Origin of the sequence: Microvirga solisilvae, assembly GCF_022808595.1 — a bacterium.
GTDB classification, from domain to species: Bacteria; Pseudomonadota; Alphaproteobacteria; order Rhizobiales; family Beijerinckiaceae; genus Microvirga; species Microvirga solisilvae.
In genome coordinates this window covers 167872-223849 of record NZ_JAKUCN010000003.1, presented here as the reverse complement: position 1 = coordinate 223849, position 55978 = coordinate 167872, and the positions used below count along the sequence as shown (strand labels likewise).

At 62.7% G+C, this 55978-nt stretch carries 54 protein-coding genes and 1 tRNA gene (2 of these 55 running past the window's edge); 14 read left to right on the top strand and 41 right to left on the bottom strand.

All coding sequences use genetic code 11. The features are described from left to right. A protein-coding gene (locus tag MJ639_RS08345) for an ABC transporter substrate-binding protein (RefSeq protein ID WP_243370256.1) crosses the window boundary here: on the bottom strand, window positions 1-928 show its 5' portion. The gene continues 110 nt to the left of window position 1, outside the view; 928 of the gene's 1038 nt are visible here — the first part of the coding sequence; its start codon is at window positions 926-928; the stop codon falls past the left edge of the window. A gap of 323 nt (window positions 929-1251) precedes the next feature. On the opposite strand from MJ639_RS08345, the gene MJ639_RS08340 reads away from it, so the two are divergent. After that, window positions 1252-2259 carry a TerC family protein gene (locus tag MJ639_RS08340; protein WP_243370254.1) on the top strand — a complete coding sequence of 336 codons (1008 nt, stop codon included), beginning with the start codon at window positions 1252-1254 and terminating at the stop codon, window positions 2257-2259. Window positions 2260-2442: 183 nt separating this feature from the next. Here MJ639_RS08340 and MJ639_RS08335 read toward each other — a convergent pair whose 3' ends face one another. Next, window positions 2443-2904 carry an Lrp/AsnC ligand binding domain-containing protein gene (locus MJ639_RS08335; protein WP_243370252.1) on the bottom strand — a complete coding sequence of 154 codons (462 nt, stop codon included), beginning with the start codon at window positions 2902-2904 and terminating at the stop codon, window positions 2443-2445. Between the two features lie 113 nt (window positions 2905-3017). On the opposite strand from MJ639_RS08335, the gene putA reads away from it, so the two are divergent. After that, the gene (gene putA, locus MJ639_RS08330; RefSeq protein WP_243370248.1) at window positions 3018-6116 is read left to right on the top strand and encodes a bifunctional proline dehydrogenase/L-glutamate gamma-semialdehyde dehydrogenase PutA; all 3099 of its coding nucleotides are present in this window, start codon (window positions 3018-3020) and stop codon (window positions 6114-6116) included. A gap of 181 nt (window positions 6117-6297) precedes the next feature. Here the strand turns inward: putA and MJ639_RS08325 are convergent, their stop codons facing one another. The 7 genes from MJ639_RS08325 to MJ639_RS08295 all read right to left on the bottom strand — a co-directional run bounded on the left by MJ639_RS08325 (window position 6298) and on the right by MJ639_RS08295 (window position 12524). Then, window positions 6298-6816, bottom strand: coding sequence for a 2'-5' RNA ligase family protein (locus MJ639_RS08325; protein WP_243370246.1), 519 nt, complete (start codon window positions 6814-6816; stop codon window positions 6298-6300). Between the two features lie 37 nt (window positions 6817-6853). Then, window positions 6854-7255, bottom strand: coding sequence for a F0F1 ATP synthase subunit epsilon (locus tag MJ639_RS08320; RefSeq protein WP_243370244.1), 402 nt, complete (start codon window positions 7253-7255; stop codon window positions 6854-6856). Window positions 7256-7369: 114 nt separating this feature from the next. Continuing rightward, window positions 7370-8824 carry a F0F1 ATP synthase subunit beta gene (gene atpD, locus MJ639_RS08315; RefSeq protein WP_243370242.1) on the bottom strand — a complete coding sequence of 485 codons (1455 nt, stop codon included), beginning with the start codon at window positions 8822-8824 and terminating at the stop codon, window positions 7370-7372. 21 nt (window positions 8825-8845) lie between these two features. Beyond that, complete coding sequence (locus tag MJ639_RS08310; protein WP_243370240.1) at window positions 8846-9718, bottom strand: F0F1 ATP synthase subunit gamma; 873 nt, start codon at window positions 9716-9718, stop codon at window positions 8846-8848. A gap of 54 nt (window positions 9719-9772) precedes the next feature. Beyond that, window positions 9773-11302, bottom strand: a complete 1530-nt coding sequence (gene atpA, locus MJ639_RS08305; protein WP_243370238.1) for a F0F1 ATP synthase subunit alpha — start codon at window positions 11300-11302, stop codon at window positions 9773-9775. After that, window positions 11302-11874 (bottom strand): F0F1 ATP synthase subunit delta, encoded by a 573-nt coding sequence (locus MJ639_RS08300; protein WP_243370236.1) that lies wholly within the window; start codon window positions 11872-11874, stop codon window positions 11302-11304. The genes atpA and MJ639_RS08300 overlap by 1 nt, the downstream gene beginning before the upstream one ends. Window positions 11875-12086: 212 nt before the next feature. Continuing rightward, complete coding sequence (locus MJ639_RS08295) at window positions 12087-12524, bottom strand: histidine phosphatase family protein (RefSeq protein WP_341482645.1); 438 nt, start codon at window positions 12522-12524, stop codon at window positions 12087-12089. A 269-nt stretch (window positions 12525-12793) separates the two neighbouring features. Here MJ639_RS08295 and MJ639_RS08290 point away from each other — a divergent pair, with 269 nt between their 5' ends. After that, on the top strand, window positions 12794-13015 hold the full coding sequence (locus tag MJ639_RS08290; RefSeq protein WP_243370234.1) for a hypothetical protein: 222 nt from the start codon (window positions 12794-12796) through the stop codon (window positions 13013-13015). Here the strand turns inward: MJ639_RS08290 and MJ639_RS08285 are convergent. Both MJ639_RS08285 and MJ639_RS08280 read right to left on the bottom strand, forming a co-directional pair. Continuing rightward, complete coding sequence (locus MJ639_RS08285; RefSeq protein ID WP_243370233.1) at window positions 12984-15146, bottom strand: primosomal protein N'; 2163 nt, start codon at window positions 15144-15146, stop codon at window positions 12984-12986. The two genes, MJ639_RS08290 and MJ639_RS08285, sit on opposite strands and share 32 nt — an antisense overlap. 36 nt (window positions 15147-15182) lie before the next feature. Then, window positions 15183-15800 carry a class I SAM-dependent methyltransferase gene (locus MJ639_RS08280; RefSeq protein ID WP_243370227.1) on the bottom strand — a complete coding sequence of 206 codons (618 nt, stop codon included), beginning with the start codon at window positions 15798-15800 and terminating at the stop codon, window positions 15183-15185. 108 nt (window positions 15801-15908) lie between these two features. On the opposite strand from MJ639_RS08280, the gene MJ639_RS08275 reads away from it, so the two are divergent. After that, window positions 15909-16901: a tyrosine recombinase XerC gene (locus MJ639_RS08275; RefSeq protein WP_243370897.1), complete on the top strand. Its 993-nt coding sequence runs from the start codon at window positions 15909-15911 to the stop codon at window positions 16899-16901. After that, complete coding sequence (locus MJ639_RS08270) at window positions 16898-17704, top strand: ankyrin repeat domain-containing protein (RefSeq protein ID WP_243370225.1); 807 nt, start codon at window positions 16898-16900, stop codon at window positions 17702-17704. Before MJ639_RS08275 ends, MJ639_RS08270 begins: the two co-directional genes overlap by 4 nt. Before the next feature lie 12 nt (window positions 17705-17716). On the opposite strand, the gene MJ639_RS08265 is transcribed toward MJ639_RS08270, so the two are convergent. From MJ639_RS08265 to sdhC, 17 genes are all read right to left on the bottom strand, one after another. Next, entirely contained in the window at window positions 17717-18343 is a 627-nt protein-coding gene (locus MJ639_RS08265) for a thymidine kinase (protein WP_243370222.1), read from the bottom strand. Between the two features lie 9 nt (window positions 18344-18352). Next, entirely contained in the window at window positions 18353-19753 is a 1401-nt protein-coding gene (gene lpdA / locus MJ639_RS08260) for a dihydrolipoyl dehydrogenase (protein ID WP_243370220.1), read from the bottom strand. A 113-nt stretch (window positions 19754-19866) separates the two neighbouring features. Further along, complete coding sequence (gene odhB / locus MJ639_RS08255; protein WP_243370218.1) at window positions 19867-21093, bottom strand: 2-oxoglutarate dehydrogenase complex dihydrolipoyllysine-residue succinyltransferase; 1227 nt, start codon at window positions 21091-21093, stop codon at window positions 19867-19869. Window positions 21094-21156: 63 nt separating this feature from the next. Next, window positions 21157-24117 carry a 2-oxoglutarate dehydrogenase E1 component gene (locus MJ639_RS08250; RefSeq protein WP_243370216.1) on the bottom strand — a complete coding sequence of 987 codons (2961 nt, stop codon included), beginning with the start codon at window positions 24115-24117 and terminating at the stop codon, window positions 21157-21159. 57 nt (window positions 24118-24174) lie between these two features. Continuing rightward, on the bottom strand, window positions 24175-25062 hold the full coding sequence (gene sucD, locus MJ639_RS08245) for a succinate--CoA ligase subunit alpha (protein WP_243370214.1): 888 nt from the start codon (window positions 25060-25062) through the stop codon (window positions 24175-24177). A gap of 3 nt (window positions 25063-25065) precedes the next feature. Continuing rightward, window positions 25066-25647 carry a hypothetical protein gene (locus MJ639_RS08240; RefSeq protein WP_243370212.1) on the bottom strand — a complete coding sequence of 194 codons (582 nt, stop codon included), beginning with the start codon at window positions 25645-25647 and terminating at the stop codon, window positions 25066-25068. Window positions 25648-25649: 2 nt separating this feature from the next. After that, window positions 25650-26846, bottom strand: coding sequence for an ADP-forming succinate--CoA ligase subunit beta (sucC, locus tag MJ639_RS08235; protein WP_243370210.1), 1197 nt, complete (start codon window positions 26844-26846; stop codon window positions 25650-25652). 25 nt (window positions 26847-26871) lie between these two features. After that, the gene (locus MJ639_RS08230) at window positions 26872-27192 is read right to left on the bottom strand and encodes a hypothetical protein (protein ID WP_243370208.1); all 321 of its coding nucleotides are present in this window, start codon (window positions 27190-27192) and stop codon (window positions 26872-26874) included. 108 nt (window positions 27193-27300) lie between these two features. After that, a complete protein-coding gene (gene mdh, locus MJ639_RS08225; protein ID WP_243370206.1) occupies window positions 27301-28263 on the bottom strand; it encodes a malate dehydrogenase in 963 nt (320 codons plus the stop codon). Between the two features lie 229 nt (window positions 28264-28492). Beyond that, a complete protein-coding gene (locus MJ639_RS08220; protein WP_243370204.1) occupies window positions 28493-29125 on the bottom strand; it encodes a TetR/AcrR family transcriptional regulator in 633 nt (210 codons plus the stop codon). Continuing rightward, complete coding sequence (gene zapE, locus MJ639_RS08215; RefSeq protein ID WP_243370202.1) at window positions 29122-30309, bottom strand: cell division protein ZapE; 1188 nt, start codon at window positions 30307-30309, stop codon at window positions 29122-29124. The genes MJ639_RS08220 and zapE overlap by 4 nt, the downstream gene beginning before the upstream one ends. A 41-nt stretch (window positions 30310-30350) precedes the next feature. Continuing rightward, window positions 30351-30959: an AprI/Inh family metalloprotease inhibitor gene (locus MJ639_RS08210; protein ID WP_243370200.1), complete on the bottom strand. Its 609-nt coding sequence runs from the start codon at window positions 30957-30959 to the stop codon at window positions 30351-30353. Between the two features lie 61 nt (window positions 30960-31020). After that, complete coding sequence (locus tag MJ639_RS08205; RefSeq protein WP_243370198.1) at window positions 31021-31548, bottom strand: hypothetical protein; 528 nt, start codon at window positions 31546-31548, stop codon at window positions 31021-31023. Window positions 31549-31631: 83 nt separating this feature from the next. Further along, complete coding sequence (locus MJ639_RS08200) at window positions 31632-32414, bottom strand: succinate dehydrogenase iron-sulfur subunit (protein WP_243370196.1); 783 nt, start codon at window positions 32412-32414, stop codon at window positions 31632-31634. Window positions 32415-32428: 14 nt separating this feature from the next. Then, window positions 32429-34237, bottom strand: a complete 1809-nt coding sequence (gene sdhA / locus MJ639_RS08195; RefSeq protein ID WP_243370194.1) for a succinate dehydrogenase flavoprotein subunit — start codon at window positions 34235-34237, stop codon at window positions 32429-32431. Between the two features lie 11 nt (window positions 34238-34248). Next, on the bottom strand, window positions 34249-34668 hold the full coding sequence (sdhD, locus tag MJ639_RS08190) for a succinate dehydrogenase, hydrophobic membrane anchor protein (protein ID WP_243370191.1): 420 nt from the start codon (window positions 34666-34668) through the stop codon (window positions 34249-34251). 12 nt (window positions 34669-34680) lie between these two features. Next, entirely contained in the window at window positions 34681-35076 is a 396-nt protein-coding gene (gene sdhC / locus MJ639_RS08185) for a succinate dehydrogenase, cytochrome b556 subunit (protein WP_243370189.1), read from the bottom strand. Between the two features lie 202 nt (window positions 35077-35278). On the opposite strand from sdhC, the gene MJ639_RS08180 reads away from it, so the two are divergent. Beyond that, complete coding sequence (locus MJ639_RS08180) at window positions 35279-36166, top strand: LysR family transcriptional regulator (RefSeq protein ID WP_243370187.1); 888 nt, start codon at window positions 35279-35281, stop codon at window positions 36164-36166. Window positions 36167-36264: 98 nt separating this feature from the next. Beyond that, window positions 36265-36942 carry a hypothetical protein gene (locus MJ639_RS08175; protein WP_243370185.1) on the top strand — a complete coding sequence of 226 codons (678 nt, stop codon included), beginning with the start codon at window positions 36265-36267 and terminating at the stop codon, window positions 36940-36942. A gap of 1 nt (window position 36943) precedes the next feature. On the opposite strand, the gene folD is transcribed toward MJ639_RS08175, so the two are convergent. The 3 genes from folD to MJ639_RS08160 are packed head-to-tail and all read right to left on the bottom strand — an operon-like array spanning window position 36944 to window position 38461. Beyond that, window positions 36944-37846 carry a bifunctional methylenetetrahydrofolate dehydrogenase/methenyltetrahydrofolate cyclohydrolase FolD gene (folD, locus tag MJ639_RS08170; RefSeq protein WP_243370183.1) on the bottom strand — a complete coding sequence of 301 codons (903 nt, stop codon included), beginning with the start codon at window positions 37844-37846 and terminating at the stop codon, window positions 36944-36946. A gap of 3 nt (window positions 37847-37849) precedes the next feature. Next, entirely contained in the window at window positions 37850-38158 is a 309-nt protein-coding gene (locus MJ639_RS08165; protein ID WP_243370182.1) for a DUF167 family protein, read from the bottom strand. A 12-nt stretch (window positions 38159-38170) separates the two neighbouring features. Continuing rightward, window positions 38171-38461, bottom strand: a complete 291-nt coding sequence (locus MJ639_RS08160) for a YggT family protein (protein WP_243370180.1) — start codon at window positions 38459-38461, stop codon at window positions 38171-38173. 177 nt (window positions 38462-38638) lie between these two features. Between MJ639_RS08160 and MJ639_RS08155 the strand changes: the two genes are divergently transcribed. The 3 genes from MJ639_RS08155 to MJ639_RS08145 all read left to right on the top strand — a co-directional run bounded on the left by MJ639_RS08155 (window position 38639) and on the right by MJ639_RS08145 (window position 40555). Continuing rightward, window positions 38639-38714 (top strand) — tRNA-Ala (locus MJ639_RS08155). A gap of 330 nt (window positions 38715-39044) precedes the next feature. Continuing rightward, the gene (locus MJ639_RS08150; protein ID WP_243370178.1) at window positions 39045-39299 is read left to right on the top strand and encodes a hypothetical protein; all 255 of its coding nucleotides are present in this window, start codon (window positions 39045-39047) and stop codon (window positions 39297-39299) included. A gap of 146 nt (window positions 39300-39445) precedes the next feature. Continuing rightward, window positions 39446-40555, top strand: a complete 1110-nt coding sequence (locus tag MJ639_RS08145; protein WP_243370176.1) for an AI-2E family transporter — start codon at window positions 39446-39448, stop codon at window positions 40553-40555. A 95-nt stretch (window positions 40556-40650) separates the two neighbouring features. Here the strand turns inward: MJ639_RS08145 and MJ639_RS08140 are convergent, their stop codons facing one another. Beyond that, complete coding sequence (locus tag MJ639_RS08140) at window positions 40651-41115, bottom strand: GNAT family N-acetyltransferase (protein ID WP_243370174.1); 465 nt, start codon at window positions 41113-41115, stop codon at window positions 40651-40653. Then, the gene (locus MJ639_RS08135; protein ID WP_243370172.1) at window positions 41112-42749 is read right to left on the bottom strand and encodes a N,N-dimethylformamidase beta subunit family domain-containing protein; all 1638 of its coding nucleotides are present in this window, start codon (window positions 42747-42749) and stop codon (window positions 41112-41114) included. The genes MJ639_RS08140 and MJ639_RS08135 overlap by 4 nt, the downstream gene beginning before the upstream one ends. A gap of 406 nt (window positions 42750-43155) precedes the next feature. Here MJ639_RS08135 and MJ639_RS08130 point away from each other — a divergent pair, with 406 nt between their 5' ends. Both MJ639_RS08130 and MJ639_RS08125 read left to right on the top strand, forming a co-directional pair. Beyond that, complete coding sequence (locus MJ639_RS08130) at window positions 43156-44445, top strand: ArgE/DapE family deacylase (protein WP_243370170.1); 1290 nt, start codon at window positions 43156-43158, stop codon at window positions 44443-44445. After that, complete coding sequence (locus tag MJ639_RS08125) at window positions 44445-44921, top strand: thioesterase family protein (protein ID WP_243370168.1); 477 nt, start codon at window positions 44445-44447, stop codon at window positions 44919-44921. Before MJ639_RS08130 ends, MJ639_RS08125 begins: the two co-directional genes overlap by 1 nt. 3 nt (window positions 44922-44924) lie before the next feature. Here MJ639_RS08125 and MJ639_RS08120 read toward each other — a convergent pair whose 3' ends face one another. Then, on the bottom strand, window positions 44925-45854 hold the full coding sequence (locus MJ639_RS08120) for a LysR family transcriptional regulator (protein ID WP_243370166.1): 930 nt from the start codon (window positions 45852-45854) through the stop codon (window positions 44925-44927). A 151-nt stretch (window positions 45855-46005) separates the two neighbouring features. On the opposite strand from MJ639_RS08120, the gene MJ639_RS08115 reads away from it, so the two are divergent. Together MJ639_RS08115 and kce are read left to right on the top strand one after the other, a co-directional pair. Further along, window positions 46006-47346 (top strand): aminotransferase family protein, encoded by a 1341-nt coding sequence (locus MJ639_RS08115; RefSeq protein WP_243370164.1) that lies wholly within the window; start codon window positions 46006-46008, stop codon window positions 47344-47346. Then, window positions 47343-48266, top strand: coding sequence for a 3,5-dioxohexanoate:acetyl-CoA acetone transferase (gene kce, locus MJ639_RS08110; RefSeq protein ID WP_243370162.1), 924 nt, complete (start codon window positions 47343-47345; stop codon window positions 48264-48266). Before MJ639_RS08115 ends, kce begins: the two co-directional genes overlap by 4 nt. Window positions 48267-48385: 119 nt before the next feature. Here kce and MJ639_RS08105 read toward each other — a convergent pair whose 3' ends face one another. From MJ639_RS08105 to MJ639_RS08075, 7 genes are all read right to left on the bottom strand, one after another. After that, window positions 48386-49978: an isocitrate lyase gene (locus MJ639_RS08105; protein WP_243370160.1), complete on the bottom strand. Its 1593-nt coding sequence runs from the start codon at window positions 49976-49978 to the stop codon at window positions 48386-48388. Between the two features lie 338 nt (window positions 49979-50316). Further along, a complete protein-coding gene (locus MJ639_RS08100; protein WP_243370158.1) occupies window positions 50317-50676 on the bottom strand; it encodes a YbaN family protein in 360 nt (119 codons plus the stop codon). 64 nt (window positions 50677-50740) lie between these two features. Then, window positions 50741-52033, bottom strand: a complete 1293-nt coding sequence (locus MJ639_RS08095; protein ID WP_243370156.1) for an amidase — start codon at window positions 52031-52033, stop codon at window positions 50741-50743. Window positions 52034-52119: 86 nt separating this feature from the next. After that, on the bottom strand, window positions 52120-54252 hold the full coding sequence (locus MJ639_RS08090; protein WP_243370153.1) for a sensor histidine kinase: 2133 nt from the start codon (window positions 54250-54252) through the stop codon (window positions 52120-52122). Between the two features lies 1 nt (window position 54253). Further along, entirely contained in the window at window positions 54254-55303 is a 1050-nt protein-coding gene (locus tag MJ639_RS08085) for a sensor histidine kinase (RefSeq protein ID WP_243370151.1), read from the bottom strand. Between the two features lie 8 nt (window positions 55304-55311). Continuing rightward, on the bottom strand, window positions 55312-55761 hold the full coding sequence (locus MJ639_RS08080; protein WP_243370148.1) for a response regulator: 450 nt from the start codon (window positions 55759-55761) through the stop codon (window positions 55312-55314). Then, on the bottom strand, window positions 55762-55978 hold the 3' end of the coding sequence (locus MJ639_RS08075; protein WP_243370146.1) for an ATP-binding protein. Its footprint extends 2024 nt past the window's final position; 217 of the gene's 2241 nt are visible here — the last part of the coding sequence; the start codon falls outside the window, past its right edge; the stop codon is at window positions 55762-55764. It lies immediately after the preceding gene.

The window sequence follows — 55978 nt, the reverse complement described above, 5'->3', positions numbered from 1 at the left end:
TGGCGAAGCGGGCCTTGTCGATACCGCCGAAGCCGTTCTCCTTCACCCATGGCGTGAGCATGTTCTGCTCCAGCACCATCTTGAGGCGCTCCAGTTCCACGTCCTTCTTGGCGACGTCGTTGCGCTTGACGACCGCATCGACCGCGCTCGACGGATCCTTCACCGTGTCCTGCACGCCCTTCATGATCGCGCGCAGCAGGCCCTTCACGGCCTCGGGCTTTTCCTGCGCGAATTTCGGCGAGACGATGATGGTATTGCCGTAAAGATCAACGCCGTAATCGCTCATGAGCAGGACGACGATGTCATCCGCCGGAACGCCGCGCGATTTCAGGTTGATGAAGGAGGACATGGAGAAGCCGAACACCGCGTCGACCTCGCCCTGGGCCAGCATCGGCTCGCGCACCGGGAAGCCCACATTCTCGAACTTCATGCTGGAATCGTCGATCTTGTTCACCGCCTTGAAGATCGGCCATTGCGCAAAGGCACCGTCCGCCGCGGGCGCGCCGAATTTTTTCCCCGAAAGGCTCGACACTTCTTTCGAGATGCCGCGGCTCTTGCGCCCGATGATCGCGAAGGGCGGACGGTCATAGATCACCATCACGGCCTTGATATCCGTGCCGGGATTCTCATCGCGGAAGCGGACGAGGGAATTCACGTCTCCGAAGCCGACATCATAGGTGCCGGAGGCAACGCGCGAGATCGGCTCGCGGGAGCCCGCTGCCGGGTCAATCGTTACGTCGAGTCCCTCGGCTTTGAAGTAGCCTTTGTCGAGCGCGACGGCGAAGGGGGCCGCCGGGCCTTCCCAGCGCCAGTCCAGGCTGAAGCGTACTGGCGTCTGTGCCTGAGCGGCAGCAGAGCCGAACAGCAAAGCCGCCCCCACCAGCAGATTCTTGCTCCACCGCTTCTTCGTCGAACGTTCAGACACCATCACCGTCACCTCTGTTCTTGATCTGCCGCCAGAAGCCTGGAGGCCCGAGAGCCTAGCCATCTTCGTGCCTTTTGCCCTGTTATTGACCATGCAAGCAGAACGGCGTTCAGGGTCAAGCCTCTTGCCATGGCAAAGCTGCCCTCTGAGCCGGCACCTGACGTAAGATTGGGCAGAATCCATTTTCGGCCAGACGGCCCTTGACGCTGGCGATTGTCCTACCCACTTTGGGTCAATCGGTGACCGGGCCCCTCTGGCAGGATGCGAACATGCGCCTGTGATGTCGGAGCCGATGCTTGAACTTAAAAGCAATCATAGGTCCGGTTATGCCAGAATTCCTCTTCGTGGAATGGCTGGGAAAGCCCGTCTGGATGTGGACGGCCTTCCTGAGCCTTGTCGTTTTTCTCCTCGCCTTCGATCTCGGCGTCCTGAACAAGAAGGACAAAGAACTCGACGTGAAGGAGAGCCTTCTCCTGTCTGCCTTTTACATCGGTATCGCGGTGCTGTTCGGCGCCTATATCTGGTGGTCATTCGAAACCGGCCTGCTGGTGACCGAAGACGGTACGCACGCAGGCATTTCGTATTTCACGGGCTTCTTCATCGAGAAGTCCCTGTCCATCGATAACGTTTTCGTGATCTCGCTGATCTTCAGCTATTTCGCGATTCCTCGGAAATACCAGTACCGGGCCCTCGTGTGGGGCATCGTCGGCGTCATTGTCTTACGCGGCATCATGATCGCGGTGGGCGCTGCCCTGGTGCAGGAATATTCCTGGATGCTCTATCTCTTCGGCGCATTCCTCATCGCGACCGGCATCAAGATGCTGTTCGTGCCCGAGAGCGAGCCGAATATCGACAAGAACGCGATGGTCCGCTTCTTGCGCAAGCATCTGCGCGTCACGAACCGCCTGCACGATCAGCACTTCTTCGTGCGCGAGCCCGATCCGAAGACCGGCAAGATCGTCACCTGGGCGACGCCGCTTTTCCTGGCGCTCGTGGTGATCAACGTGGCCGATCTGATCTTCGCGGTGGACTCGGTGCCGGCGATCTTCGCCATCACCACGGACACCTTCGTTGTCTACACGGCGAATATCATGGCGATCCTCGGCCTTCGCGCGCTCTACTTCGCGCTGGCGGCGATGGTGCATCGCTTCCACTATCTGAAGTACGCGCTGGCTCTCGTGCTCGTCTTCATCGGCGGCAAGATCTTCTGGAACCAGCTTGTCGGCAAGCTCGACCCCACCATCTCGCTCGGCGTGACCTTCACCCTGATCGCGGGCGGTGTCGTCTACTCGCTCTGGAAGACGAAGGACGACGAGAAAACAGTCACCGAATGATCTCCCTCGTCATCCCCGGCCTTGTTCCGGGGGTGGCGCCTTCGCTGCCAACCCACAAACCTCATCCTGAGGAGCCGCTGCAAGCGGCGTCTCGAAGGATCGTCCAGTGATCTCTGGAAACGCCCTCGTCCTTCGAGACGATCGCTGACGCGATCCCTCAGGATGAGGGCTATGGGGTGAGCATCACACAGGCAGCATGCCGTCGCTTTTGACTTCCTCCATCACCGCATAGGTGCGCGTCTCCTTCACGCCCGGCAGCGCCAGCAGGATCTCGCCGAGGAAGTGGCGGTAAGCTGCCATATCGGCCACACGCGTCTTCACGAGATAATCGAAGCCGCCCGCCACCATGTGGCACTCCAGAACCTCCGGCGCGCGCTTCACGGCTTCGGCAAATTTCTCGAAAACATCAGGCGTCGTCTTGTCGAGGGAGACCTCCACGAAGACGAGAAGCTCGAGGCCCAGCCGGTGCGGATCGAGCCGCGCCCCGAATCCGGCGATGAAGCCCTCCCGCTGCAGGCGTTTCACCCGGTCGCTGGTGGAGGTGGGGGAGAGACCCACCTTCTCCGCCAGGTCCACGGTGGAAATGCGGCCGTCCTGCTGGAGAAACTTCAGGATCTTTCGGTCGGTCCGGTCGATATCCGTCATTTTCACGCCCATTGAGCTTATTGAGTGCAAAACTTAAGGCAAAGCGCCTTTTATTGCCATCGAAACGCGGTGTGAGAGCCCGTATATTCCCCGAAAATCTCCAGAGGAAACCCATGGCCCCGATTTCCAGCGCCGCCCTTCCCTTCAACCCGCCCTTCGCCGAGGACGACAAGGCCATTGCCGCCCGCCTGCTCGCGAGCTCTCGGCTGTCCCCCGAGCGCGAGCGCCGCGTGGACGAGCGCGCCAGCCGCCTGATCGAGGCGATCCGCGCCAAGGGCGGCGGCCTCGGCGGCGTCGAGGAGATGCTGCGCGAATACGCGCTCTCCACCAAGGAGGGCCTCGCCCTCATGGTGCTGGCGGAAGCGCTGCTGCGCGTGCCGGATGCCGCCACTGCCGACAAGCTCATCGAAGACAAGCTCGGCCAGGCGGACTTCGCGGGCCACGAGGCGAAATCCGACGCCTTCCTCGTCTCGGCTTCTGCCTGGGCGCTCGGCATCACCGCCCGCGTGATCCAGCCCGGCGAGACGCCGGAGAGCATTCTCGGCCAGCTCACGAAGCGAATCGGCCTGCCTGCCGTGCGCACGGCGACGCGCCAGGCCATGCGCGTGATGGGCAACCATTTCGTGCTCGGCCAGACCATCGAAGATGCGTTGAAGCGCGCAGGCTCCGCCAAGGGCCGCATCTACCGCTATTCCTTCGACATGCTGGGCGAAGGCGCCCGCACGGCGGACGATGCCCGCCGCTATTACGATTCCTATGCCGCCGCCATCGACGCAATCGGACGCTCTGCGGGCAACGAGCCGCTGCCGAACCGTCCCGGCATTTCGGTGAAGCTTTCCGCGCTTCATCCGCGCTACGAGGCCACGAGCCGCGAGCGCGTGATGCGCGAGTTGGTGCCGCTCGTGATCGCGCTGGCGCAGAGGGCGAAATCCTACGACCTCAACTTCACCGTCGATGCGGAAGAAGCTGACCGTTTGGAACTCTCGCTCGAAGTGATCGAGGCCGTGATCGCCGATCCGTCGCTGGCTGACTGGAAGGGTTTTGGTCTCGCGATCCAATCCTATCAGAAGCGCGCCGGTTCCGTGATCGATGCGATCGCGGCGATGGCTGAAAAGTACGATCGCCAGATGATGGTGCGTCTCGTGAAGGGCGCCTATTGGGACACGGAAGTGAAGCGCGCGCAGGAGCGCGGCCTCGACGATTATCCGGTCTTCACCCGCAAGGCGATGACGGACCTACACTACGTCGCCTGCGCCGAGAAGATGCTCTCGCTTCGCCCGCGCATCTATCCGCAATTCGCCACCCACAACGCGCTCACCGTCGCCTCCATCATCGAGCGCGCGGGCGGCACGGAAGGCTACGAGTTCCAGCGCCTGCACGGCATGGGCGAGGCGCTCTATGCGCGCCTGCTCGAGGATAATCCGGGCCTTGCCTGCCGCGCCTATGCGCCGGTCGGCGGCCACCGCGATCTTCTCGCCTATCTTGTGCGCCGCCTGCTCGAGAACGGCGCGAACTCGTCATTCGTGTCGGTCGCTGCAGACCTTAACGTGCCGGTACAGGCTCTGCTCAAGCGCCCCGCCGACATCATCGTCTCAGCCGACCAGGCACGTCATCCGAAGCTGCCGCTGCCGCGCGATCTTTATGGCCCTTCGCGCCCGAATTCGAAGGGCGTCGAGTTCGGCCATCAGGCCTCGCTCGATGCGCTGCTTGGCGAGATCAAGAAGGCCGCGACGCAAACCTACCGCGCCGATCCGTTGCTCGACGGCAAGGCTGCTTCCGGCGAGACGCGTCCGGTCATCAGCCCTATCGATGGCACGACGGTTGCTGGCCAGGTCGCCGAAGCGAGCGCTGAGATCGTCGACCGCGCCATGGCTTCCGCCCGCGCAGGCTTTGCCAACTGGAGCCGCACGGATGCGGACACGCGTGCGAAGGCGCTGGAGCGTGCAGCCGATCTCATGGAGGAACGCCGCGGCGCGCTGCTGCATCTGCTGCAGGTCGAAGCCGGAAAGACTCTCGACGATGCGCTCTCCGAAGTGCGCGAGGCCGTCGATTTCTGCCGCTATTATGCTGTGCAGGGCCGCACGCTTTTCGACAACGGTGAGCCGATGCCCGGCCCGACTGGCGAGAGCAACGTGCTTCGCCTGCGCGGACGCGGCGTGTTCGTGGCGATCTCGCCGTGGAACTTCCCGCTCGCGATCTTCCTCGGCCAGGTGAGCGCCGCGCTCATGGCGGGCAACACGGTTGTGGCCAAGCCCGCAGAGCAGACGCCGCTGATCGCGGACCTTGCCGTGCGCATCATGCATGAGGCTGGTGTCAGCAGAACCGCGCTTCATCTCGTGCCCGGCGACGGACGCGTGGGCGCGCGCCTTGTGGAGCACAAGGATGTGGCAGGCGTGGTCTTCACCGGCTCCACGGAAGTGGCGCGCATCATCAACCGCACGCTCGCGAACAAGGACGCCGCCATCGTTCCGCTCATCGCGGAAACCGGCGGCATCAACGCCATGATCGTCGACGCGACGGCTTTGCCTGAGCAGGTCGCCGACGACGTGGTGATGTCGGCCTTCCGTTCCGCCGGACAGCGCTGCTCGGCCCTTCGCCTGCTCTGCGTGCAGGAAGATGTGGCCGACCGCATGATCGAGATGATCGCTGGCAATGCGCGCGAGCTGAAGCTCGGCGATCCGCGCGATATTTCCGTTCATGTGGGCCCGGTGATCGACCGCGAGGCGAAGGACAAGCTCGATGGTCACATCGAGGGGATGAAGCGTCAGGCGAAGGTGCATTACGCCGGCACCGCGCCCACGACGGGCACCTTCGTTGCGCCGCATATCTTCGAGCTGAACAAGCCGCACGATCTGGCACAGGAAGTCTTCGGCCCTGTGCTGCACGTGGTGCGCTACAAGTCGGGCAATCTCGAAGAAGTAATCAGGGCCATCGAAGACACAGGCTACGGCCTGACGCTCGGCGTGCATTCGCGCATCGATGCCACCGTGAACCGCATCGTGAATGCTTTGTCCGTCGGCAATGTCTACGTGAACCGCAACATGATCGGCGCGGTCGTCGGCGTGCAGCCCTTCGGCGGCCACGGCCTGTCCGGCACCGGCCCGAAGGCCGGCGGCCCGCACTATCTCCTGCGTTTCGCCACCGAGCAGACGGTGACGATCAACACGGCAGCAGCGGGTGGTAATGCCAACCTGATCGCGATGGGTGAGTGAGAGTCTCGCTCTCGGTTTAGTATTTATACGTCATGCCCGGGCTCGTCCCGGGCATTTTACATTGCGCACAACCTCATCCTGAGGAGGTCGCGCAAGTGACCATCTCGAAGAAGGTGATCGTGCGTAGGACGCGGGATGAGCATGAGCTCCTGGTATGTGTTCGGTGATAGAGAGCGCCAGACTACCCCCGTTCCGAGAACCAAAACTTGCGCACCTTCTCCCACGGCCCTCCGCGATACCACCAGAGGTCAAGGCCCACAGCTGTCGCTTGAAAGGGTGCGAAGGTTTCAGCCAGCGCCAGCTGCAGCGCCCTCGCCTTCTGCGGCTCGACCTTGTTCTGCACCGTCACATGCGGCTGGAGCTTCTGTCGATCCTGCGGCGTCAACCACGCAGCCCATTGCGAGGCAAGGCTGCGGTGCAATTCGGCAAGTTCCGGTGAGTGGAGAGAGTAAGCCACACCGCGCCCGAGAAGCGCCAAGCCCGTCACATCCAGCCTGAAGCTTTTCTGCTCCGCGCATTGTTGCCCAAGCATGCTCCCGATGCTGTCGGCATGATCGCCCGGCAGATGATGAAACAGCGTCAGATGCGCGGGGATGAAGTTGCAGTCAGGTGGGAAGTATCGACGTCTCTGCTCATCGAAGAAAGCGAAGGAGCGCTCGTCCATCGCGAGAGTCAGAATAAGAGGTGCGGGCTTCGTCATGAAAAGAAAAACCCGGCCGGAGCCGGGTTGTTTCAGATCAGTAGGTCAGCGCCTCTTTGGCCTCGCGCAGCTGCGCGATGGCCGATTCGGCGGCCTGCCTGGCGACGGGATCGTTGGTGGCGTCCCAGGCCATTTCGGCCTGGAGGATTTCCTTGTCGAGGATCTCGTGCGTCAGCTCCTCGGCGGGAAGAGCGCGCTCGGCAAGAACCGTCAGACCATTCTGGTTGATGTCGGCAAAACCGCCGCGCACCAAAACGCGAGTCCCGTTGCCGGGAGTGCTCGTGACGACGAGGAAGCCGGTCTTGAGGGTCGTCATCATCGGCGCGTGGCCGGAGAGAACCGTCATGTCGCCTTCGCTCGCAGGCAGAACCACCGCGTCGACTGCGCCGGAGAACAGCACGCGCTCGGGAGAGACGAGTTCGAAATTGAAGGTGGCCATTTGAGCTTCTCGTCAGCAGACCGCTTGTTGAGGGCGGTCTGGAATCGGTGGAGACAGGCTGGATAAAGCAATCCCGAGGCGTGCATGCACGCCCCGGGAAAAGCTGGATTTCAATTAGGCAGCTTCAGCCGCGAGGCGCTGGGCCTTCTCGACGGCTTCTTCGATGGTGCCGACCATGTAGAAGGCAGCTTCGGGAAGGTGATCGTAATCGCCGTTCACGAGACCCTTGAAGCCCTTGATGGTGTCTTCGAGAGACACGAGCTTGCCGGGCGAACCGGTGAACACTTCAGCCACGTGGAACGGCTGCGAGAGGAAGCGCTCGATCTTGCGGGCGCGGGCCACGGTGAGCTTGTCCTCTTCGGAGAGCTCGTCCATGCCCAGGATCGCGATGATGTCCTGGAGCGCCTTGTAGCGCTGCAGCACCTGCTGGACCTGACGGGCGGTGTTGTAGTGCTCCTCGCCGACGATGGCGGCGGACAGCATGCGCGAGGTCGAGTCGAGCGGGTCCACGGCCGGGTAGATGCCCTTTTCGGCGATCGAGCGCGACAGAACGGTCGTGGCGTCGAGGTGGGCGAACGAAGCGGCCGGAGCAGGGTCGGTCAGGTCGTCGGCGGGCACGTAGATGGCCTGCACCGAGGTGATCGAACCCTTGGTGGTGGTGGTGATGCGCTCCTGCAGAGCGCCCATGTCGGTGGCGAGCGTCGGCTGATAGCCCACGGCCGAAGGAATACGGCCGAGAAGCGCCGACACTTCGGAGCCTGCCTGGGTGAAGCGGAAGATGTTGTCCACGAAGAACAGCACGTCCTGGCCCTGGTCACGGAAGTTCTCGGCAACCGTCAGACCGGTCAGAGCGACGCGGGCGCGGGCGCCCGGGGGCTCGTTCATCTGGCCGTACACGAGGGCGCACTTGGAACCGGCAGCCGAACCGTTGTTCTCGGCCGGGTTCACGTTCACCTTCGACTCGATCATCTCGTGATAGAGGTCGTTGCCTTCGCGGGTACGCTCACCGACGCCGGCGAACACGGAGTAACCGCCGTGCGCCTTCGCGACGTTGTTGATGAGCTCCATGATCAGAACGGTCTTGCCGACGCCTGCGCCGCCGAAGAGGCCGATCTTACCGCCCTTGGCGTAAGGAGCGAGCAGGTCGACGACCTTGATGCCCGTCACCAGGATCTGACCCTCGGTGGACTGCTCGGCATAGGAAGGAGCCGGCTGGTGGATGGCGCGGGTGCTCTCGCCGACGATGGGGCCAGCTTCGTCAACCGGCTCGCCGATGACGTTCATGATGCGGCCGAGCGTGGCGGCGCCGACCGGCACGGCGATCGGGGCGCCGGTATCGGTGACTTCCTGACCGCGCACCAGACCCTCGGAGGTGTCCATGGCGATGCAGCGCACGGTGCTCTCGCCGAGCTGCTGAGCGACCTCGAGCACGAGGCGGTTGCCGCCATTCGTGGTCTCGAGAGCGTTGAGGATCTCGGGCAGGTGGCCGTCGAACTGCACGTCGACGACGGCGCCGATGACCTGCGTGATGTGACCGACCTTCTTGCCGGCGTTAGCGGTGTTAGCCATGTGAGGCTCCTCTCGGATTCGTCAGAGCGCCTCGGCGCCCGAAATGATTTCGATCAGTTCCTTGGTGATCATCGCCTGACGCGACCGGTTGTAGGTCTGCGTCTGCTTCTTGATCATCTCGCCCGCATTGCGGGTCGCATTGTCCATGGCGCTCATGCGGGCGCCCTGTTCGGAAGCGGCGTTCTCAAGCAGCGCGCGGAAGATCTGCACGGTGAGATTGCGCGGCAGAAGCGTCGCCAGGATCTCGCCTTCCTCGGGCTCGTACTCGTAGACCGCATCCGACGAAACGCCGGTCGCCTCAAGCTGAGCCGGGATGATCTGCTGCGCCGTCGGGATCTGCGCGATCACCGAGCGGAAGCGCGAGTAGAACAGCGTCGCAACGTCGAATTCGCCAGCCTCGAAGCGGCCGAGAATCTTCTGCGCGATCTGCTCCGCATTATCGAAGCCGATCTGGCGCACGGAGCGCAGATCGATCAGCTCGATAATGTTTTGAGCGAACTGGCGACGAAGGATGTCGTAGCCCTTCTTGCCCACGCAGATGATCTTGACCGTCTTGCCCTCGGCGAGAAGCCGGTTGGCATGGTCGCGAGCAAGACGCGCGATCGAGGAGTTGAATGCACCGCACAGACCACGCTCTGCGGTGCAGACGATGAGCAGGTGAACCTGATCGGCACCCGTGCCGGCGAGCAGACGCGGCGTCTCGGGACCGACAGTGATGCCGGACGCGAGATTGCCGAGCACCACTTCCATGCGCTCCGCATAAGGACGCGCGGCTTCCGCCGCAGACTGCGCGCGGCGCAGTTTCGCGGCGGCCACCATCTGCATGGCCTTGGTGATCTTCTGCGTCGCCTTGACCGAGGCGATGCGGTTACGAAGGTCTTTCAAGCTCGGCATCGAGCGGCCCTACCCTCTCCGGAGTTCCGGCTGGATCTTACGAGAACGTAAGACTTACGAGAAAGACTTGGCGAAGTTCTGGACGACGTCCTTCAGCTTCGCCTCGGAATCGCTCGACAGGTCCTTGGAAGCGCGGATCGCATCAAGGAGATCGGCGTGCTTGCCGCGCAGGAGCGCCAGCAGGCCATCCTCGAAAGCGCGCACGCGGTTGAGCGGCAGGGTGTCGAGATAGCCGTTCACGCCGGCATAGATCACGGCGACCTGCTCTTCCATCTTCAGCGGCGAGAATTGCGGCTGCTTCAGGAGTTCGGTCAGACGCGAGCCGCGGTTCAGCAGGCGCTGCGTGGTGGCGTCGAGGTCGGAACCGAACTGAGCGAAGGCCGCCATCTCGCGGTACTGCGCCAGCTCGCCCTTGATCTTGCCCGCGACCTTCTTCATCGCCTTCGTCTGGGCCGAGGAGCCCACGCGCGACACGGATAGGCCGACGTTCACCGCCGGGCGAATGCCCTGATAGAACAGATCCGTCTCAAGGAAGATCTGGCCGTCGGTGATGGAGATCACGTTGGTCGGGATGTAGGCCGACACGTCGTTCGCCTGCGTCTCGATGACCGGCAGAGCGGTGAGCGAGCCTGCGCCGTTGGCGTCGTTGAGTTTCGCGGCGCGCTCCAGAAGGCGGGAGTGCAGGTAGAACACGTCGCCCGGATAAGCCTCGCGGCCCGGAGGACGGCGGAGCAGGAGCGACATCTGACGGTAGGCGACGGCCTGCTTGGACAGGTCGTCATAGGTGATCACGGCATGCATGCCGTTGTCACGGAAGAACTCGCCCATGGCGCAGCCGGCGAACGGAGCCAGGAACTGCATCGGAGCCGGATCGGAAGCGGTCGCGGCGACGACGATGGAATATTCCAGAGCGCCGTTCTCTTCGAGAACCTTCACGAACTGAGCGACCGTGGAGCGCTTCTGACCGACGGCGACGTACACGCAGTACAGCTTCTGCGATTCGTCGTTGCCCTGGTTCAGTGGCTTCTGGTTCAGGATCGTGTCGAGGGCGACAGCGGTCTTGCCGGTCTGACGGTCGCCGATGATCAGCTCGCGCTGGCCGCGGCCGACCGGGATGAGGGCGTCGATGGCCTTCAGGCCCGTCGCCATCGGCTCGTGCACCGACTTGCGCGGAATGATGCCGGGAGCCTTCACGTCGACGCGGCGACGCTCGGTCGACTGGATCGGGCCCTTGCCGTCGATCGGGTTGCCGAGCGCGTCGACGACGCGGCCCAGCAGGCCCTTGCCGACCGGCACGTCCACGATGGCGCCCGTGCGCTTCACGGTCTGGCCTTCGGCGATCTCACGGTCGGAACCGAAGATCACGATGCCGACGTTGTCGGTTTCGAGGTTGAGGGCCATGCCCTGCACGCCCGACTCGAACTGCACCATTTCACCGGCCTGGACATTGTCGAGGCCGTAGCAACGGGCGATACCGTCACCGACGGACAGGACCTGACCGACTTCGGTGACTTCAGCCTCGGTGCCGAAGTTCTTGATCTGCTCTTTGAGGATCGCGGAGATCTCAGCGGCTCGAATGTCCATCAGCGGACCTCTTTCATCGCTAGACGAATGGAATTGAGTTTGGTGCGCACCGAGGCATCCACCATGCGGGAGCCCATCTTCACGATGAGACCGCCGATGAGGCTCGGGTCGATTTTGACGTCGACAGCGACGTCAGCCTTGGCGACGTCGCGCAGCGCCGCCTTGATTTCGTTGAGAACGGTGTCCGAAGGCGTCTCCGCCAGGGTCACCTGGGCCCGGACGATGCCCTTCGCGTCGGCAACGAGGTCGCCATACGCGCGGATCATGTCGGGAAGGGCGAAGAGGCGGCGCTTGGACGCCACCAGACGGATGAAGTTGCCCGCCAGACCGGAGATGCCGGCCTTGGTCAGGAGAGCCTCCATCACGCGAGACTGCTCTTCAGCCGTGAAAATGGGGTTGCGGATCAGGCGCTGCAAGTCTTCGCTGCCCCGGATCAGCTGGTCGAAACGGCCGAGATCGCCGGCGACGGCATCCACGGCGTTCGCCTCGCGGGCGAGGTCGAACAGCGCCGAGGCATAGCGCAATGCTACGCCTGACAGGAGGGGGCCTTCTTGGGAGCCGCTTTGCGCCACGTAATCGTCTCTCTCAAGTTACGGGTCTCGGAACCGGCGAGCTTTGAGGCAAGCTGTCGGGAAACCCGTCAGGTCGATGGAAGTGAGCCTTCAGCGGGACCGTACTCCGCCTTCAGGCGGGGGTGGACTAGCATGGGTTTTCCTGGTGCGCAAGGCGAGCTAGGCGGGGATCAGCTCGTAAAAAGCAGGCGAGGCCGTTACAGGGTTAAGGATCACAGCTCCAGGACTGCAACCTCGCAATTGCCGAGATATTGGCCAGTGAGCCGGCTGAAGAAAGTGCCGTGCCCCACAACAGCGATCATCCGCTCCGGCCGATCGATGAGCCAGCGCCGGAATTCCTCGACGCGCCCCTCGAAAATGTGACCGGGTTCGCAGACGAATCCGCGCGGGTCCAGCTCCCCCTCGTTGTGCCACCAGGTCTCTTCCAGATGGTCGAAGGCGAGATGTGGAAACTCCTGCCGGAGAAGTGCCGGAGCCCTGCCAACATCGCAGCTGCTCTCAAGGTGCTCCCGGTGCAGGCACTCGATATGGATCGGGGGCTTCGCAGGGTGCTCCCCAAAAAGCCCCAAGGTGGTCTGGATGGCCCGGGTCAGGGGCGAGGTCACAATCAGTTCATAAGAGTGTTGCCGCAGATCGGGCGCCCGCTCCACCACCTGCCTGAGGCCAAGCTCGGTCAGGGGGGATGCAGAGGATCCTCGCCAGTCTCTGCAAAATGGGCGTTGAAGGTCGACTGGCCGTGGCGGATGCAGTGAACAATCTTGGACATCGGGGTTTTTCAGGCTCCTCTGAGCCCGCTATCGACCACAGAATCGCTTTTGCGTCGACCCTCTTGAGGTAGTGCGTCGCACCTGTGCCTTGGCGCACTTGAGAAATCGGGGCCCGGCTCCACCCTTAACGAAAGGTTAATCCGGGGAGCCCCATGCGCCTGTTCGCAGCCTTCACCCTGCTCACGCTCGGTCTGTTCTGGAGCTACCCGTTCCTGGCTCCGGGGATCGAGAAGGCCGTTTATGCGAAGATCGCTCCTGCCCCACGCGCCGGGGAACCCGTTCTCGTGCGCGCTCCCGAAGGCGTTCGCATGCCGGTGGTGGAAACGACCGCCTCCGTGAACCTTACAGGAAGCTCTGAGGATCCACATCGATAGAGACGCGGGTATTGCCCCTGACCTTGGGGCAGCGGGAGAGCCAGGAGCGCAGATAGCCCTGCAGATCGACCTCCCGCTCCGTCTTCACCAGCAAACGATAGCGATAGCGGCCCCGGATGAGCGCCAGCGGGGCCTCGGCGGGACCGAGCACCATCACGCCGGGCGGCGGCTCCGTCACCATGGCCATGCCCCGGGCATGGGCCTCCGCCACCTCGCGCTCCTCCGCCGAGATGATGAGAGAGGCAAGGCGCCCGAAAGGCGGCAGACCAGCCATCTCGCGGACACGAGTCTCCTCCTCATAAAATCGCTCGGCATCGCCCGAAACCAGGGCCGCGATCACTGGATGGTCCGGCTGCCAGGTCTGGACCAGGGCCCGTCCCGGCTTCTCGCCGCGCCCGGCGCGGCCCGTCACCTGCTGCAACATCTGGAAGGTACGCTCGGCGGCCCGGGGATCGCCGGAGGTCAGGCCGATATCCGCGTCGAGCACGCCGACGAGCGTCATGAGTGGAAAGTTATGTCCCTTGGCCACGAGCTGCGTGCCTATGACGATATCGACCTCGCCCGCCGCAATCGCCGCAAGCTCCGTGCGCAACCGTTCGGTGCCACCGGGAAAATCGCTGGAGAGCACGATGACGCGCTTGTCGGGGAAAAGCTCCGTCACCTCTTCCGCGATTCGCTCCACGCCCGGTCCACAAGGCACGAGCGAATCGATGCTGCCGCATTCCACGCAGGCCTGCGGCGTACGCTCCACATGTCCACAATGATGGCAGACAAGAGAGCGCCGGAAACGATGTTCCACGAGCCAGGCCGAGCAGTTCGGGCATTCGTAGCGATGGGCGCAGCTGCGACAGAGGGTAAGCGGCGCATAGCCACGCCGGTTGAGGAAGAGCAAGGCCTGCTCGCCGCGCCCCACCGTCTCTTCCACGGAGGCGACAAGCGTCGGCGACAACCAGCGCCCTTTCGGGATCTGCTCCTTGCGCAGATCGACGGAGCGGATCTGCGGCATGGAGCGTCCGCCAAAACGCTCGGGCAGCTTCACATGACGATAGCGCCCGCGCTCCACATTCACGCGGCTCTCGATGGATGGCGTGGCAGAAGCGAGCACCACCATCGCGTTCTCGATCTTGCCGCGCACCACCGCCATGTCGCGGGCATGGTAATGCACGCCGTCATCCTGCTTGTAGGCGGTCTCGTGCTCCTCGTCGACGACGATGAGCGACAGGTCCTGATACGGCAGAAACAGGGCTGAGCGCGCGCCTGCGATCACCTTCACCTCGCCCGAGGCAATCGCCGCATAAAGCCGTTCACGCTTGCGGCCCGTGACGCCCGAATGCCAGGTCGCAGGCTTCACGCCGAAGCGCGCGGCGAATCGGTCCAGAAACTGCGCGGTGAGCGCGATTTCCGGCATGAGGATCAACGCCTGCCGACCCTGACGCACGGCCTCGGCGACCGCCTCGAAATAAACTTCCGTCTTGCCGGAGCCCGTCACGCCCTCCAACAAGATCACCGGCGGATGCTCCTCGCCCATGGCGGCGACAAGTTCCTTCGCCGCATCACCCTGACCATCGGAAAGCGTCGTGTCGCCGAAATCCGGATTGGGCAATCCCGCCACCGGCTCCTGCAGCAAGGTCTGAGTTTCGAGAACGCCCTCATCGATCAGGCCATCAATGACGCCGTTGCTGACGCCCGCCGCATGGGCCAGCTCGCTCTTGAGGCGCACCACGCCATCCTGCGCCGCCTCGATCACCTTCTGGCGCGCAGGCGTCATGCGCTTGGGCAGATTCTCGGTGAGCTTCACACCCACACGCACCACTTCCGTGCGGTCGGGATCCGGGAATTTCAGGCTCATGGCGAGCGCCGAGCCCTTGGGCGCCAGCGTGTACCAAGACACCCAATCGAGGAATTTGCGCATCTTCGAGGAAAGGTTCGGCCCTTCGAGAACGCCGGTCACCTTCTTGAAATTAGCGCCCTGCCCTTCGCGCAATCCCCAGACCACGCCCGCCACCTCGCGGGTGGCCAACGGCACCTGCACCACGTCGCCCTCATCGAGCGCGAGATCGTCCGGCACGGCATAGGAATAGGCCGTGTCCAGCGCCAGCGGGATGAGGACATCGGCGATCTTGGAAGCCATCAGGAAGCGAGCATGTCCATGAGATACATGAGATGCTTAGACCCGATTTTCCCGTTCGAATGCAAGCATGGTCCAACTGACATCCTGACGCCCGAGCCGATCCGAGAACTCGTAATTCTTCAGAAGCGCAAGCCCGGACTCCCCAGCTGCCGCGATCAGCGGTTCGATGGGGATGGGAAACATGCGACGCCCCGGAGGTACAGGGCCCTTTCTCACTGTCATGAACAATCGTCCGCTCGAGGTGAGGAGATGCGCAATGCGCGGCAGCGCCCTTGCGCGCTCCTCCTCATCGAGATGCATCCACACGGCAGTCATGAGGATGAGATCGAACCGAGCCGTGCCCGCATGAAGCTGCGGGAGATCCGGCAAGGCGTCATCAGTCCAGGTGATCGTGGGCTCGCGATGGAGACGCTGCGCATGGGCGCGCAGCTCCGCCGTCGGCTCGGCGGCATGGACGAGGAAACCACGCTTCGCCAATGCCGCCGCATCACGGCCCGTTCCGGCGCCGATGTCGAGGGCGCGACCGGCCTGCGGCAGGAGGTTCAGGATGGGAGCGTAAATGTCCTCGAAGGTGATGCTCTCGTATGAGGCGACTAGAGAATCAGCCTCCGCGGCATAGCCGGCATTACTCGCAATCTTGGTATCGGCGTTCACGTCTTTTCCCCTTGTGACGCCCAGTGGACGCCAATGTTATCCTGCTTATAGCGCGGACCCTATAGACTTCATCATTTGGCAAGGTCGCGAGCGGATAGTGACCCCGTGATGGACGCAAAAGACCAGGCATCGGCCCTCGATCTTGTTCTTCCTGGCGCGGAGGATACCCGCCAGGAGGTGATGGCGTGGCTTCAATCTCTTGCCAAGGAGCGCAGGCTTTCGCCTAAGACCGTGGAAGCCTATGCCCGCGACATCCGGCAATTTCTGGCATTCCTGACCGAGCATTTGGGCGAGAGCCCCACCATCAAGGGCGTTCTGGGGTTGAAGCCTCTCGATATCCGCTCATTCCTAGCAGCGCGCCGCATGAATTCGGTCGGAAGCCGCTCGCTTATGCGCCAGCTCGCGGCTTTACGGTCCTTCGCCCGCCATCTCGAACGGGAAGGTTATGGCACGGCCTCGGCTTTTGCCGCGATTCGCACGCCGAAGGTGGAGAAGAACCTGCCGCGTCCCCTCTCCGCCTCCTCGGCTGTCGCGGTGACGGACAAGGAGACGCGCACATCGGAAGCCCGTAAGCCTTGGATTCTGGCGCGGGATGCCGCCGTGCTCTCGCTGCTCTATGGCGCTGGCCTGCGTATTTCCGAAGCGCTCGGCCTGCAGCGGCGGGATGCGCCCATCAACGGAACCGATTCGATCACGGTGACGGGCAAGGGCGGCAAGATGCGCAGCGTTCCTGTAATTCCGCCGATCCAACGCGCGGTGGAAGAGTACCTGCACCTTTGCCCCTACGCGATCCCGCCCGAGGGGCCACTCTTCGTCGGCGCACGCGGCGGGCCTTTATCCCCACGCATCATCCAGCTCGCGGTCGAGGAATTGCGCGGCGCGCTTGGCCTGCCGGACAGCGCGACGCCGCATGCCCTGCGCCATTCCTTCGCGACGCATCTGCTGGCCAAGGGCGGCGACCTGCGCGGCATCCAGGAACTCCTGGGCCACGCCTCCTTGTCGACGACGCAACTTTATACCAAAGTGGATGCAGCACGGCTCATGGAAGCCGTCGAAGCAGCGCATCCGGCTTTCCGGAGAAAACGACAAGAGACAGCATGATCTCTCTCCGGAGCAGCCTTAGGGCTCTTGCCTTCACGATTCTCGGATTTCTCGGACTGGCAGGCTCCGCATCTGCCTCAGGGCCGGACATGTATTTCGATGCGCCCGCCGACAAGCAGATGGCTGTAGCAGTCGCCTCAGGCGATCTCGCAACGATGACGTCATTGCTCTCATCGAAAGCCGTCGACCCACTTACAATGGGACGCAAGACCACGAGCTGGATCGAGATCGCGGTGATCGCCGATCAGCGTGCGGCGTTCGACACTCTCGTGAAATGGGGAGCGCTGGGAGAGCCGAAGGGCAAGATCGCGGGACAGGCGATGTATTCCGCCACCATTAAGGGCAGCATCCGCTGGCTGGAGCGCCTCCACAAGGCGGGCGCCAGCCTCGACAATTTCGGCGGCGGCGACTTGCTCATCGTCCAAGCTCTCGACACCCGCAACGATGCGGTGCTCGATTTCTACATTCGCAACGGCGCCGATCTCAACATGCCTGCCATGGCTGGAGGATCTGTTGCGTTATCTGCCGCCATGACGCGCCGATTCGACATGGTGTTGAAATTTCTCGATCTCGGCTCGTCCCCGTGGGTGATGGATTCGCTGGGATCGACCCTCGGCTCCATCGCCGAAAGAGCGGCCCGCGTGCCTGCCTGGGATCATTCAAGCCGCATGAATCAGCATCGGCTCGAACTCTTGCAGCGCCTGCACGCCATCGGCTTTCCCGATCCCGCACCGACGGCCGAGGAAGGCCGTGCGCTTCGCCAGAAAAAGCAATGGCCGCCCAAGGCGGCCATCAAGCAATAAGTCTCTGCACCCTTACTCAGCAGCCACAATCGCTTCCGCCAGCAATTGCCGCGCAGCGGGGCCGATATCGCCCTTGGTCCAGTGCGGACGGCAGACGGACACATAGCGATTCTCGCCGCCGATCTCGACGACCGGGCCTGAACGCACGGCTTCTCCGTTGGGATCGAACTTCAGGATCATCGTGGCCTTGCGGCCGCAATGGCAGAGCTGCTTGATCTCCTGAAAATCCTCGGCCAGCGCCATGATCGTCACGATAGCGTCGCTGAACAGCGTGCCATAGACGTTGTTCTTCAGCCCATAGGCCATGACGGGAACTTTGAGTTCGTCGACGATCCAGGCCAGCTGACGCACCTGATCGGCCGTCATGAACTGAACTTCGTCGATCAGGACGACCGTCACCTTTTTCTTGGCGTGCTCCACTGCCACGAAGGCAGCGATATCGTCGTCCTTCTTCAGCGGGATCGCATCGGCCTCGAGGCCGATGCGGGACTTCACCTTGCCGACGCCGAAACGGTCGTCGATCAAACTCGTGAACAGCAGCACGTTGCCGCCGTTCTCGACATAGTTGTAACGAACCTGCAGGAGATGGGTGGTTTTTCCTGCGTTCATCACTGAGTGGATGAAGTGAAGTTTTGCCATGAATCCATATTACATATGGATGGCGCGCTTCTCCACTGCCAAGGCAGCTTCCTTCACAGCTTCCGCAAGGGTCGGGTGAGCATGGCAGGTGCGGGCCATGTCTTCCGACGATCCGCCGAATTCCATGGTGATCGCCGCCTCGTGGATGAGGTTGCCCGCTTCCGGGCCGATGATGTGAACGCCGAGCACCTTGTCGGTGGTGGCATCCGCCAGGATCTTCACGAAACCGTCCGTGGTGCGGTTCACCTTGGCGCGGCCGTTCGCCGTGAAGGGGAACTTGCCGACATTGTAGGCGACGCCCGCGCTTTTAAGCTCTTCCTCGGTCTTACCGACGGAAGCGACTTCCGGGAACGTGTAGACCACGCTCGGGATCACGTCGTAATTCACGTGGCCCGCCTTGCCGGCGAGGATCTCGGCGACGGCAACGCCCTCGTCCTCGGCCTTGTGCGCGAGCATGGGGCCCGCGATCACGTCGCCGATGGCGTAGATGCCGGTGACGTTGGTGGCGAAATGCGCGTCGGTGAGAATGCGGCCGCGATTGTCCTTCTGCACGCCGAGCTCGTCGAGACCGAGGCCTTCGGTGTAGGGCACGCGGCCGACAGCCACGAGAACCACATCGGCATCGATGGTCTCAGCAGCGCCGCCAGCGGCGGGCTCGAAGGTGAGCGTCGCGCCCTTGGCATTCTTCTTAACGCCGGTGACCTTCGCACCGAGCTTGAATTGGAAGCCCTGCTTGCCGAGGATGCGCTGGAAGTTCTTGGCGACCTCGCCGTCCATGCCGGGCAGGATGCGGTCGAGATATTCCACGACAGTGACTTCAGCACCAAGACGGCGCCATACGGAGCCGAGTTCCAGGCCGATCACGCCAGCACCGATCACAACAAGACGCTTCGGAACGCTCTCGAGTTCGAGCGCGCCGGTGGAGGACACGATCACCTTCTCGTCGATCTCGATGCCGGGCAGACGCGTTACGTCCGAGCCGGTGGCGATGAGCACGTTCTTCGTCTGCAGGAGCTGGTTGGAGCCGTCCTCGGCCTTCACCTCGACCTGGCCGACGCCGGCGATGCGCGCAGTACCGATGAAGGCATCGATCTTGTTCTTCTTCAGCAGGAACTCGACGCCCTTGGTGTTGCCGTCGACGCCTTCCTGCTTGAAGGCCTGCATCTTCTTGAGATCGAGCGAAGGCGCAGAGACGCCGATGCCGAGATCGGCGAAGTGATCGCGCGCATCCTCGAACATGTGCGAGGCATGAAGCAGCGCCTTCGAGGGAATGCAGCCCACGTTGAGGCAGGTGCCGCCATGCGTCTTGCGCTTCTCGACAACGGCGGTCTTCAGGCCGAGCTGCGCGGCGCGGATGGCGGCCACATAACCGCCGGGGCCGGTGCCGATAACGATGAGATCGTAGGACATCTTTTGTCTCCACTTAACGTTATGCCCGGAGGTGATCCGGGCATCCACGTCTTTGAGGTGAGGCTTTAAAGCGTGGATGGCCGGGACGTGCCCGGCCATGACGTTGGATTTTCTTAGAGGTCGAGAACCAGGCGTGCCGGATCTTCGAGCGCGTCCTTGACCCGCACGAGGAAGGTGACGGCTTCCTTGCCGTCGACGATGCGGTGATCGTAGGAGAGCGCGAGATACATCATCGGGCGCACGACCACCTGGCCGTTGCGGACCACGGGGCGCTCCTCGATGCGGTGCATGCCGAGAATGCCGGACTGCGGCGCGTTGAGGATCGGCGTCGACATGAGCGAGCCGTAGATGCCGCCATTGGTAATCGTGAAGGTGCCGCCCTGCATCTCCTCGATACCGAGCTTGCCGTCACGGGCACGCTTGCCGAAATCGGCGATGGTCTTCTCGATGCCGGCGATCGAAAGGTTGTCCGCATCGCGCACCACGGGAACCACGAGGCCCTTCTCGGTGCCGACCGCGACGCCGATGTGGTAATAGTTCTTGTAGACGAGATCCTGCCCGTCGATCTCGGCGTTCACCGCCGGGATGTCCTTCAGCGCCTGGACCACAGCCTTGGTGAAGAAGCCCATGAAGCCGAGCTTCGTGCCGTGCTTCTTCTCGAACACGTCCTTGTACTGGCTGCGCAAGGACATCACCGCGCTCATGTCCACGTCGTTGAACGTGGTGAGCATCGCGGCGGTGTTCTGGGCCTCCTTCAGGCGGCGCGCGATGGTCTGACGAAGCTTCGTCATCTTCACACGCTCTTCACGCTCGGCGTCGACCGGAGCAGACGGTGCGCGCACCGAGACAGGAGCGGCAGGCGCAGCAGCGGCAGCACCACCGGTGGCGATGGCAGCGAGCATGTCGCCCTTGGTCACGCGACCGTCCTTGCCCGTGCCGCCGACATTCGCCGGGTTCACGCCGCTCTCGGCAGCGATGCGAGAAACGGCAGGACCGTGATCCTTCGCGGCGCCGGGGGCAGCAGCGGCAGGAGCCGGTGCGGCAGCAGGCGCAGCCTTCGTAGCCTCAGCCTTGGGGGCTGCAGCACTCGCTGTGGCAGCGCCACCCTCGACGATGGAACCGAGCACCGCGCCGGGAGCAACCGTCTCGCCGTCCTTGGCGATGATCTCGCCGAGCGTGCCGCTCGCGGGAGCGTTCACCTCGAGAGTGACCTTGTCGGTCTCGAGTTCGAGCACAGGTTCGTCAGCCTTGACGGCATCGCCGGGCTTCTTGAACCAGCGGCCAATGGTGGCCTCTGAAACGGATTCGCCGAGAGTAGGTACGCGGATTTCGGTTGCCATGTTCGTTCAGTCTTTTCGGAGCTTCAAAGGGCCCAATGGAAGATGTGAGAGCTTTCGCGGGGTTTAAGCCGCGAAAGCCTCGTCGAGGAAAGCTTGCAGCTGGGCGATGTGCTTCGACATCAGGCCCGTGGCGGTAGCAGCCGAGGCGGGGCGGCCCACATAACGCGGACGATCCGACTTCGAGCCTGCCGTCTTGAGCACCCATTCGAGATAGGGCTCGACGAACATCCAGGAGCCCATGTTCTTGGGCTCTTCCTGGCACCACACCACGTCGGCCTTCTTGAAGCGGGAGAGCTCTGCGGCCAGCGACTTCGCCGGGAACGGATAGAGCTGCTCGACGCGCAGAAGATAGACATCGTCGATGCCGCGCTTCTCACGCTCTTCGAGCAGATCGTAATAGACCTTGCCCGTGCAGATCACGACGCGGCGGATCTTGTCGTCCTTCACCAGCTTGATGCCGTCGCGGCCTGCCTGCGCATCGTCCTGCAGAACACGATGGAAGAAGGTGCCTTCCGAAATGTCTGCAAGGGTCGAGGTGCAGCGCTTGTGGCGCAGCAAGCTCTTCGGGGTCATCAGGATCAGCGGCTTGCGGAAGTCGCGCTTCAGCTGACGGCGCAGGATGTGGAAGTAGTTCGCAGGCGTCGAGCAATAGCCGACCTGCATGTTGTCTTCGGCGCACATCTGCAGGAAGCGCTCCAGGCGTGCAGAGGAGTGTTCGGGACCCTGGCCTTCATAGCCGTGCGGCAGAAGGCAGACGAGGCCCGACATGCGAAGCCACTTGCGCTCACCGCTGGAGATGAACTGGTCGAACACCACCTGCGCGCCATTGGCGAAGTCGCCGAACTGCGCTTCCCACATGGTCAGAGCGTTGGGCTCGGAGAGCGTGTAGCCGTATTCGAAGCCGAGCACCGCCTCTTCCGAGAGCATCGAGTTGATGACCTCGTAGCGGGCCTGATCCTCGGAGATGTGGTTGAGGTTCGTGTAACGCTCCTCGTTCTCCTGGTCAGTGAGAACCGAGTGGCGCTGCGAGAAGGTGCCGCGCTCGCAATCCTGACCGGAGAGACGCACGCGATGGCCTTCGAGGAGCAGCGAGCCAAAGGCAAGCGCCTCGGCCATGGCCCAGTCGAAGCCCTCGCCCGTGTCCATCATCTTCTTGCGGTTATCGAGGAAGCGTTGGATCGTCTTGTGAACGTGGAAGCCTTCCGGCACGCTCGTCAAAGCATCGCCGATGCGCTTGAGCGTCTCGACCGACACGCCCGTCTGGCCACGGCGCGGATCGTCCTGATCCTCGCGCACGGCCTTCAGGCCCGACCAACGGCCATCGAGCCAATCGGCCTTGTTGGGCTTGTAGTTCGAGGCGATGTCGAACTCGGCATCGAGCTTGGAGCGCCAGGCTGCCTTCATCTCCTCGACCTCGGCCTCGGTGACGACGCCTTCAGCCATGAGCTTCTTGGAGTAGAGCTCGATGATGCCCGGATGCTGACGGATCTTGCGGTACATCAGCGGCTGCGTGAAGGACGGCTCGTCGCCTTCGTTGTGACCGAAGCGGCGGTAGCAGAACATGTCGATCACGACAGGCTTCTGGAAGCGCTGGCGGTACTCGGTGGCGACCTTCGCCGCGAACACCACCGCTTCCGGATCGTCGCCGTTCACGTGGAAGATCGGAGCCTCGACCATCTTCGCCACATCCGACGGATAGGGCGAGGAGCGCGAGAAGCGCGGATCGGTGGTGAAGCCGATCTGGTTGTTGATGATGAAGTGGATCGAACCGCCGGTGCGGTGACCACGCAGGCCTGAAAGGCCGAGGCACTCCGCCACCACGCCCTGGCCCGCGAAGGCGGCGTCGCCGTGGATGAGGAGCGGCATCACCGCCGTGCGGTTGTCAGGCGAGCAGCCGTGCTGATCCTGCTTCGCGCGCACCTTGCCGAGCACCACCGGATCGACGATCTCGAGGTGCGAGGGGTTGGCGGTGAGCGACAGGTGGACGTTGTTGCCGTCGAAGTTGCGGTCGGAAGAAGCGCCGAGATGGTACTTCACGTCGCCGGAGCCTTCCACGTCGTCGGGCGCGAAGGAGCCGCCCTTGAACTCGTGGAACAGCGCGCGGTGCGGCTTGCCCATCACCTGCGTGAGAACGTTGAGGCGGCCACGATGGGCCATGCCGAACACGATCTCCTTGCAGCCCAAGTTTCCGCCGCGCTTGATGATCTGCTCAAGCGCCGGGATCAGTGACTCGCCGCCGTCCAGGCCGAAGCGCTTGGTGCCGGTGTAACGGACATCCAGAAACTTCTCGAAGCCTTCGGCCTCGACGAGCTTGTTAAGGATGGCGCGCTTGCCTTCATTGGTGAAGGTGATCTCTTTATCCGGACCTTCGATGCGCTCCTGGATCCATGCCTTCTCGACCGGATCGGAGATGTGCATGAACTCGACGCCGAGCGTCTGGCAATAGGTGCGCTCGAGAATGGCGACGATCTCGCGGATCGTGCCGAATTCGAGGCCGAGCACGTTGTCGAGGAAGATCTTGCGGTCCCAATCGGCATCGGTGAAGCCGTAATGGGAGGGATGCAGCTCCTCGTCGCTCGGACGCGGGTTAATGCCGAGCGGATCGAGCTTCGCATGCAGATGGCCGCGCACGCGATAGGCGCGGATGAGCATGATGGCGCGCACGGAATCGCGGGTTGCCTGGAGCACTTCCGCCTGGCTGATCTGCGCGCCCTTGCCTTCGGCCTTCGCCTTGATCTTGTCGCCGACAGCCTTCTCGACCTGCGCCCAGTTGCCGTCGAGCGCGGAGATCAGCTCGCCATTGGCGTGGATCGGCCAGTTCGGCTTCTCCCAGGAGGGGCCATTGGCCGCCGTCTCGACAGCCTTCTTGTCATCCCTCAAGGCGCCGAAGAAAGCCTGCCACTCGGCATCGACCGAGGACGGATCCTTCTCGTAGCGGGCCTGGAGTTCCTCGATATAGGACGCGTTCGCGCCATAGAGGAAAGCGGTGTTCAGGAAGTTTTCGTTGGCGTCTTGGCGTGCCATGGCAATCCACAATCCAAAAGATGTTGGCCGCCCCGACACCGGGGCGGCCTATTCTCGTTACTTACCCTTGAGAACCTCGACGAGGGTCTTGCCGAGGCGAGCCGGCGACGGCGACACGCGGATGCCCGCGGCTTCCATCGCGGCGATCTTGTCTTCCGCGCCGCCCTTGCCGCCGGAGATGATCGCACCGGCATGGCCCATGCGGCGTCCGGGGGGAGCCGTACGGCCTGCGATGAAGCCGACCATCGGCTTCTTGCGGCCCTTCTTGGCCTCGCGGGCGATGAACTCGGCAGCCTCTTCCTCGGCCGAGCCGCCGATCTCGCCGATCATGATGATCGACTCGGTCTTGGGATCGGAGAGGAACATGTCGAGCATGTCGATGAACTCGGTGCCCTTCACCGGGTCGCCGCCGATGCCGACAGCGGTGGTCTGGCCAAGGCCTTCGTTGGTGGTCTGGAACACGGCTTCATAGGTCAGCGTGCCGGAGCGCGACACGATGCCGACCGAGCCCGGACGGAAGATGTTGGCCGGCATGATGCCGATCTTCGACTCGCCAGCAGTGACGATGCCGGGGCAGTTCGGGCCGATGAGGCGCGACTTGGAGCCTTCGAGCGAACGTTTCACGCGCACCATGTCCTGTACCGGAATGCCTTCCGTGATGCAGACGATGAGCGGGATCTCGGCCTGGATGGCCTCGCAGATCGCGTCGGCCGCGCCCGGCGGCGGAACGTAGACGACCGAGGCATCAGCGCCGGTCTTCTCGCGCGCTTCCATGACCGTGTCGAACACGGGCAGATTCAGGTGCGTGGAGCCGCCTTTGCCGGGCGAGGTGCCACCGACCATCTTGGTGCCATAGGCGATGGCCTGCTCGGAGTGGAAGGTCCCGTTCTTGCCGGTGAAGCCCTGGCAGATGACCTTGGTGTTCTTGTCGATGAGAATGGACATGGTTTAAGGCGTCTTTCTTATAGAGGGTCTCAGGCGGACGAGATAGGTTTTCTCACCCATGTGCTGCGATTCATCGAGAACGATGTAATCCCATGGCTGTTGATCGAGCGACCATTCGAGAGAGCCTTGCTCGGGACCCTCTTTACCGAACCAGCGCCTGACTTCTGCGGACACCGGGCGAACTGGCTGTGGCAGGTTTCGCATAGCGCGAAGCCGTGCCTCAACCTTCACTCGCTTCATACCGGGCTCGCTTACCCAGCATGCTTCGACAGGTTGACCTTGGATCATATTCACTGTGCCTGGCGTTCCTGCCGGGAACCACATGATGTGAAACGCGTAGTTCCAGTCGAGCGGTGGCTGATACCCAGTCTTTATTTTCGCTTTAGAGAAAACTGAACGTACCTCGCCATTAGGTGAGGCTTGTGTCTTCCAGCCTTTCGCTTCAGCAAAACTGCGCATTGCGTCCGAGAACGAGCCAGGCGTCATGCAGACAGCCTGGAAAACGCTCACAAGGTCATCCCTCTCAGCCGCGTGAGCGGCTGAGAGCCCGGCGATCATGCCAGCGATGACCAGGAGCGTCTTCATCGTCAGGCCTTGCGAACCGCGTTCACGATCTTCTGGGCGGCGTCGTCGAGGTCGTCAGCGGGAATCACGTTAAGGCCGGATTCGCGGATGATCTTCTTGCCCTCTTCGACGTTGGTGCCTTCGAGGCGCACGACGAGCGGAACCTGCAGGCCGACTGCCTTCACCGCAGCGAGAACGCCGCGCGCGATCACGTCGCACTTCATGATGCCGCCGAAGATGTTGACGAGGATGCCCTTCACGTTCGGGTCGGCAGTGATGATCTTGAACGCCGCCGTCACCTTCTCCTCGGAAGCGCCGCCGCCGACATCGAGGAAGTTCGCCGGCTCTTCGCCGTAGAGCTTGATGATGTCGAGGGTCGCCATGGCGAGACCGGCGCCGTTGACCATGCAGCCGATGGTGCCGTCGAGGGCGATATAGGCGAGGTCGAACTTGGAGGCCTCGATTTCCTTCTCGTCCTCTTCCGTGATGTCGCGCAGCGCGACCACGTCAGGGTGACGATAAAGGGCGTTGCCGTCGAAGGAGATCTTCGCGTCGAGGCACTTCAGGTGGTTGTCCTGGGTGACGATCAGCGGGTTGATCTCGAGCATCTCCATGTCCTTCGCAGTGAAGGCCTTGTAGAGCTTCGTGACCAGATCCTCGGCTTCCTTGGCGAGCGGGCCGGTGAGGCCCAGCGCCTTGGCGACCGTGCGGCCGTGATGGGGCATGACGCCCGTGGCCGGATCGACCGAGAAGGTGAGGATCTTCTCAGGGGTGTCGTGAGCAACCTGCTCGATGTCCATGCCGCCTTCCGTCGAGACGACGAAGGCAACCTGGCCGGTGGCGCGGTCGACGAGCATGGAGAGATAAAGCTCGCGCGCGATGTCGGAGCCGTCCTCGATGTAGAGACGGTTGACCTGCTTGCCGGCTTCGCCGGTCTGGATCGTGACGAGGGTGTTGCCGAGCATCTGCTTGGCGAACTCCTTCACCTCTTCCACGGACTTGGCGAGGCGCACGCCGCCCTTTTCGCCGGCAGCGGCTTCCTTGAACTTGCCCTTGCCGCGACCGCCCGCATGGATCTGGGACTTCACGACCCAGAGCGGACCGCCGAGCTGCTTGGCAGCGGCTTCCGCCTCGTCGGCGGAGAAGATGGCGACGCCGTTGGAGACCGGAAGACCGAACTCCTTCAGAACGGCTTTGCCTTGATATTCATGGATATTCATGAGCTCTTCCTCTGTAGATCGCCCGTCAACACGAAACGGCGCGACCTTTCATCAGCACATTGATATGGTCTTCAATCGACGGACGGAGATCGATGCTTTCCTGCTCGGCGATCACAGCAAGACCGGAGCCGGCCTTGCCGACAAGAACACGAAAATAGCGCGGTGTTGCGTCCTTCGCTTTCGGCTTGTCAGCAAACTTGACGCGGAAGGTGGTTGCCTCCGCGCCCTGTTCGACGCCATCGAATTTGAAACCTGCGAATGCCGGATCTTTTGCGATCCAGCATCGGCGGGCCACATCGGCAATCTGGTCGGCTAGAGCGCGAGGCTCAATCGACACGTATTCCATCGCAAGCATCTTACGCACGGGGGCCGCGAGCACGGGGCCTGCAACAAGCAGGCTGCCCGCGAGCGCGGCGCCGACCCCGAACGAAGCGAAGCGAAGAAGCGTATTCATTTAAGCGAGCGCCGGGTTGATCTGCTTGCAGGCGTCCACGAGGCCCTGCACGGAAGCGACCGACTTCTCGAACATGGCCTTCTCGTCGGCCGAGAACGACACCTCGACGATGCGCTCCACGCCCTTCTCGCCAATCACGATCGGCACGCCCACGAACATGTCCTTCACGCCGTACTGACCGTTGAGGTAAGCGGCGCAGGGCAGAACGCGCTTCTTGTCCTTCAGGTAGCTCTCGGCCATCGCGATGGCGGAAGCAGCCGGAGCGTAGAAGGCGGAACCGGTCTTGAGCAGGTTGACGATCTCGCCGCCGCCCTTGCGGGTGCGCTCGACCATGGCGTCGAGCTTCTCCTGGGAGGTCCAGCCCATCTTCACGAGGTCGGGCAGCGGAACGCCGGCGACCGTGGAATAGCGTACCAGCGGCACCATGTCGTCGCCGTGGCCGCCGAGCACGAAGGCGGTCACGTCCTCGACGGACACGTTGAACTCTTCGGCGAGGAAGTGGCGGAAGCGGGCCGAGTCGAGAACGCCGGCCATGCCGACGATCTTCTCAGGCTTCACGCCGGAGAACTTCTGGAGCGCCCACACCATCGCGTCGAGCGGGTTGGTGATGCAGATGACGAAGGCGTTCGGGGCATATTGCTTGATGCCGCCGCCGACGGCTTCCATGACCTTCAGGTTGATGCCGATCAGGTCGTCGCGGCTCATGCCGGGCTTGCGCGGCACGCCGGCGGTCACGATGATCACATCGGCGCCTGCGATATCGGCGTAATCGTTCGCGCCCTTGTACTTGGCGTCGAACCCGTCGACCGGCGCGGATTCCGCGATGTCGAGACCTTTGCCCTGGGGGATGCCTTCCGCGATGTCGAAGAGAACGACGTCGCCGAGTTCCTTCAAGCCGACGAGATGGGCGAGCGTACCGCCGATCTGGCCTGCACCGATGAGCGCGATCTTTTTCCGGGCCATGGTCTGTCCTTGGGTTTGCTTAAGGCTAGCGCCTTTTAAGGGGTGGCGCTGTTTGACTCAGAAATGGGCCCGCTTCAAGCCAGCAAAAGGTTAACCAGCAAGGCTTTCAGCCTCAGCGAGGGTACGCCCAAGCTTGACCTTTGCAGAATAGCGTCCTGACTTCAGTAACTTAGAGGGTTAAAAGGCCTCGGAAATTTCATGTTACATTTTTTAAAAAATGTAACTTAGCCTAGAGAGTCCCGATTTCCAGGGATCTGAGAATGACCCTGATCATGGCCGCCAGACGCTGGTCCAAAATATCCTGGGGCACATCCGCATCGAGGCGGACGGTGAGCGGATTGATGAAGCGATAGACCGCATCGCTGACGAAGGCGAGCGCCCTCTCCCGGTCCCGAGGGTCGAACTTGCCCGTCACGATGCCCTCGTCCAGCACGCGCTCGACCAATACCCGCATCCGGGATCGATGCTTGCGGACGAGAGCTCTGGAGGTCTCAGTGGCCGAGCAGAGCACGTCAAAGAGGTGGCGGTCTTCCTTCAGGAGCTCCCGATGGGTGCGGGCCCAGGCCTGGATCAGGCGTTCCAGCTTGTCGTCGGCAGGATCGGGGGAATCCGCGATATCGGCGATGGTGGCCTCCATCCGCCGGAGCCATTGGCCCGCCACCGCATCGATGAGGGCAGCCTTAGAGGCGAAGTAACGATAAACGTTCGCATGGGTCATGCCGGCGGCATCGGCGATGCTCACCACCGTGACCTGCTTTGGCCCCAGGTGCTTGAGTTGGTCGGCAGCGATGGCGAGCAGGCGACTGTCGGCCGGAGCATCGGCTTCCACGATCCGCTGGATGCCGCTGCGGGGCCGCTTCATGTCTCGACCAGTCCTTCGGAGCTGCCGGAATCCTCGCGCCCGTGCGGTAGGGAGAGATATTCCTCCGAGCGCATTTCGATGAGACGCGACACGGTGCGGTCGAACTCGAAGGCCTCGCGTCCGCTATCCGCCCGATACAGCTCATGAACCTCGGCCTCGGCAGAGGCGAGCAGCTTCACATGAGCGTCGTAGAGCGCATCGATCAGCATGATGAAACGCTTGGCCTCGTTACGGCGCTCGAAACTCATCATGGGGATGTTTTCGAGAATGACCGTCTCGAACTCATCGGCGATGGTGAGGAAATCGGCGGCGCCGAGGGGTTTCGAGCACAGATCCTCGAAGGAAAAGCGCGCCACGCCGCCTGCCGCCTGCGGCACCTCGACGGGATGCCCCTTCACGGTGAGCGTCACCGGCTTGCCGTTCTCGTGCCCGGTGAGGTTCTTGAAGGCGCGGGTGAGGGCCGCATGGGAGTTCTTATCGGCGGGCGTATAGAAGACAGGGCTGCCCGCGAGCTTTTCCAGCCGGAAATCCGTGCGGGATTCGAGCTTCACGATGCTCATCCGCTCCTGAAGCAGGCCGATGAAGGGCAGGAAGAGTGCGCGGTTGAGGCCCCCTTCGTAGAGATGCTGCGGCTCTACATTGGAGGTCGCGACCACCACGACGCCGCGTGCGAACAATGCCGTGAACAGGCGCCCGAGGATCATCGCATCCGCAATGTCGGTGACGGTGAACTCGTCGAAGCAGAGAACCCAGGCTTCCTCGGCGAGCGCCTCAGCGACAGGAGCGATCGGATCGTCGCCCTTCACCGCGACCGCGCCGGTCTTCAGCTTCTGCCGGAAGTCGTGGATGCGCTCATGTACATCGGCCATGAAGGCATGGAAATGGACCCGGCGCTTGCGTCTCACCGGCAGCGCCTCGAAGAACAGGTCCATGAGCATGGTCTTGCCGCGTCCCACCGAGCCCCAAACATAGAGACCCTTCGGCGGCTTGGGGTTCTTCTTGCTGAACAGCCAACCGAGCGCGCTGGGTTTGCGCGCAAGGCGGTAATTGCCGAGGCTCTCGGCCAACGTCTCGAGCTGGCGCAGCAGCTTCACCTGCGCGGGGTCGCGCTCGATCACGCCTGACGAGACAAGCGCGTCGTAACGGGCGGTGATGGATTGCGGAGGGTGGAAGGTATCGGTCACGGGTCAACCGATACCGTTCACTCAGGTCAAGGGCAATGTGATTATCGCGCCAGCGACAGCGGAGCACCCGACTTGGCGAGCACGCCCGAGAGCGCTGAGGGCGAGCCGCGCAGGCGTGCCGCGACCGAGCCGCCGGTCTGATAGAGATAAACCTCGCCGTCGCGGTAATCCCAGGCATTCACCTTCGACAGGTCCTGGTTGGAGCAGCCGGAGGCGGAAGCGCGATAGAGATCGAGGGCGGGCGAGCTCGACAGCTGAATGCGGCAGGAATTGCCGGAGGCATCACGCGCCGTCCAATTACCGACCACGGCCGTGCGGCTGGCGGGCGCGGCAGGAGCAGCCGGGGCGGCGCCCGGAGGGGGAGCCGGCGGCAAGCCGGCCACATCCGTTCCACCGGCGGGCGGCGTCAGGCCCGAGCCGAGAGGTGCGGGCGCACCGGCGATCGGAGGCAGGGCCTGGCCTTCGATGGGAGCGAGCGGCGCGGCCTCGACGGGCCCGGACGGCACGGCCTCGACGGGATCGGGCATGGGGGCGGCCGTGGCGCTGCGCACCGGAGACCCGCCCAGTCGCGTGGACGAGCAGGCGCTCAGCGCCAGGGCAGCGCACAGGGTGGCGGTCAGGGCATAGGCACGGGATTTCATGTCGATCATCGGAAGCAGGTGCTTTTCGTCGTTGGGAGAGATTGTTGCGGCTATCGTCAAATGGCAGAGATCAGGTGCGTGTCAAGCCGAGCCGGTCACGCAAGGCCTTCAGCGCGCCGATCTGGCCATGGGTCGGTTCGCCATCGACCTCGATGACGCGCTTGGCCATGTCATAGACATCCACCCGCTGCGTTTCGTCGAGCTTGGCGATCCAGAGCTTGGCGAATTTGAGCGAGAGCGTATTGGGATCGGTGGCATGCCCCGCCACCCACTTGGCGAAGGTGAAGTTTTCCGTGATGTCGCTCAAGCCCATCACGTGCTGCATCTCGGCCTTGATCGTTTCTTCCGCCGCCACGCTCAGCTCGCCACGCTCATTGGCAAGCCCGATAAGCATGGCCACAGCCGCAGCAGCCGGATCGTCCACCGCCTCGATGGCCGAGCTTTCGGCCTTCTTACGGAACGCTTTACGCCGATAGGCGCCACGCGCCCGCTGGGCTGCATCGACAACTTCGCCGGCCGCATGGCCGACATCGCGAAGGCGGTAGTACCAGAAGGCGGCGGCGCCGAGCGCGCCGATAATGGCGAGAAGAATGGGCATTAAAAAACTCCGGGCGCGAACCAGAAGGTCACGCCCGGAGTGTTACAGTAAAACGCTAACGTTGCGCTAGGCTTTTTGTCCGATCAGACAGCGCGAGCCACCATCATCTTCTTCACCTCGGCAATGGCCTTTGCCGGATTCAGGCCCTTCGGGCAGGTGTTGGCGCAGTTCATGATCGTGTGGCAGCGATAGAGCCGGAAGGGATCATGCAGGTTGTCGAGGCGCTCGCCGGTGGCTTCATCGCGCGAGTCGATCAGCCAGCGATAGGCCTGGAGCAAAGCTGCCGGGCCGAGGAAGCGGTCGCCGTTCCACCAATAGCTCGGGCAGGAGGTGGTGCAGCAGGCGCAGAGAATGCACTCGTAGAGGCCATCGAGCTTGGAGCGCTCCTCCGGCGTCTGGCGCCATTCGGTCTCGGGCTCCGCCGTCTCCGTCTGCAGCCAGGGCTGGATGGAGGCGTGCTGGGCGAAGAAGCTCGTGAGGTCCGGCACCAGATCCTTCAGCACCGGCATGTGCGGCAGCGGATAGATCTTGATCGAATCCGACGCGCAATCGTCGATACCGAGTGTACAGGCCAGCGTGTTGCCGCCCATGATGTTCATGGCGCAGGAGCCGCAGATGCCTTCGCGGCACGAGCGGCGGAAAACCAGCGTCGAGTCGACGTTGTTCTTGATCCACAAAAGTGCGTCGAGAACCATCGGTCCGCAATCGTCACGGTCGACATAATAGGTGTCGATGCGCGGATTGGCGCCGTCATCCGGATTCCAGCGATAGATGCGGAATTCCTGGACGTTCGAGGCACCATCCGGCTTCGGCCAGGTCTTGCCTTCGGTGTACTTTGAGTTCTTGGGAAGCGTGAACTGAGCCATCGTTGCTGTCTTCCTTAGTACACGCGAGCCTTCGGCTCGATGTACTGGATGTCGTTCGACATGGTGTAGGTGTGCACCGGACGGTAATCGAGGGTCACCTTGTGCGAGGTGTCGTCGAGCCATGCCAGCGTGTGCTTCATCCAGTTCTTGTCGTCGCGCTCCGAGAAGTCCTCACGGGCGTGAGCACCGCGCGATTCCTGACGGTTGGCGGCGCCTTCCATCGTGACGACGGCCTGGCCGATGAGGTTGTCGAACTCGAGCGTCTCGAGAAGGTCGGTGTTCCAGATGAGCGAACGGTCCGTGACCTTGATGTCGGCGCTCGCGTTCCACACGTCGTGGATGAGCTTGCGGCCTTCTTCCAGAACCTCGCCGGTGCGGAACACCGCGCAGTTGTTCTGCATGGTCTTCTGCATCTGAAGGCGCAGCTCGGCGGTCGAGGTCGAGCCGTTGGCATAGCGGAACTTGTCGAGACGCGAGAGCGCGAGCTCGTCGGCACTCTTCGGCAGGTCCGCATGACGGGCATTCGGCTCCAGGATCTCGGCGCAGCGAAGACCCGCCGCGCGGCCGAACACCACGAGGTCGATGAGCGAATTGGAGCCGAGGCGGTTCGCGCCGTGCACGGACACGCAGGCCGCCTCACCAAGCGCCATGAGGCCTGGCACCACCGTGTCGGGGTTGCCGTTCTTCAAGGTCAGCACTTCGCCGTGATAATTCGTGGGGATGCCGCCCATGTTGTAGTGCACGGTCGGCAGAACCGGGATCGGCTCCTTCGTCACGTCGACGCCAGCAAAAATCTTCGCGCTTTCCGAAATGCCGGGCAGGCGCTCGTGCAGGATCTTCGGATCGAGGTGATCGAGATGGAGGTAGATGTGGTCCTTGTTCTTGCCCACGCCGCGGCCGGCGCGGATTTCCATGGTCATCGCGCGGGAGACCACGTCACGGGAAGCAAGGTCCTTTGCGGAGGGTGCGTAACGCTCCATGAAGCGCTCACCTTCCGAGTTCGTCAGGTAACCGCCCTCGCCGCGCGCGCCCTCGGTGATGAGGCAGCCCGAACCGTAGATGCCGGTGGGGTGGAACTGCACGAACTCCATGTCCTGCAGCGGCAGGCCGGCGCGCAGCACCATGGCGTTGCCGTCGCCCGTGCAGGTATGGGCCGAGGTCGCGGAGAAGTACGCACGTCCATAGCCGCCCGTGGCGAGGATCGTCATATGGGCGCGGAAGCGGTGGATCTCGCCGGTGGACTGGTTGAGAGCCACGACACCGATGCAGCGGCCTTCCGAATCCATCATCAGGTCGAGAGCGAAATACTCGATGAAGAAGTTCGTCTGGTTGCGAACGGCCTGTCCGTAGAGCGTATGCAGGATCGCGTGGCCGGTACGGTCGGCGGCGGCGCAGGTGCGCTGCGCGGTACCCTTGCCGAACTCGGTGGTCATGCCGCCGAAGGGACGCTGATAGATCTTGCCTTCCGCCGTGCGGGAGAAGGGAACGCCCCAGTGCTCCAGCTCATAGACGGCGGCGGGCGCGTTGCGCACGAGATACTCGATGGCATCCTGGTCGCCGAGCCAGTCCGAGCCCTTCACGGTGTCGTACATGTGCCAGCGCCAATCGTCCGGACCCATGTTGCCGAGCGAGGCGGAAATGCCGCCCTGCGCCGCCACCGTGTGCGAGCGGGTGGGAAAAACCTTGGTGATGCAGGCGGTGCGAAGGCCGGCCTGCGAGCAGCCGACGGTGGCACGAAGGCCTGCGCCGCCGGCACCCACGACCACCACGTCGAAGGTGTGGTCGATAATGGTGTAGGCCTTGCCGTTCGTTGCTTGAGCCATGAGAGAATTCCTTAAACCAGGATGCGGCCGAGGCTGACCTTCAGGATGGCGTAGACGCACGCCACGCCGACGATCGTGGCGTAGAAGTTGTTCGCGATGAGGGCGACGATCTTGTAGCCCTTCTCGTGCACGTAATCCTCGATGATGATCTGCATGCCGAGCCGCATGTGGTTCACCACCGATAGCACGGCGAGAAGCAGGATGATCGCGATCAGCGGATGCGAGATGATGGCAATCGCATCCTGATAGGACGGCGTGCTTGCCAGTGCCGCGACGATGATCACGAAAGAGATGATGAGCGGAACGTTCGCCACCGCCGTGACGCGGTGGATCCACCAATGCTCGACGCCGTGCCCGGCAGCGCCGAGGCCCTTCACGCGGGCGAGCGGGGTGCGCATGGAAACGCGGGTATCAGCCCTGTTGTCGGCCATGTTTGCGTCTCCTTAGAATACGAGGAAGGCAATCGCCCAAATCGCGACGGTGAGCGCGATCGAGCCGACGAGGGTGAAGCGGGCCATGTTGATGCGCTGGGCCGGCTCCATGCCGTAGCCGAAGTCCCACACTAGGTGGCGCACGCCGCCGAGCATGTGGTGCATGAGCGTCCAGGTGTAGCCGAACAGGATCAGGTAGCCGATGGGCGAGCCGAAGAACCATTGCACGGCATCGAAAGCCGAAGGGCCGGAGGCCAGGGCCACGAGCCAGATCGCGAAGAGCGCGATGCCGAAATAAAGGGCAGTGCCCGTGGCGCGGTGGAAGATGGACATGGCCATCGTCCAGCTCCACCGGTAAACCTGAAGATGCGGGGACAAGGGCCGCGGGGCCACTTTCGCCTCAGCCATAGCTTTCACTCCTGATCGGCGACCCGAGCGTCGCCCTAGTTTGGAATGGTTCGTAACGGAAGCGCGGGAACACCGCAATGCGCCTTCCGCCCAAGATGGAAACAAGAGGCACACTTCGTCAGCGGCGAAGAATGCCCTCCCCTCGCTTAATGCACAATTTTTAATTATTCTTATCTCCCTTCGCCAATGACGAAGGAAACCTATGCAATTCGATCTGACGGATTTGAGCCTCTTCCGCCATGTGGTGGAGGCAGGCAGCATCACCCACGGGGCCGAGCGGGCCCATCTGGCGCTGGCCGCGGCGAGCACCCGCATCCGCAACATGGAGAAGTCCTTGGGGGCTCCCCTCCTCCTGCGCACCCGGGCGGGCGTGACCCTGACCCCCGCAGGCCGCACCCTGCTCCAGCATGCCCGGACCCTGCTCGCCCAGGCCGAGAAGCTGAAGGAGGACCTGGGCTCCTTTACCGGGGGCTTGGCGGGCCAGATCCGGATTCTCTCCAATACCAACGCCCTCACCGAGTTCCTGCCGGAATCCCTCGGAGCATTTCTGGCCCAGCATCCCCAGGTCTCCATCGACCTGGAAGAGCGCCTAAGCGACGAGATCGTGGGACTGATCGCCGAGGGCGTGGGCGATATCGGCATCGTGGCAGGCACGGTGGATACGGGCCAGCTCGAGACCTATCCGTTCCGCAGCGACCGCTTCGTGCTTGTGGTCCCGAAAGATCACGCCCTCGCCTCCCGCCCGAGCATCGCCTTCACCGAAGTGCTGGAGCACGATTTCGTCGGTCTTGATCGAGCAAGCGCCCTCCAGCGTTTCCTGTCGGCCAAGGCGAGCCGCATCGGTAGGCCCCTGCGCCTGCGCGTTCAGCTCAGAAGCTTCGATGCGGTCTGCCGCATGGTGGAGGCGGGCGTGGGCGTCGGCATCGTGCCCGAGACCACGGCGCAACGCGCCGCCCGCACCATGGCGATCCACGCTGTCGCCCTGGAGGATCCCTGGGCCGCCCGCGACCTGACGCTCTGCATCCGCTCCCTCAAGGACTTGGCTCCATCAGCGCGCCAGCTGGCGCAGCATCTGCGGCAAGGTTCGTGAGGAGATATGTCATCACATCGCCGTGATCGGGGAATGATCTCTGTTTCAAAACTGTCTTTGAACAAGGGGGCCTTAAAAACTCATTCTTGGAGGAAACAATGCGTGGAACGAACGGCGTATCGCTCTCGGCCTTTATCGGCCTTCTGGCCCTCGCCTTGCCGGGAACGGCGTTGGCGCAGACGGCTTCGGCCGACACGAGTTTTTTCGTGACCAGCGTTGGCTCCGGAAAGGGCGCCGATCTCGGAGGCCTGGAAGGTGCGGACCGGCATTGCCAGACCCTCGCCGAGGCCGCCGGCATTCGTGGCAAGACATGGCGGGCCTATCTCTCCACGCAGGCCATGGGTGGCGCGACCGCCATCAACGCGAAGGACCGGATCGGCCGCGGGCCCTGGCAAAACGCCAAGGGCACCGTAATCGCCAAGGATGTGGCGGACCTGCACAGCGCCAACAATAATCTCAACAAGCAGACTGCGCTGACCGAGAAGGGCACGATGGTGAAGGGCCGGGGCGACCAGCCGAACGAGCACGACATTCTCACCGGATCGCAGACCGACGGCACCGCCTTCGCGGGCAACCAAGACATGACTTGCGGCAATTGGACGAAGAGCGGCGCGGACGGCGCCGCGATGCTCGGGCATCACGACCGCACGGGCCTGGACGAATCCCCACCGGCGAAATCCTGGAACTCCTCCCACGCGTCGCGGGGCGGATGCAGCCAGGATGCTCTGAAGGGCACCGGGGGAGCGGGCTTGCTGTATTGCTTCGCGGCGAACTGAACTAAGCCGCGAAATCGACCTGAGGCATGGGGAGGCCGCGGCGCAGGCAGGCGGCCTCCAGCGTGTTGCGAAGCAGACACGCGATGGTCATCGGGCCAACCCCGCCGGGAACCGGCGTGATGGCGGATGCCACATTTGCCGCCTCCGCATAGGCCACATCGCCGACAACTTTGGTCTTGCCCTCGCCAGCAGTGGGATTCGGCACGCGGTTGATGCCCACATCGATCACGATGGCGCCGGACTTCACCCAATCGCCCTTCACCATCTCGGGCCGCCCGACGGCAGCAACGAGGATGTCGGCCTCGCGGCACACCTTTGGAAGATCGCGGGTCCTGGAATGAGCCACCGTCACCGTGCAGCTCTGCGCGATGAGGAGCTGCGCCATCGGCTTGCCGACGATGTTGGAGCGTCCCACCACCACGGCATTGAGGCCCGCAAGATCCCGGCGCACGGATTGGATGAGCAGCAGGCAGCCGAGCGGCGTGCAGGAAATGAGACCGGGCACGCCGGTCATGAGCTTGCCCGCATTGATCGGATGAAAGCCATCCACGTCCTTCGCCGGATCGATGGCCTCGATCACCTTCTGCGCATCGATCTGCTTGGGCAGCGGCAGCTGCACGAGAATGCCGTCCACCGCCGGATCGGCATTGAGTTGCGCGACAAGGTCCAAAAGCTCGGCTTCAGAGGTTGAGGCGGGCAGCACATGCTCGAAGGAGCGCATGCCCACTTCCACCGTCTGCTTGGCCTTGTTCTTCACATAGAGCTGGCTTGCCGGATCCTCGCCCACGATCACCACGGCGAGCCCCGGCGTCACGCCTTTCGCCGACAGATCCCCGACCGCATGGGCGATGCGGGCGCGAAGGCCCTCCGCATAGGCTTTTCCGTCGATGATCGTGGCGGTCATGGGTTAGCGTCCTGTCACAGCGGCGATGTCTTTGGCGAGAGCTTCTCCCTCGCCGGCGATCAGAAAGGTTTTCAGCCGGGCGGTGGCGCCGGCTTCGAGGGTCACGGCGGAGGCCGGACGCCCCAGCGCCTTGGCGAGAAGCCGCCTCACACCTTCGTTGGCGGCCCCGTCCTCGGGCGCGGCCCGCACCCGGACCTTGAGAACCGGCCTGCCATCGGAGAGCGCCTCCACCCCGTCGATGGCATCGCGCCCGCCTTTGGGCGTCACGCGCACACGGACCTCGATGCCTTCAGGGCGGATGCGCCAGGGCATGTCCGGCATCCCTTAGAAGGCGATCGGCATCAGGTAATCGACGATCAGCTTCTGGATGAAAATGATGAGCAGGATCAGGATCACGGGCGAGATATCGACGCCGCCGAGATTGGGCATGATGCTGCGGATCGGGCGCAGGGCCGGCTCGGTCACCGCATCCAGGAATTTCCAGACCGAACGGACGAACTCGCTGCGGGTATTGACCACGTTGAAGGCGACGAGCCAGCTCAAGATCGCCGAGGCGATGATGAGGTAGCTGTAGATCTGCAAGGCAATCAAAATGACTTCAAGAAGCGCGCGCATGGGAAACCTGTCAGGATCGGGCGTTGCTCATGTAACCTTCCAAGCGGGGCTGAACAACCCGTCAAGGCACAAAAGCCGGCGCCCTCCTCCGAAAGACGGCCTTTCCCGGCCCCTCTGGCCGATTGACGACCCAAGCCGGGAGGCCTAAAAATCGGCCCGCTTGGTCTTGAACCGACCGGGGCTGTAGCTCAGATGGGAGAGCGCTGCAATCGCACTGCAGAGGTCAGGGGTTCGAATCCCCTCAGCTCCACCAAGGCCTTATCTAGGCTGCTGATTTTTCTAGAAAACGTTTTCTTTCAATCGGTTTAGCGCGCCGTTTGGCACAGAAGAGCCCGGCGAACGCTGAATGCCTCGACTTCCCGAGCATCTGCAACTGCACGGTAAGATTTGCTGGCTGCGCGTTCGGATTGAGCGGGGCAAAGCTGAGGCGAAGTTCGATCGCACGCTAATCGCCCTCGCTCTGCCCCACAGCTTAAGGCAGAGCAAATCTTTGGCCGAAACGGTCAATGCCTTGTCCTGATCGATCAAGCATTTCTGGATGGAAGGGCCGAAATTCATCTGGTGATTATCAAGGAGGCAGAACATGAAGCTCCTGATCGCCTTGTCGGCGCTCATCGCTGGATTCATCGCCGCGAGTACTGAGGAGGCCAGTGCCGTGGTTTACTGCCAGTACATCAACTATCCTGTCGGCTGTGTCGTGCGGCCCGGCGTTGTGTTGAGGCCGCGGCCGGTCGCGCGCGCCGTGGTGACCCCGGGCGTCGGTGCTCCAGGTGTTGGAGTGCGGCCTGGAACACCGATGAACCGTGGCGGTCCGGTCAATCGGGTGGGCAGACGCTGAGCTGTCGTCCCGATATATTCAGCGAAGCCGAGCCTCCCCTCATGTGTAAACGAGTCCTAGGCGGATGGGGGCTGTTTGCACACAGAAGCGCGCGTTTCCGCGAATGCGCGAGAACGTAGCGTGGGATGGTGCAAGGGGACGAATCGATGGACCAGAATGCGCCCGACCTTGGCACCGGACCCGAATCGTCGACCATGTTCGACACCACGCTTCGGATCGGGCTGGTGGCTGTGCTTGTTTATGCCTGCGCCCGAATCGTGCTGCCGTTTGCTTTCATTCTGATGTGGTCTGCGATTCTGGCGGTGATGCTGTATCCGCTGCACCTGCGCCTCGCCGCCTATCTTGGGCAGCGCTGGTCGGCGCTGCTGATAGGGGTGATCGGCGTTGCGGTCATGTTGGGACCGATGGTCATCGTGGTGACATCGCTTGCGACGTCACTCTACTCGCTGATCTCGAGCTTGCAGAGCCGCGAGTTAATCATGCCGCCGCCGCCGCTATGGCTCGATAGCGCCCCGCTGATCGGCAAAAAGCTGACGGAGATCTGGGCTCTTGTCGCCACCAACCTGCCAGCGGCTCTCACCAAATACGGCCATCTCCTGAGCGGCCCCCTGACCTGGCTGGGGTCGTTCGCCGGCGGCTTGGCCCTTGGAGAGCTGTCATTCGTTCTTTCATTCGCGATTGCCGCCGTGCTCATCGCCTATGGCAAGGGGGCTGCCGAGTTCGCCCGCCGTTTGCTGGTCCGTGTCACCGGAAGCACGACGCGCGCAGTTCAGTTGGTGGCGTTGACCGCGGCCACGATTCGCGGTGTCGGACTCGGAGTGGTTGGCGTGGCACTCATCCAGGCGATGCTCTTAGGTGTCGGCTTCTTCGTCATCGGGCTTCAGGCTGCCGGTCCTCTGACGCTCATCGCGCTCTTGCTGGGAATCATGCAGATCCCCTTGCTTTTGCTGGTGCTTCCCGTCGTCATCTATGTCTTCGCGACCGAGGCGACGCAGGTGGCCATCATCTTTCTCGTCTGGAACATCGTTGTCGGACTGAGCGACAATCTTTTGAGACCATTGATGCTCGGCAGAGGACTGGACGTGCCCATGCCGGTCATTCTGCTGGGCGTCATCGGCGGCGTGATCGTCGATGGGCTTCTCGGCTTATTCGTCGGCCCCGTGCTTCTCGCCGTCAGCTATGTGCTTCTGGTGGAATGGTTGCAGCAAAACCCCACAAATAGCCGGCATCATCAGGACGAGCCGGCATCACAATAGCGGCGTTTTCTGCGGTTTAACGGCGACGGCGGCATCCCTTGCGTGATGCGCTGGCTTAGGGTGAGGTGATCGGCTCGTATGCCGAACCCCCGCATTCACAGCTGCCGCATCATCGCTTCTTCCATAACCATCGTGTGGTCGGAATCGCTGCGTCGGAAGCCGCGCTTTTCGTAGAAGCCGAGGCCCGTCTCGTTCTTGCGGTCGACCTCGAGCTTGAGATAGGCGGCGCCGCGCGGTAGCTCGCCGGCGATGGCGGCGCGCATAAGCTGCGTGCCAAGGCCGAGGCCGCGCGCGGCGTCGGCGACGAAGATATCCGACACGTAAATCCCCGGGCGTCCGCGCCAAGCCGAGAACACGATGGAATAGAGCAGGATGCCGAGAATGTTGCCCTCGACTTCCGCCACCAGGATCGTGAAGTCGCCTCGCCCATGCGGGCCGAAAGCCATAAGGTCTTCAGCGGTCACCTTCGGCTTGTAACCCACGTGATGCCCCAGTTGCTGCAGCATGAACGCGACCGTGCCGAGATCGTCCGGATTGGCGTTGCGGATCATGGCACTCATGCTTTGTGTCCACCCAGATAATGATCGAGAACATTGGCAGTCACGCGTTCGACCATGGGGTCCTGCCGCAGCAGGCCCGCGACCCATTCGCAGCTGCCCGCGTGGAATACCTCACCCCGGCCCATGGAGAAATTGACGATCATGCCGGCACCGCGCTTGATCTTCTCGACCGCCTCGGGACCGTCGTTGCCCACGAGAGTGCGGGCGACGAAAAGCGCATCCTCGTCGGAGAGGAACTGGTCATCCGCCGGAATATCGGCGCTCTCTTCCTTGAGGGACGACATACCGAGCCCGAGGATCTGGAGGCCCTCCGGCGCACCGCTGTCATCAGCGGGACGCGGCAGGCCGTTCTCGATCACGTAGTCGAGGCCATCGACCTCGTATCCGAAGACATGCGAATCCGCTCCGAGCAGATCGCCGTAATAGATGCCCGTTCCGGCGAAGGCCCAATGCTCGGGCCGATAGATTGGGAAGCCGCGAACGCCGCGCGGCGCGCAGCCGCCCCAGCCGACATAGAGCCCGCGCGTCGCGAGAAGCCCGAAGGTCTCGGAGCCCGGACGGCCGACGCGCGGATCTTCCCAAGACGTGCTCAGTCGCCTTGGATCGCCACTTTGGAGGATCGGGTCCTCCTCGACACGATACTTGTAGCAGACCTGACGGCGGCCTTCGTCCTCGAGCCGCGTCTGCCACATGAAGTTGCCGGCAAAGCGCGCGACATTGCCGCCCTTGCGCACATAGGCCTCGACCGCGTCGCGCATCTCCCAGGTCCAGTATTCGTCGTGGCCCACGCAGACGATGCAGTCATAGCCGTCGAGGATCTCCGGCGTGAAATGCAGTTCGTGCTGGCTCGCGAGATCGACCTGGTAACCGGCGCGCTCCGCCCAGCGGAAGAAATGGCTGTCGTAGCTCGCCCAGCCGGAGGACGTGTATTTCTTGCTGTAGCCACGCGCATAGGCCCATTCCATATGCGGATAGCGCGGCGTCATGGCGGGTGGGATCGGAACATCCAAGGGCACGCGCGGAGCATCCGGCGGCAGCACCACGAAGCCGCGGCAGAACGGCCGCTCGATGCTGACCACGGGCGCGTACTGGTTCCGCTGCGGGCCGGTGATGCCCTGGTAGGAGTTGGAACCGCCCCAGGTGTTGTAGGCGGTCCAGGTGCCGGTCGCCGCCACCTGCAGGACGCGTCCGCGCTTTGCTCCTGCATCGGGACGCAGGATGAAGAGATGATGACAGGTGATGAGCCTTCCGTCGCGGCCCTCCGCCGTCAGGGTGATGCGATAGGCGCCCGAGGGCCACTCGGTCGGGATGCGGAAGGCGTGCGAATCCATCCAGCCGCAGCCGGTGACGGAGCATTGATCCGGCGTATCCTGCCAGCGGGCGCTCAAACCCTCGACGGTTGAAACCAACGTCTCGCGACCGCCGTCGCGCACGATCTTAAGCCGGTAGCGCTCAGCCGTGGAGCTGACAAAGAGCCTGACAGTCTCTCCGGCGCGATAGGAATAGCGGTCGGTATAGCACCAGATCTCGCCCCGGGCTCCGTCCATGCCGGGCTGTTCGTAATAATGGCCGAACACGGCGCGGCGGCGCTCCTCGGGGGTCAGGCCGAAATCGGGAAAGCTCTTGTCCGTCATGATTTCCATAATCCCCCTGCAGTCACTTGTTGTGTTTCCAGACTCTCAGAGCGCCTCACAAAATTCACAGCCCTCATCCTGAGGAGCCGCAAAGCGGCGTCTCGAAGGAGGAGCCAGTGGGCGCTGGAGACGCCTCGCCCTTCGAGACGGACCTAGCGGTCCTCCTCAGGGTGAGGCTGCATTTTTGCTATGAGGGATAGACCCTACACTTTCCCCAGACGCTCTAAGAGAAGCGCGCTAAGGGCATTTCGCAAATAGATATTTAAAATAGCTTCGATTGTTATGCTGAATGGCCACAAAGCCCCTTCATAGCACAGGCGAATGCAATCCATTGGTCGTTTCTATTTGACGGGACCTCAAGGCCCGGCTGTGCTCTTCCCTCCTCTTCTTCCTCCCTGAGGATCCCATGCACCAGGACCAAGCCTTCCGAAATGATCTGCGCAAGGCCATCGCGGCCAGACGCAGCGAGGTCGTCGAGCGCCTTCGCCGGCTCGTTCGCGCCGATACCACCCTCGGCCGCGAGCTGCCGGGGCAGGAGATCATGGCGGAGATCTTCGAGGGCATGGGTCTTGCGGTCGAAACCTTCGACGTGGATGTGGACGCCATCCGCGACTTGCCTGGTTTCTCGCCACCGGTGATCTCCGATTACACCAACCGCCCGAACGTGGTCGCTCGGCATAAGCCAAAGGGCAGACAGGCCGGGCGTTCGCTGATCTTCAACGGCCATATCGACGTGGTGCCTCCGGGCGAGGCCGAACTCTGGACGACCCCCGCCTTCGAACTCGCTGAGCGGGATGGGCGTCTCTACGGACGCGGCGCGGGCGACATGAAATCCGGCCTTCTCGCCTATTGCCTGGCCTTCGAGGCGCTTCGGGATCTGGGCTTTGCGCCCGCTGCGCCTGTCTCCTTCCAATCGGTGATCGAAGAGGAATGCACCGGCAACGGCGCGCTCGCCTGCGTGGCGCGCGGCGACAAGGCGGATGCCGCCATCATTCCCGAGCCCTTCAACCAGACCATCATGACCTCGCAGGTCGGCGTGATGTGGGTGACGATCCGCGTCATCGGCAAGCCCGCCCATGTGCTAGAGGCCTCCGTGGGATCGAACGCGATCTTGGCCTGCCACATGCTCTTCCAGGGCCTGCAGGCGATGGAGGCCGAATGGAACAGGCCCGAGCTGCGCCATCCGGAATTCACGACCTATCCCCATCCGCTCAACTTCAATCTCGGACGCATCGAGGGTGGCGATTGGGGCTCCACCGTGCCCTGCTCCGCCACCATGCTGGTGCGGGTAGGTTTCTATCCCGGCACGCCACTCGCAGACGTCAGGGCAGCGGTGGAGGAACGCATCGCAACCACGCGGGCACGCCATCCGGCTTTGGCACATGCAGGCATCGAAATTTCCTATCGCGGCTTCCAGGCGGAAGGATGCGTCGTCAACCGCAATGCACCCTTCATGAGCGTGCTCGCGCAGGCCCATCGGAACGTCACGCACGCGGAGCCAATGATGCTCGCCTCCACGGCCACGACCGACGTGCGTTTCTTCCAGCTTTACGGACAAACGCCCGCCACCTGCTACGGCCCGAAAGGCGGCAGCTATCACGGCATCGACGAATGGGTGTCGCTCGACAGTATTCTTGAAGTCGGCGAGGTTCTGGCGCTCTTCACGTCGGAATGGTGCGGCCTGGAGCGAGCCTGATGGAAGCGCCCTGGATTTCGGTTCGCGAGAATGTTCGCGACGAATGGATCGACTTCAACGGCCACATGACGAACGCCGCCTATGTAGCGGCCTTCGATATCGCATCCGTCGCATGGCTCCATCATATCGGGATCGATCCGGATTACCGCGCGCGGGAGCGCTGCTCGACCTTCGCACTCGAATTGCACACGGTATTCCATCGCGAGCTTCCCGCCCGCGCACCCTTCGTGATCGAGACGCGCCTTCTCGATTACGACGCGAAGCGCCTCCATCTCTTCCACCAGATCAAAAGTGCCGACGAAGACTTCGTGGCGGCGAGCCTGGAAGTCGTGACCATGCACGTGAATCTCGATCTGCGCCGCTCCGCGCCACTGCCCGAAACCATCCTCGGGAAACTGGAAGCCTGGAAGCTCGCCTCCGATGCCTTGGGCTGGCCTGAACAGGCAAGCCGCAGGGTCGGGCTGAAGCGTGCGTGAGAGTTAAGCTGCGACCGGATAGGTGCGCTGCTCCAGCGGCGTCGCATCGATCCGCGCCAGAAGACGCTCCAGCAGGAGAGCCTCGGCCCTGCTGTGCCGGGCTGCCGGATCATGGACCAGATAGACCGTGATCTCGGGCGGATTGTCATAAGGCGGCAGCCGCCACAGAAGCCCCTTTCGCACATCGTCCTCGACCACGTGGATCGGGAGAGGCCCGAAGCCAAGGCCTGCGATGATGAGCCTTTTGACCTCTTCCAGATGCGATGAGGTGCCGATGACCGGGCCGGCGAACTCCTCCTGCTGCCGCAGCATGGCGATGGGCCACAGGGCATCGGCCATCTGGTCGGTCTTGAATGAGACATAGGGCTCGGCCCGCAAATCCTTCAGGTCGAGCCCGCTCTTGCCGAACAGGCGATGCTGGCGTCCGCAAAAATAGCCGAAGCTCTCCCGGTAGAGCGGCTGGAATTCCAGTTTGGGATTGCGCTCGTGCATCAGGCAGACCCCGAGCGCGACATCCTTCCGGGCCACCGCCGTAATCACCTCCTGGCTGGAGAGCACCGTCGTCGCGAAGGTGACGCGGGGATTGTCCCGGTGGAACTCCGCCACCGCCTCGTCCAGGAACGGGCAGACCACATGGCTTGCGAAGGCCATTTCGACCCGGCCCGTCACCTCGTCCGACTGGTCGTGCACCAGGGCATGAAGGTTCGACACGGTATCGAACAGCGACACGCATTCCGCATAGAGGCGCTGGCCGGGAAGCGTGACCTCGAAGATCCCCGGACGCCGCTCGATCAGCCGGCAGCCGAAATGCCCTTCCAGACGACGCAAGGCGTTGCTGATCGTCGGCTGCTTGAGGCGCAGCTTCTCGGCCGCCGCCGTAATGCCCTTCTCCTGCACGATGACCATGAAGGTCCGCAGCAGGTTCCAGTCCATGGTCCATACGAACCTTTGCCCCCGTCCCGACGTCACTTTGGGCCATTCCTTTCATGAATGAGGAAGGTTCATCCTATTTATTTGATCATTCCTGTCGAGCGATGTTTCTTATTTCCAACACGCGCATAGCGGGAAGGATAGGACCAGAACCATGTCGAACCTGTTTTATCAGACGCGGCTGCGTCGCCCGCTCCTGGACCGCGCCGAGGGCGTCTACATGTGGGACGTCTCGGGCAAGCGCTATCTCGACGGGTCGAGCGGCGCGATGGTCTCGAATATCGGCCATTCCAACCCGGTGGTTCTCGAGGCCATGCGCCGCCAGATGGAGAAATCCACCTTCGGCTACCGCCTGCATTTCGAAAACGAGCCCGCCGAGGAATTCGCCCGCCAGATCGCAGACCGTATGCCGCCGGGCCTCGACCGGATCTTCTTCGTCTCCGGCGGGTCCGAAGCGGTGGAGAGCTGCCTGAAGCTCGCCCGGCAATATGCGGTGGCGAAAGGCGAGTCCTCGCGCTTCAAGGTCATCTCGCGCTTTCCCTCCTATCACGGGTCGAGCCTCGGGGCGCTCAGCGTCACCGGCATGTCGCTCATGAGCGCGCCCTTCGCGCCGATGATGCACGAGATGCCCAAGATCCCGGCACCGACCTGCTATCTCGACCGGGATGAGCTGAGCGATCGTGATCGCGGCCTGAAATACGCCCGCTATCTGCGCGACGAAATTCTCCGCCAGGGTCCCGAGACGGTGCTGGCCTTCATCATGGAGCCGGTCGGCGGTGCTTCGACCGGCGCGCTGGTGGCGCCTGACAGCTATTACGCGGAGATTCGCCGGATCTGCGACGAGTTCGGTATTCTCCTGATCGCCGACGAGGTGATGAGCGGTGCCGGGCGCACGGGGCAATATCTCGCCTGCGACCATTGGAAAATGCGGCCGGACCTCATCGCCTTCTCCAAGGGCTTCGGCGCGGGCTATGTGCCGCTCGGCGCGATGGTCGCGGATCGGCGCATCGCAGATGCGGTCATCGACAATGGCGGCTTCATCCACGGCTTCACCTATGCGGGCAATCCGCTGGCCTGCGCGGCGGGCCTCGCCGTGCTCGGCGAGATCGATCGTCTCGGGCTCGTGGATGCGGCGCGCGTGCAGGGCGACAAGCTGAAGGCGCGTCTCCAAGCGCTCATGCAGCGTTACTCTTTTGTCGGTGATGTGCGCGGCAAGGGCCTGCTGCTTGCCTTCGAACTCGTGGCGAATACCGATACCATGGAGCCTCTACCGGTCGAGCTCAATGCTCATAACAGGCTCGTGGACATCGCCTACGACAAGGGCCTGATCATTTATTCGCGGCGCACGCGCGGCGGACGCCTGGGCGATCACTTCCTCGTCTGCCCGCCGCTCATCGTCACCGACGAGCAGATCGACGAGATCATGGGCGTCCTCGTGGACAGCCTCGATACCTTCGCGAAGGAAACCGGCCTCGCCTACGGAGCAGCCGCATGAGCAAGCCTATCATCATCACCTGCGCCATCACGGGTTCCATCCATACTCCGACCATGAGCCCGCATCTGCCGGTCACGCCGCAGGATATCGCCCGTCAGGCGATCGATGCGGCCAAGGCGGGTGCCGCGATCATCCATCTCCATGCGCGCGATCCGAAGACGGGCATGCCGAGCGCGGATCCGGATCTGTTTGAGGAGATCCTGTCCACGATCTCCAAGGAGACGGACGCGGTGCTCAACATCTCCACGGGCGGCAGCTCGCGCATGAGCATCGACGAGCGTCTCGCGCCAGCGCGCCGTCTCGAACCGGAAATGTGCTCGCTCAATATGGGCTCGATGAATTTCGGCCTCTTTCCCATGGCCGAGCGTTACGACAACTGGAGCCACGATTGGGAGCCCGGTTTCCTGGAGGCGACGCGCGGCATCATCTTCCAGAATACCTTCAAGGATATCGAGACGATCCTGTCCGATCTCGGCGAAGGTCGCGGCGTGCGCTTCGAGCTTGAATGCTACGATGTGGGCCACATCCAGACGGTGGCCTTCTACCGCAAGCGCGGCCTGCTCAAGGGCCCCATCTTCCTCCAGTTCGTCCTTGGGGTGCTCGGCGGAATCGATCCTGCGCCCGAGCAGCTCATGCACATGAAGGCGACAGCCGATCGCCTGCTCGGAGATGACTACCAGTTCTCCGTGCTCGCCGCCGGCCGCCAGCAATTTCCGCTCGGCACCATGGGCGTGATCCTGGGCGGCAACGTGCGGGTGGGTCTCGAGGACAATCTCATGATCGAGCGCGGCAAGCTCGCCACGAGCAATGCGGAGCAGGTGAGCAAGATCCGCCGCATCGTCGAGGAACTCGGCCAGCGGGTCGCAAGCCCTGCGGAAGTGCGCCAGATGCTCGCGCTGAAAGGCGCCGCCCGCCACTAGGTTGCACCCTGGAGAGTGCTTGAGACACATTCAGCAAAGTGAAAAGGCGGGTCGCAATGCTGCGACCCGCCTTTTCTTTGATCGAAGGGCAAGACAGGAATGTCTTGCCCTTGCGTTTATCAAGCCGCGAACTGATTCATCGTGTTGTGCGCACCGCCGGCCTTGAGCGCGGCTTCGCCCGAGAAGTATTCCTTGTGGTCGTCGCCGATGTCGGATCCGGCCATGTTCTGGTGCTTCACGCAGGCGATGCCCTGGCGGATTTCCTGGCGCTGCACGTTGCGGACATAGCCCAGCATGCCCTGCTCGCCGAAATACTCCTTGGCGAGGTTGTCCGTGGAGAGAGCCGCCGTGTGATAGGTCGGCAGGGTGATGAGGTGGTGGAAGATGCCCGCGCGCTTGGCGCCGTCCGCCTGGAAGGTGCGGATGCGCTCGTCGGCTTCCTGCGCGAGATCCGTGCTGTCGTAGTCCACGCTCATGAGTTTCGCGCGATCATATGAGGACACGTCCTTTCCTGCTTTCTCCCATGCATCATAGACCTGCTGGCGGAAGTTGAGGGTCCAATTGAAGGACGGCGAGTTGTTGTAGACGAGCTTCGCGTTCGGGAAGACCTCGCGGACGCGGTCGACCATGCCGGCGATCTGCTCGATATGCGGCTTTTCGGTTTCGATCCAGAGAAGATCGGCGCCGTTCTGAAGCGCCGTGATGCAGTCGAGCACGCAGCGGTCCGCGCCTGTGCCGGGACGGAACTGGAACAGGTTGCTCGCGAGACGCTTCGGACGCAGGAGTTTGCCGTTGCGGTTGAGCACCACATCGCCGTTGACGCAATTCTCGGGCGTGATTTCCTCGCAATCGAGGAAGCTGTTGTAGAGATCGCCGATATCGCCGGGCTCGCGGCTGATGGCGATCTGCTTGGTGAGGCCCGCGCCCAGAGAGTCGGTGCGCGCCACGATGAGGCCATCATCGACGCCGAGCTCGAGGAAGGCGTAGCGCACGGCGCGGATCTTGGCGAGGAAGTCCTCGTGCGGAACGGTGACCTTGCCGTCCTGATGGCCGCACTGCTTCTCGTCCGACACCTGGTTCTCGATCTGGATGCAGCAGGCACCCGCCTCGATCATCTTCTTGGCGAGCAGGTAGGTGGCCTCCGCATTGCCGAATCCCGCATCGATATCCGCGATGATCGGAACGATGTGCGTCTGGTAATTGTCGATGGCGTTGAGGATTTCCTTTTCCTTGACCTGATTGCCGTCTTGGCGGGTGGCATCAAGATCGCGGAACAGCATGCCGAGTTCCCGGGCATCCGCCTGGCGCAGGAAGGTGTAGAGTTCCTCGATCAGTGCAGGAACACTGGTCTTCTCGTGCATGGACTGGTCGGGCAACGGACCGAATTCGGAGCGAAGCGCGGCCACCATCCAACCGGAGAGATAGAGATAACGGCGCTTGGTGGAGCCGAAATGTTTCTTGATCGAGATCATCTTCTGCTGGCCGATGAAGCCGTGCCAGCAACCGAGCGACTGCGTGTACTTGGCAGGATCCGCATCATAGGCCGCCATGTCCTCGCGCATGATCTTCGCGGTGTAGCGCGCGATGTCGAGGCCACTCTGGAAGCGGTTCTGCAAACGCATGCGCGCCACGGACTCGGCATTGATGCCGTCCCAGGTCTTGGCAGTTTCGATGATGCGCTGAGCCTGTGTGATCTGATCTTGATAAGCCACGTTCGTATTCCTCGTTTTTGAACAGGTTGAACGAGGAAGTAGCGGGCCCGTTCAGGGCAGGTAAGGCGAGTTAAGGTTCAGGTGTGAAGCCTTACAAGCTGTGCTGTGTTAAGCTGTAAATTATTGACAGATTCTGCAATCTGCCTTGCCTTTGATTTCATTGGAAATTCTGCGTCTCCGCGCTTCTTGATGCCTGAAAGCGAAAAGGAGATACATCTTAAGTCTATGGTTTAGACTAGGAAAAGCAGATCCCTCAAACTGGAATCATAAGGGCCAGCAACCTCGATCTCCCAAACTGTAAAGTCCTTACAGAATCGCCGTCCAAGATCGCATCGACCTTACGGCCGAGGTGTCGGGCGGGTGGCGATGTAAAGGCCGACACTGCCCATGACCACAGCCAGAATGAGCGGCAGATAAGGGCTTGAGGACAGCCAGACCGCGACGGCATAGGACGCCGCCATGACCAGAAGCGCGTAGACCTTGGTGCGGGGAGAAATAGCGCGCTGGTCGCGCCATGTGGTCAGCAGCGTTCCGAAACGGGGGTGATCGTAGAGCCACGCGGCAAGGGCCGGGTTCGAACGGGTGAAGCACCAGGCGGCCAGGATGACGAAGGGTGTTGTCGGCAGAACCGGCAGCACAATTCCCAAAATGCCGAGCGCAAGGCTTGCATAGCCGAGGGAAAGATAAAGCCTCCGCATCACTTTCGATTCCGTTCCCTATCCAGAGAAGAAGAACGTTCCTTCTCCTGGATCGTGCCGCTGGTCAGCGCAGGAATTCCTGCTCCATGCTTGCCGCGATGCTGAGAAGGCGGCGATCCATGCCATGCCGCGCCATCAGCATGAAACCGACAGGGCGCTCGCAGCCGGGCAAGGGCAGCGACAGGGATGTGAGATCGAACTGGTTCGCCACCTGCGTGTTGCGCAGGATCAGCGCGTCCGTCTCGTTGTAGAGATCCTCGTCGGCTTCGAGCGGCGCCATTAGCGGCGCGGTGATCGCTGTCGCCGGCAGTGCCACCACGTCGAGGGCGGCGAGACGCTGATCCATGGCGTTCGCGAGAGCGCGACGATGACGCATCATGCGCAGGTAAACATGAGCCGGAACGGCGCTGCTGCGGGCAAGCCAGTAATGAACACGCGGATCGATCTCCCCCGCACGGCTCTCGAGCCAATCCGCATGAACCTCCGCCGCTTCGATGGAAGCGATGGAGGCCGCCGCGGTGGTCTCCCGCATGGTGAGCAGAAGATCGTCGATGGAGTGATCGACGATGGTCGCGCCCGCCTGAGAAAGGAGGCTCAAGGCGCGCTCGAAGGCCTCCTCCACCATTGCCTCGGTGCGCGTAAAGAGGCGCCCGCGCGGAATACCGATCCGCAATCCCGACAACGGGCAAGGTTCGAGCGAGTAAGGCTCCTCGCCCGCCATGATTGCATCGGCGGCGGCGCAATCCTGCACGGAACGCGCGAGAGGGCCGATGGAATCGAGGCTCGGCGATAGAGGAAAGGCACCTTCCAGCGGCACGCGCCGCGCGGTCGGTTTAAAGCCCACGACGCCGTTGAGCGCGGCGGGAATGCGCACTGATCCTCCCGTATCGCTGCCGATGGAAATCTCGGACGTACCCTCCGCCACCGAGACACCCGCGCCGGAGGAAGAACCTCCTGGAATGCGCAATGGATCAATCGCATTGCCGGGTGTACCGTAATGCGGGTTGAGACCGAGCCCCGAGAAAGCGAACTCCACCATGCCGGTTTTGCCGATGATCACGGCTCCGGCTTGTCGCAAACGGCGCACGATGGCGGCATCCCGCTCGGCGGGAGGCGCATCACGCAGCACGAAGGAGCCAGCCGTCGTCGGTTCGCCGGCCACGTCGAACAGGTCTTTGATGGAGACGAGCGACCCGTCGAGCGGCCCCAACGACACGCCTGCGCGCTGACGCGCGTCGGCGGCATCGGCGGCGGCCCGCGCCGCTGCGGGATAGAGCTTCGTGAAAACCCGCTCGTCATCCTCCCGCGCAGCCAGCCGCGCCAGGATCATTTCGAGTTTGTCTCGCACTGCCATCATGGAAGCATCCGGATGAAATAAAACACCTTGTTACCATCAGATGCCGGAATGCCGTGTCAAGGCCCTGATCCCGCGGGATGGGGGTTTCAGGATGCAGCCCGCCTCTTGTCCTCTTCCTCCACCTCGCCATCCACCATCACGTTCTTGATCGGGAAGGTGATGACGCAGCGAATGCCTTCAGGCTCGAAAGCGAGCTTGATCTCACCGCCGAGCTGCTGTGCGAGACCACGCTGAATGAGTTTCGTGCCGAAGCCCTGGCGCTTGGGTGGCGAAACACTCGGACCGCCGCTCTCGACCCATTCCACGATCAGAATGGGCGGGTTGAGAGAAGGTGTGACTGCCCACATTATATTGACCTTGCCTTCCGGCACCGTGAGGCTTCCGTATTTCGAGGCATTGGTGGCCAGTTCGTGAATGGCAAGACCCAAGGCCAGAACCGCGCTCGGCTGCAGGTTGATCTGGGGACCACGCAGACGGATGCGCTGGCGCATGGCATCCTGATAGGGTTCGAGCTCGTTCTTGAGCACATCTTCGAGCAATGCGCCCTGCCATTGGGTGGCAGTGAGAAGATCGTGCGTCTTCGAGAGACCCTGCAACCTTCCGAGGAAAGCATCCCACGCGAGGAGATCCCCATCCTGGGCGGAGCGGCGCGTCATGGCGGCGACCGATTGCACGGTGGCCAGAGTGTTCTTCACACGGTGATTGAGCTCGTGCAGCAAAAGCCCCTGGCGTTCATCCGCCAAACGTCGCGCCGTAATATCTTGAGAAACACCGACCAACGAGAGAGAACCGTCCTTGCCTCCACGCACGCGACCGCTGATGCGGATCCAATGCTCGCTGTGGTCGGGCCAAATCGCGCGATATTCCACATGAAGCGTGGATCGGTTCTCGATGGCTCGGGCGACGGCCTCAGCCTGTCGCTGGCGATCGTCCGGGTGAATGGCGGCAAGCAGGTCTTCGTAAGAAAACGGTTCGTCCGGCCTGCGGCCGAAATTGGCGCGGCACATGACCGAGGTGATGAACTCGCCCTTCGACGGCGTGTATTCCCAGGAGCCGAGATCACCCGCGCTCAAAGCCAGACGCAAGCGCGCCTCGCTTTCGGCGATGCCGGCAAGCACCACTTCCCGCTCCTGTGCCTGCTTGCGGATGTCGGAAGCTGCCTCTGCAACAGCCTTCTGGATCGTGTCGAACTCCAGCACACGCGTTGTTGCGCCTGTCACCGACTGTCCCGCGCCAAGCGCATGGGCCGCGGCCACGAGCTGATCGACAGGGCGGGCGACGAGGCGTGAGAGAATGGCGGCAAGCGCAACGCCGATCAGGATGCAGCCGACCATGATCACGAGCCAGAACAGAGAGCGTTGAAGCGAGGCAAAAATCTCCGTGTCAGGCACGCTCAGCACAAAGGTCCAGCCATAGGCCGACGATTTGCTGAAGTAGGTGCGTACGGGGACATTGTCGAGCGTCACGCTCTGCATATTGCCTTCCGTGGAAGTGCTGATCGCATCCCGCACGACAGGACTTGCAAGCTGGCCTACATACCGCTCGGGAGAGCGGGAGCGCGCGACGATGCGGCCGCTGCGGTCGAGCACGGCCGCGTTCCAATCCGCGGCGATGCGCTGGTCTGCAATGAGGCGCTGGAAGACTTCGGTGCCAATGGCGGCCGAGAGAATATAGGCGACTTTCTCACCGATGATGACGGGTACGTCCAGGGTGATCAACGTCTGACCCGTCGCCGGCCCGATGTAAAGATCCGACAATTGGGCCTTGCGCGTTTCCAGCACCTTCGCCAGAGCGGTGCGGCGTGTGCTGTCGGACAAGGGTTCGCCATAAGGCACGCGCGTGTTGAGGCGGATTTTGCCGTCCGGCTCGATCAGGGCAACCCAGGAGGGGCTGGCAAGCCCCACCTCTCGTGCCTGTTGGTGGAAAGCGCCGAAATCGCTGCTGGCGATGTAAGGAGATAATGCGAGGACATGTAAAGCCATCTCGCTCTTCTCGATCTCGCGGTCGAGAGAGAGGCTGAGCGCGCGCGTGGTTTCCTGAAGACGTTGATCCATCCCCTCCCGCTCGGCACGATAGCCAGAATAGAAGCCGATTGCCGCGATCAAAACAGCGGGCAGGGTCAATGCGAATACCAGGCCCCACAGCACCTGACGCAAGGATGTGCGAGAGCCGATCGGCAGAATCGGTTTTTTAGGTGAGAGATGATCCTGTCCGCTCATGTCAGCCGACTTCATGAACCGGCATGAGGACACGCACCAGAACCTCAGGTGCATCGCTCGGCCACTCGACACTCGCATCGAGCTGTCGCGCCAAACCTTTCAGAATCGTTCCTGAGGCGCCTTCCTGCGCCGCACGTTTCTCTTGCGGGCTGAAGGCATCGTCGGAAATCTGGAAGAGCAGCTGGTTGTCGCGCACGCGCATGCCGAGCTTCAGCTTGCCGTGACGCTCCTTGTAGGCATGGGTCAGGGTATTGACGATAAGCTCATTGAACAGCAGCGCCATGGGCGCCGCCTTGGCCGCCTCGACCTCGATGTCCTCGACATCGAATTCGGGCATGATTGCCATGTCGGGCCGCGCGGCCGCCAACTCTTCGCAAAGTTCGCGGGCAAAGCGGCTCACGTCGAACCGGGATGAGCCGTTTCCGTCATAAAGATCGCGATGCGCCGCGCCGAGAGCCTGGAGGCGCTCGCGCATGCGCTCCAGCACGCGTGTGGTCGCCTCGTCTTCCGCATGGCGGATTTCGATACCAGTGAGAGAGAGAAGAAGCTGCAGATTATTTTTCACCCGATGATCGAGTTCATGCAGAAGCGCTGTCCGCTCGTCGAGGAGTTTCTGCAGCGCATCCTGGGCTTGGCGCTTCTCGGTGCGCTCGCCGGCCTCGGCCAAGGCGCGCAGCACCGTCGCGGGCAGCCGATTCAGCTTGTCCTTGATCACGTAATCCGTCGCGCCGCGCTTAAGCGCTTCGACGGCGACCTCCTCGCCGAGCGCTCCGGACACAAAGACGAAGGGTAATTCCGGGCGGCGCTCGCGCACCAGCTTCAAAGCATTCAAGCCATCGAAGCCTGGAAGGAGGTAATCGGCGAGCACGAGGTCCCACGTGCCGCTGCCCAGTGCTTGGGAAAAGTCCTGCTCCAGGTCGACCCGCTCTATATCGGCCCGCAATCCTGCCGCCGACAGGGTCTCCGTCACCAGCTCGGCATCGAGCGCGCTGTCCTCCAGAAGGAGGATGCGGAGCGTTCGGCTGGACTGGAGAGCGGGCGCCCTGTCCATGATTGCACCTAGCTGTCGGCCCGCCGCGGCGGCGGCTCGTTGAGGATAGCCCAGAATACGCCGAGATCCTGGATCGCATCGAAGAATTCACGGAAGCCCACCGGCTTCACCACGAAGGCATTCACGCCGAGCTCATAGCTGCGGATCAGGTCGCTTTCCTCTCGCGAGGAGGTGAGCATCACCACAGGAGTCTGTCTCAGATCCGGATTGGCCTTCACCTTTTCCAGCACCTCGAGACCGTCGATCTTGGGCAGCTTCAGGTCGAGCAGAACCACGGCGGGATCGCTCGTGTTGCGGCTTTCATGAGCCCCACGTCGATGGAGGAAATCGAGCGCCTCCTCGCCGTCGCGCACCACGACGACTTCATTGGCCAACTGGCTCTGCTCCAAGGCGGCCAGGGTCAGTTCAAGATCCTTGGGGTTGTCCTCAACCAACAGGATCGGCTTCAAATCCGGCATTCACGCCGCTCCTTCACTCTCAGGCAGGGCAATATAGAAGGTTGCCCCCTTATTCGGCTGGCCTTCGGCCCAACTGCGCCCTCCGTGTCTCTCGACAATGCGGCGAACATTGGCCAGACCGATTCCGGTTCCCTCGAAATCCTCGATCCTGTGCAGGCGCTGGAAAACGCCGAACAGCTTGTCGACGTATTTCATATCGAAGCCGACACCGTTGTCG

Coding starts and splice junctions, on each gene's coding strand:
- sdhC (WP_243370189.1), bottom strand. CDS start 35,076: ATGGCTGAGGCGAAAGTGGCCCCGCGGCCCTTGTCCCCGCATCTTCAG.
- MJ639_RS08140 (WP_243370174.1), bottom strand. CDS start 41,115: ATGAGTGCCATGATCCGCAACGCCAATCCGGACGATCTCGGCACGGTC.
- MJ639_RS08080 (WP_243370148.1), bottom strand. CDS start 55,761: ATGCCGGATTTGAAGCCGATCCTGTTGGTTGAGGACAACCCCAAGGAT.
- MJ639_RS08100 (WP_243370158.1), bottom strand. CDS start 50,676: ATGCGGAGGCTTTATCTTTCCCTCGGCTATGCAAGCCTTGCGCTCGGC.
- atpA (WP_243370238.1), bottom strand. CDS start 11,302: ATGGACATTCGAGCCGCTGAGATCTCCGCGATCCTCAAAGAGCAGATC.
- MJ639_RS08265 (WP_243370222.1), bottom strand. CDS start 18,343: ATGGCAAAACTTCACTTCATCCACTCAGTGATGAACGCAGGAAAAACC.
- MJ639_RS08335 (WP_243370252.1), bottom strand. CDS start 2,904: ATGACGGATATCGACCGGACCGACCGAAAGATCCTGAAGTTTCTCCAG.
- MJ639_RS08090 (WP_243370153.1), bottom strand. CDS start 54,252: ATGAGCGGACAGGATCATCTCTCACCTAAAAAACCGATTCTGCCGATC.
- MJ639_RS08125 (WP_243370168.1), top strand. CDS start 44,445: ATGGAAGCGCCCTGGATTTCGGTTCGCGAGAATGTTCGCGACGAATGG.
- MJ639_RS08130 (WP_243370170.1), top strand. CDS start 43,156: ATGCACCAGGACCAAGCCTTCCGAAATGATCTGCGCAAGGCCATCGCG.
- MJ639_RS08115 (WP_243370164.1), top strand. CDS start 46,006: ATGTCGAACCTGTTTTATCAGACGCGGCTGCGTCGCCCGCTCCTGGAC.
- sdhA (WP_243370194.1), bottom strand. CDS start 34,237: ATGGCTCAAGCAACGAACGGCAAGGCCTACACCATTATCGACCACACC.
- sucD (WP_243370214.1), bottom strand. CDS start 25,062: ATGTCCATTCTCATCGACAAGAACACCAAGGTCATCTGCCAGGGCTTC.
- MJ639_RS08270 (WP_243370225.1), top strand. CDS start 16,898: ATGATCTCTCTCCGGAGCAGCCTTAGGGCTCTTGCCTTCACGATTCTC.
- MJ639_RS08165 (WP_243370182.1), bottom strand. CDS start 38,158: ATGCCCTGGCGCATCCGCCCTGAAGGCATCGAGGTCCGTGTGCGCGTG.
- atpD (WP_243370242.1), bottom strand. CDS start 8,824: ATGGCTAACACCGCTAACGCCGGCAAGAAGGTCGGTCACATCACGCAG.
- MJ639_RS08085 (WP_243370151.1), bottom strand. CDS start 55,303: ATGGACAGGGCGCCCGCTCTCCAGTCCAGCCGAACGCTCCGCATCCTC.
- MJ639_RS08320 (WP_243370244.1), bottom strand. CDS start 7,255: ATGGCCACCTTCAATTTCGAACTCGTCTCTCCCGAGCGCGTGCTGTTC.
- putA (WP_243370248.1), top strand. CDS start 3,018: ATGGCCCCGATTTCCAGCGCCGCCCTTCCCTTCAACCCGCCCTTCGCC.
- MJ639_RS08340 (WP_243370254.1), top strand. CDS start 1,252: ATGCCAGAATTCCTCTTCGTGGAATGGCTGGGAAAGCCCGTCTGGATG.
- MJ639_RS08095 (WP_243370156.1), bottom strand. CDS start 52,033: ATGATGGCAGTGCGAGACAAACTCGAAATGATCCTGGCGCGGCTGGCT.
- sucC (WP_243370210.1), bottom strand. CDS start 26,846: ATGAATATCCATGAATATCAAGGCAAAGCCGTTCTGAAGGAGTTCGGT.
- MJ639_RS08285 (WP_243370233.1), bottom strand. CDS start 15,146: ATGGCTTCCAAGATCGCCGATGTCCTCATCCCGCTGGCGCTGGACACG.
- mdh (WP_243370206.1), bottom strand. CDS start 28,263: ATGGCCCGGAAAAAGATCGCGCTCATCGGTGCAGGCCAGATCGGCGGT.
- MJ639_RS08135 (WP_243370172.1), bottom strand. CDS start 42,749: ATGACGGACAAGAGCTTTCCCGATTTCGGCCTGACCCCCGAGGAGCGC.
- MJ639_RS08200 (WP_243370196.1), bottom strand. CDS start 32,414: ATGGCTCAGTTCACGCTTCCCAAGAACTCAAAGTACACCGAAGGCAAG.
- lpdA (WP_243370220.1), bottom strand. CDS start 19,753: ATGTCCTACGATCTCATCGTTATCGGCACCGGCCCCGGCGGTTATGTG.
- MJ639_RS08150 (WP_243370178.1), top strand. CDS start 39,045: ATGAAGCTCCTGATCGCCTTGTCGGCGCTCATCGCTGGATTCATCGCC.
- MJ639_RS08205 (WP_243370198.1), bottom strand. CDS start 31,548: ATGCCCATTCTTCTCGCCATTATCGGCGCGCTCGGCGCCGCCGCCTTC.
- MJ639_RS08310 (WP_243370240.1), bottom strand. CDS start 9,718: ATGCCGAGCTTGAAAGACCTTCGTAACCGCATCGCCTCGGTCAAGGCG.
- MJ639_RS08160 (WP_243370180.1), bottom strand. CDS start 38,461: ATGCGCGCGCTTCTTGAAGTCATTTTGATTGCCTTGCAGATCTACAGC.
- MJ639_RS08325 (WP_243370246.1), bottom strand. CDS start 6,816: ATGACGAAGCCCGCACCTCTTATTCTGACTCTCGCGATGGACGAGCGC.
- sdhD (WP_243370191.1), bottom strand. CDS start 34,668: ATGGCCGACAACAGGGCTGATACCCGCGTTTCCATGCGCACCCCGCTC.
- MJ639_RS08145 (WP_243370176.1), top strand. CDS start 39,446: ATGGACCAGAATGCGCCCGACCTTGGCACCGGACCCGAATCGTCGACC.
- odhB (WP_243370218.1), bottom strand. CDS start 21,093: ATGGCAACCGAAATCCGCGTACCTACTCTCGGCGAATCCGTTTCAGAG.
- MJ639_RS08250 (WP_243370216.1), bottom strand. CDS start 24,117: ATGGCACGCCAAGACGCCAACGAAAACTTCCTGAACACCGCTTTCCTC.
- MJ639_RS08180 (WP_243370187.1), top strand. CDS start 35,279: ATGCAATTCGATCTGACGGATTTGAGCCTCTTCCGCCATGTGGTGGAG.
- MJ639_RS08240 (WP_243370212.1), bottom strand. CDS start 25,647: ATGAAGACGCTCCTGGTCATCGCTGGCATGATCGCCGGGCTCTCAGCC.
- folD (WP_243370183.1), bottom strand. CDS start 37,846: ATGACCGCCACGATCATCGACGGAAAAGCCTATGCGGAGGGCCTTCGC.
- MJ639_RS08220 (WP_243370204.1), bottom strand. CDS start 29,125: ATGAAGCGGCCCCGCAGCGGCATCCAGCGGATCGTGGAAGCCGATGCT.
- MJ639_RS08175 (WP_243370185.1), top strand. CDS start 36,265: ATGCGTGGAACGAACGGCGTATCGCTCTCGGCCTTTATCGGCCTTCTG.
- MJ639_RS08290 (WP_243370234.1), top strand. CDS start 12,794: ATGCGCCTGTTCGCAGCCTTCACCCTGCTCACGCTCGGTCTGTTCTGG.
- MJ639_RS08230 (WP_243370208.1), bottom strand. CDS start 27,192: ATGGAATACGTGTCGATTGAGCCTCGCGCTCTAGCCGACCAGATTGCC.
- kce (WP_243370162.1), top strand. CDS start 47,343: ATGAGCAAGCCTATCATCATCACCTGCGCCATCACGGGTTCCATCCAT.
- MJ639_RS08120 (WP_243370166.1), bottom strand. CDS start 45,854: ATGGACTGGAACCTGCTGCGGACCTTCATGGTCATCGTGCAGGAGAAG.
- MJ639_RS08275 (WP_243370897.1), top strand. CDS start 15,909: ATGGACGCAAAAGACCAGGCATCGGCCCTCGATCTTGTTCTTCCTGGC.
- MJ639_RS08210 (WP_243370200.1), bottom strand. CDS start 30,959: ATGATCGACATGAAATCCCGTGCCTATGCCCTGACCGCCACCCTGTGC.